General features: G+C 60.5%; 49 protein-coding genes and 1 pseudogene (1 of these 50 cut by a window edge). 17 read left to right on the top strand and 33 right to left on the bottom strand.

All coding sequences use genetic code 11. The features are described from left to right. Positions 1 to 1,199 carry the 5' portion of an ATPase domain-containing protein gene (locus AC0L2X_RS21880; protein ID WP_473600329.1) on the bottom strand. 301 nt of this gene lie to the left of the window's left edge, so only the first 1,199 of its 1,500 coding nucleotides appear in the window; its start codon is at positions 1,197 to 1,199; its stop codon lies beyond the left edge, outside the window. Between the two features lie 452 nt (positions 1,200 to 1,651). Here AC0L2X_RS21880 and AC0L2X_RS21875 point away from each other — a divergent pair, with 452 nt between their 5' ends. The 3 genes from AC0L2X_RS21875 to AC0L2X_RS21865 all read left to right on the top strand — a co-directional run bounded on the left by AC0L2X_RS21875 (position 1,652) and on the right by AC0L2X_RS21865 (position 4,640). Next, positions 1,652 to 2,383 carry a Crp/Fnr family transcriptional regulator gene (locus AC0L2X_RS21875; protein WP_473562257.1) on the top strand — a complete coding sequence of 244 codons (732 nt, stop codon included), beginning with the start codon at positions 1,652 to 1,654 and terminating at the stop codon, positions 2,381 to 2,383. Between the two features lie 23 nt (positions 2,384 to 2,406). Next, positions 2,407 to 2,652 (top strand): DUF6894 family protein, encoded by a 246-nt coding sequence (locus tag AC0L2X_RS21870; RefSeq protein WP_473562256.1) that lies wholly within the window; start codon positions 2,407 to 2,409, stop codon positions 2,650 to 2,652. A gap of 1,502 nt (positions 2,653 to 4,154) precedes the next feature. Then, entirely contained in the window at positions 4,155 to 4,640 is a 486-nt protein-coding gene (locus AC0L2X_RS21865) for a YciE/YciF ferroxidase family protein (RefSeq protein ID WP_473600328.1), read from the top strand. Between the two features lie 420 nt (positions 4,641 to 5,060). Here the strand turns inward: AC0L2X_RS21865 and AC0L2X_RS21860 are convergent, their stop codons facing one another. Next, positions 5,061 to 5,969, bottom strand: coding sequence for an alpha/beta fold hydrolase (locus AC0L2X_RS21860; protein ID WP_473600327.1), 909 nt, complete (start codon positions 5,967 to 5,969; stop codon positions 5,061 to 5,063). A gap of 397 nt (positions 5,970 to 6,366) precedes the next feature. Continuing rightward, positions 6,367 to 6,759: a GFA family protein gene (locus AC0L2X_RS21855; RefSeq protein ID WP_473600343.1), complete on the bottom strand. Its 393-nt coding sequence runs from the start codon at positions 6,757 to 6,759 to the stop codon at positions 6,367 to 6,369. Positions 6,760 to 7,042: 283 nt separating this feature from the next. Between AC0L2X_RS21855 and AC0L2X_RS21850 the strand changes: the two genes are divergently transcribed. Together AC0L2X_RS21850 and AC0L2X_RS21845 are read left to right on the top strand one after the other, a co-directional pair. Further along, positions 7,043 to 7,846, top strand: coding sequence for a M20/M25/M40 family metallo-hydrolase (locus AC0L2X_RS21850; RefSeq protein ID WP_473600326.1), 804 nt, complete (start codon positions 7,043 to 7,045; stop codon positions 7,844 to 7,846). After that, on the top strand, positions 7,830 to 8,642 hold the full coding sequence (locus tag AC0L2X_RS21845; RefSeq protein ID WP_473600325.1) for a hypothetical protein: 813 nt from the start codon (positions 7,830 to 7,832) through the stop codon (positions 8,640 to 8,642). The genes AC0L2X_RS21850 and AC0L2X_RS21845 overlap by 17 nt, the downstream gene beginning before the upstream one ends. 176 nt (positions 8,643 to 8,818) lie before the next feature. Here the strand turns inward: AC0L2X_RS21845 and AC0L2X_RS21840 are convergent, their stop codons facing one another. The 4 genes and pseudogenes from AC0L2X_RS21840 to AC0L2X_RS21825 all read right to left on the bottom strand — a co-directional run. Next, positions 8,819 to 9,733 carry a hypothetical protein gene (locus AC0L2X_RS21840; protein ID WP_473560819.1) on the bottom strand — a complete coding sequence of 305 codons (915 nt, stop codon included), beginning with the start codon at positions 9,731 to 9,733 and terminating at the stop codon, positions 8,819 to 8,821. Then, on the bottom strand, positions 9,730 to 10,125 hold the full coding sequence (locus AC0L2X_RS21835) for a phage holin family protein (protein WP_473560818.1): 396 nt from the start codon (positions 10,123 to 10,125) through the stop codon (positions 9,730 to 9,732). Before AC0L2X_RS21835 ends, AC0L2X_RS21840 begins: the two co-directional genes overlap by 4 nt. Next, positions 10,122 to 10,850 (bottom strand): hypothetical protein, encoded by a 729-nt coding sequence (locus AC0L2X_RS21830; protein WP_473560817.1) that lies wholly within the window; start codon positions 10,848 to 10,850, stop codon positions 10,122 to 10,124. The genes AC0L2X_RS21835 and AC0L2X_RS21830 overlap by 4 nt, the downstream gene beginning before the upstream one ends. Positions 10,851 to 11,119: 269 nt before the next feature. Beyond that, positions 11,120 to 11,281 (bottom strand): annotated as a pseudogene (locus AC0L2X_RS21825) (DUF2269 family protein); the annotation flags it as partial. A 452-nt stretch (positions 11,282 to 11,733) separates the two neighbouring features. On the opposite strand from AC0L2X_RS21825, the gene AC0L2X_RS21820 reads away from it, so the two are divergent. Continuing rightward, positions 11,734 to 12,075, top strand: a complete 342-nt coding sequence (locus tag AC0L2X_RS21820; protein ID WP_473560816.1) for a low affinity iron permease family protein — start codon at positions 11,734 to 11,736, stop codon at positions 12,073 to 12,075. A gap of 500 nt (positions 12,076 to 12,575) precedes the next feature. Here the strand turns inward: AC0L2X_RS21820 and AC0L2X_RS21815 are convergent, their stop codons facing one another. The 5 genes from AC0L2X_RS21815 to AC0L2X_RS21795 all read right to left on the bottom strand — a co-directional run bounded on the left by AC0L2X_RS21815 (position 12,576) and on the right by AC0L2X_RS21795 (position 16,971). Next, entirely contained in the window at positions 12,576 to 12,860 is a 285-nt protein-coding gene (locus AC0L2X_RS21815; RefSeq protein ID WP_473600324.1) for a DUF982 domain-containing protein, read from the bottom strand. A gap of 399 nt (positions 12,861 to 13,259) precedes the next feature. Beyond that, positions 13,260 to 14,480: a PAS domain S-box protein gene (locus AC0L2X_RS21810; protein WP_473600323.1), complete on the bottom strand. Its 1,221-nt coding sequence runs from the start codon at positions 14,478 to 14,480 to the stop codon at positions 13,260 to 13,262. Beyond that, positions 14,366 to 15,049, bottom strand: coding sequence for a PAS domain-containing protein (locus tag AC0L2X_RS21805; RefSeq protein ID WP_473600322.1), 684 nt, complete (start codon positions 15,047 to 15,049; stop codon positions 14,366 to 14,368). Before AC0L2X_RS21805 ends, AC0L2X_RS21810 begins: the two co-directional genes overlap by 115 nt. A gap of 568 nt (positions 15,050 to 15,617) precedes the next feature. Then, positions 15,618 to 15,926, bottom strand: a complete 309-nt coding sequence (locus AC0L2X_RS21800; RefSeq protein WP_473600321.1) for a hypothetical protein — start codon at positions 15,924 to 15,926, stop codon at positions 15,618 to 15,620. Positions 15,927 to 16,044: 118 nt separating this feature from the next. Then, positions 16,045 to 16,971 carry an NAD(P)/FAD-dependent oxidoreductase gene (locus tag AC0L2X_RS21795; RefSeq protein ID WP_473560811.1) on the bottom strand — a complete coding sequence of 309 codons (927 nt, stop codon included), beginning with the start codon at positions 16,969 to 16,971 and terminating at the stop codon, positions 16,045 to 16,047. A 533-nt stretch (positions 16,972 to 17,504) separates the two neighbouring features. Here AC0L2X_RS21795 and AC0L2X_RS21790 point away from each other — a divergent pair. The 5 genes from AC0L2X_RS21790 (at position 17,505) to AC0L2X_RS21770 (ending at position 22,625) form a co-directional block, all read left to right on the top strand. Beyond that, complete coding sequence (locus tag AC0L2X_RS21790) at positions 17,505 to 18,614, top strand: OmpA family protein (RefSeq protein WP_473600320.1); 1,110 nt, start codon at positions 17,505 to 17,507, stop codon at positions 18,612 to 18,614. An 11-nt stretch (positions 18,615 to 18,625) separates the two neighbouring features. Continuing rightward, a complete protein-coding gene (locus AC0L2X_RS21785) occupies positions 18,626 to 19,879 on the top strand; it encodes a caspase family protein (protein WP_473560807.1) in 1,254 nt (417 codons plus the stop codon). Positions 19,880 to 20,319: 440 nt separating this feature from the next. After that, positions 20,320 to 20,877, top strand: a complete 558-nt coding sequence (locus tag AC0L2X_RS21780) for a dihydrofolate reductase family protein (RefSeq protein WP_473560805.1) — start codon at positions 20,320 to 20,322, stop codon at positions 20,875 to 20,877. Between the two features lie 643 nt (positions 20,878 to 21,520). Further along, positions 21,521 to 21,877 (top strand): hypothetical protein, encoded by a 357-nt coding sequence (locus AC0L2X_RS21775; RefSeq protein WP_473556558.1) that lies wholly within the window; start codon positions 21,521 to 21,523, stop codon positions 21,875 to 21,877. Between the two features lie 538 nt (positions 21,878 to 22,415). Continuing rightward, the gene (locus AC0L2X_RS21770; protein WP_473560803.1) at positions 22,416 to 22,625 is read left to right on the top strand and encodes a hypothetical protein; all 210 of its coding nucleotides are present in this window, start codon (positions 22,416 to 22,418) and stop codon (positions 22,623 to 22,625) included. An 800-nt stretch (positions 22,626 to 23,425) separates the two neighbouring features. On the opposite strand, the gene AC0L2X_RS21765 is transcribed toward AC0L2X_RS21770, so the two are convergent. Further along, complete coding sequence (locus AC0L2X_RS21765) at positions 23,426 to 24,019, bottom strand: DUF6931 family protein (RefSeq protein ID WP_473560801.1); 594 nt, start codon at positions 24,017 to 24,019, stop codon at positions 23,426 to 23,428. A gap of 63 nt (positions 24,020 to 24,082) precedes the next feature. After that, a complete protein-coding gene (locus AC0L2X_RS21760; RefSeq protein WP_473560798.1) occupies positions 24,083 to 24,244 on the bottom strand; it encodes a hypothetical protein in 162 nt (53 codons plus the stop codon). On the opposite strand from AC0L2X_RS21760, the gene AC0L2X_RS21755 reads away from it, so the two are divergent. Continuing rightward, positions 24,243 to 24,743, top strand: a complete 501-nt coding sequence (locus AC0L2X_RS21755) for an OmpA family protein (RefSeq protein ID WP_473560797.1) — start codon at positions 24,243 to 24,245, stop codon at positions 24,741 to 24,743. The two genes, AC0L2X_RS21760 and AC0L2X_RS21755, sit on opposite strands and share 2 nt — an antisense overlap. 207 nt (positions 24,744 to 24,950) lie before the next feature. Here AC0L2X_RS21755 and AC0L2X_RS21750 read toward each other — a convergent pair whose 3' ends face one another. The 4 genes from AC0L2X_RS21750 to AC0L2X_RS21735 all read right to left on the bottom strand — a co-directional run bounded on the left by AC0L2X_RS21750 (position 24,951) and on the right by AC0L2X_RS21735 (position 31,143). Beyond that, complete coding sequence (locus AC0L2X_RS21750) at positions 24,951 to 27,284, bottom strand: M23 family metallopeptidase (protein ID WP_473600319.1); 2,334 nt, start codon at positions 27,282 to 27,284, stop codon at positions 24,951 to 24,953. Then, entirely contained in the window at positions 27,281 to 27,691 is a 411-nt protein-coding gene (locus AC0L2X_RS21745; protein WP_473560795.1) for a DUF1036 domain-containing protein, read from the bottom strand. Before AC0L2X_RS21745 ends, AC0L2X_RS21750 begins: the two co-directional genes overlap by 4 nt. Before the next feature lie 108 nt (positions 27,692 to 27,799). Beyond that, positions 27,800 to 30,364, bottom strand: a complete 2,565-nt coding sequence (locus AC0L2X_RS21740) for a serine/threonine-protein kinase (protein WP_473600318.1) — start codon at positions 30,362 to 30,364, stop codon at positions 27,800 to 27,802. A gap of 5 nt (positions 30,365 to 30,369) precedes the next feature. Next, positions 30,370 to 31,143 (bottom strand): PP2C family protein-serine/threonine phosphatase, encoded by a 774-nt coding sequence (locus tag AC0L2X_RS21735; protein ID WP_473600317.1) that lies wholly within the window; start codon positions 31,141 to 31,143, stop codon positions 30,370 to 30,372. A 536-nt stretch (positions 31,144 to 31,679) separates the two neighbouring features. On the opposite strand from AC0L2X_RS21735, the gene AC0L2X_RS21730 reads away from it, so the two are divergent. Both AC0L2X_RS21730 and AC0L2X_RS21725 read left to right on the top strand, forming a co-directional pair. Continuing rightward, positions 31,680 to 32,285 (top strand): DNA-binding protein, encoded by a 606-nt coding sequence (locus tag AC0L2X_RS21730; protein WP_473600316.1) that lies wholly within the window; start codon positions 31,680 to 31,682, stop codon positions 32,283 to 32,285. A 5-nt stretch (positions 32,286 to 32,290) separates the two neighbouring features. Continuing rightward, positions 32,291 to 32,926 (top strand): RES family NAD+ phosphorylase, encoded by a 636-nt coding sequence (locus tag AC0L2X_RS21725; protein ID WP_473600342.1) that lies wholly within the window; start codon positions 32,291 to 32,293, stop codon positions 32,924 to 32,926. Between the two features lie 207 nt (positions 32,927 to 33,133). Here AC0L2X_RS21725 and tssM (AC0L2X_RS21720) read toward each other — a convergent pair whose 3' ends face one another. From tssM (AC0L2X_RS21720) to tagH (AC0L2X_RS21710), 3 genes are all read right to left on the bottom strand, one after another. Then, the gene (tssM, locus tag AC0L2X_RS21720; protein ID WP_473600315.1) at positions 33,134 to 36,697 is read right to left on the bottom strand and encodes a type VI secretion system membrane subunit TssM; all 3,564 of its coding nucleotides are present in this window, start codon (positions 36,695 to 36,697) and stop codon (positions 33,134 to 33,136) included. Positions 36,698 to 36,719: 22 nt separating this feature from the next. Further along, complete coding sequence (gene tssL, locus AC0L2X_RS21715) at positions 36,720 to 38,060, bottom strand: type VI secretion system protein TssL, long form (RefSeq protein WP_473600314.1); 1,341 nt, start codon at positions 38,058 to 38,060, stop codon at positions 36,720 to 36,722. A gap of 457 nt (positions 38,061 to 38,517) precedes the next feature. Next, positions 38,518 to 39,573, bottom strand: a complete 1,056-nt coding sequence (gene tagH / locus AC0L2X_RS21710; RefSeq protein ID WP_473600341.1) for a type VI secretion system-associated FHA domain protein TagH — start codon at positions 39,571 to 39,573, stop codon at positions 38,518 to 38,520. Positions 39,574 to 39,853: 280 nt separating this feature from the next. On the opposite strand from tagH (AC0L2X_RS21710), the gene AC0L2X_RS21705 reads away from it, so the two are divergent. The 3 genes from AC0L2X_RS21705 to AC0L2X_RS21695 are packed head-to-tail and all read left to right on the top strand — an operon-like array spanning position 39,854 to position 42,971. Continuing rightward, positions 39,854 to 42,184 (top strand): type VI secretion system Vgr family protein, encoded by a 2,331-nt coding sequence (locus AC0L2X_RS21705; protein ID WP_473600313.1) that lies wholly within the window; start codon positions 39,854 to 39,856, stop codon positions 42,182 to 42,184. Positions 42,185 to 42,198: 14 nt separating this feature from the next. Continuing rightward, a complete protein-coding gene (locus AC0L2X_RS21700) occupies positions 42,199 to 42,624 on the top strand; it encodes a DUF6484 domain-containing protein (RefSeq protein ID WP_473600312.1) in 426 nt (141 codons plus the stop codon). Further along, positions 42,624 to 42,971 carry a hypothetical protein gene (locus AC0L2X_RS21695; RefSeq protein ID WP_473560784.1) on the top strand — a complete coding sequence of 116 codons (348 nt, stop codon included), beginning with the start codon at positions 42,624 to 42,626 and terminating at the stop codon, positions 42,969 to 42,971. The genes AC0L2X_RS21700 and AC0L2X_RS21695 overlap by 1 nt, the downstream gene beginning before the upstream one ends. Here the strand turns inward: AC0L2X_RS21695 and AC0L2X_RS21690 are convergent. The 12 genes from AC0L2X_RS21690 to AC0L2X_RS21635 form a co-directional block, all read right to left on the bottom strand. Beyond that, positions 42,959 to 43,855: a hypothetical protein gene (locus tag AC0L2X_RS21690; RefSeq protein WP_473600311.1), complete on the bottom strand. Its 897-nt coding sequence runs from the start codon at positions 43,853 to 43,855 to the stop codon at positions 42,959 to 42,961. The genes AC0L2X_RS21695 and AC0L2X_RS21690 overlap by 13 nt on opposite strands. A gap of 30 nt (positions 43,856 to 43,885) precedes the next feature. After that, complete coding sequence (locus tag AC0L2X_RS21685) at positions 43,886 to 44,905, bottom strand: PAAR-like domain-containing protein (protein ID WP_473600310.1); 1,020 nt, start codon at positions 44,903 to 44,905, stop codon at positions 43,886 to 43,888. Then, positions 44,902 to 45,927, bottom strand: a complete 1,026-nt coding sequence (locus AC0L2X_RS21680; RefSeq protein ID WP_473560780.1) for a beta-ketoacyl synthase N-terminal-like domain-containing protein — start codon at positions 45,925 to 45,927, stop codon at positions 44,902 to 44,904. Before AC0L2X_RS21680 ends, AC0L2X_RS21685 begins: the two co-directional genes overlap by 4 nt. After that, the gene (locus AC0L2X_RS21675) at positions 45,924 to 47,030 is read right to left on the bottom strand and encodes a DUF2169 family type VI secretion system accessory protein (protein ID WP_473600309.1); all 1,107 of its coding nucleotides are present in this window, start codon (positions 47,028 to 47,030) and stop codon (positions 45,924 to 45,926) included. The genes AC0L2X_RS21680 and AC0L2X_RS21675 overlap by 4 nt, the downstream gene beginning before the upstream one ends. Next, on the bottom strand, positions 47,030 to 47,572 hold the full coding sequence (gene tagF / locus AC0L2X_RS21670; protein WP_473600308.1) for a type VI secretion system-associated protein TagF: 543 nt from the start codon (positions 47,570 to 47,572) through the stop codon (positions 47,030 to 47,032). The genes AC0L2X_RS21675 and tagF overlap by 1 nt, the downstream gene beginning before the upstream one ends. Beyond that, complete coding sequence (gene tssM, locus AC0L2X_RS21665) at positions 47,554 to 51,090, bottom strand: type VI secretion system membrane subunit TssM (protein WP_473600307.1); 3,537 nt, start codon at positions 51,088 to 51,090, stop codon at positions 47,554 to 47,556. The genes tagF and tssM (AC0L2X_RS21665) overlap by 19 nt, the downstream gene beginning before the upstream one ends. A 1-nt stretch (position 51,091) precedes the next feature. Further along, a complete protein-coding gene (gene icmH / locus AC0L2X_RS21660) occupies positions 51,092 to 52,414 on the bottom strand; it encodes a type IVB secretion system protein IcmH/DotU (RefSeq protein WP_473600306.1) in 1,323 nt (440 codons plus the stop codon). Between the two features lie 4 nt (positions 52,415 to 52,418). Then, a complete protein-coding gene (gene tssK / locus AC0L2X_RS21655; protein WP_473600305.1) occupies positions 52,419 to 53,753 on the bottom strand; it encodes a type VI secretion system baseplate subunit TssK in 1,335 nt (444 codons plus the stop codon). Positions 53,754 to 53,791: 38 nt separating this feature from the next. Continuing rightward, positions 53,792 to 54,247, bottom strand: coding sequence for a type VI secretion system lipoprotein TssJ (gene tssJ, locus AC0L2X_RS21650; RefSeq protein ID WP_473560770.1), 456 nt, complete (start codon positions 54,245 to 54,247; stop codon positions 53,792 to 53,794). Positions 54,248 to 54,250: 3 nt separating this feature from the next. Further along, a complete protein-coding gene (tagH, locus tag AC0L2X_RS21645) occupies positions 54,251 to 55,726 on the bottom strand; it encodes a type VI secretion system-associated FHA domain protein TagH (protein WP_473600304.1) in 1,476 nt (491 codons plus the stop codon). Next, positions 55,723 to 56,784, bottom strand: a complete 1,062-nt coding sequence (tssG, locus tag AC0L2X_RS21640) for a type VI secretion system baseplate subunit TssG (protein WP_473600303.1) — start codon at positions 56,782 to 56,784, stop codon at positions 55,723 to 55,725. Before tssG ends, tagH (AC0L2X_RS21645) begins: the two co-directional genes overlap by 4 nt. After that, positions 56,748 to 57,671: type VI secretion system baseplate subunit TssF (locus AC0L2X_RS21635; RefSeq protein ID WP_473600302.1), on the bottom strand; the 924-nt coding region annotated here is incomplete at its 5' end. The genes tssG and AC0L2X_RS21635, both read right to left, overlap by 37 nt.

The following is a 57,671-nucleotide window of genomic DNA, read 5'->3' as shown; positions in this document are numbered from 1 at the left end:
ACGATGCCCTTCTGGTTGAGGTAGGTGAGAATTTCATGCATCTGCAGCACAAGGTGCTGCTCTTCCGACATCGAATTCAGATATCCCGTGAGGCTGTCGATCACTACGATCCGGGCATCGAACCGCTCGACTGCGATCTGGATCTTAGAGGACAATTCGCCGGGTGAAAGGTCTGCCGGGTCGATCTGTTCGAGCAGGAGCATTCCGTCTTGCAGGAAGGGCTTGAGATCCATACCGACACCAGCTGCACGTCCCAGGAAAATGCGATCAGTTTCATCGAACAGCAGAACCAGGACGCGCTCACCGCGCCGCAGCCCTGCATGACCGTAGGAGCAGGCTATGGTGGACTTCCCCACACCCGAAGGGCCGATCAAAAGCGTGCTTGTGCCCCGATCGAGGCCGCCGCCGAGCAGAGTGTCCACGGCATTTCCGCTTAAGGCCGGCGAGCCGTGCTCGGCTTCAGGGTGCTCGGCGGCGACCAGTCGCGGAAAGACCGTGATCCCGCCCGGTCGGATAACGAAGTCGTGGTAACCGCCACGTATTTGCACCCCACGCATCTTTATCACCCGCAAGCGCCGCCGCTCGCCGCCATATATCGGAGTCAATTGCTCCATGCGGATGACGCCATGGCTGATCGAATGCAGGTTGAGGTCATCCTGCTCGGCCGTGAGGTCATCGAGTAACAAGACCGTCGCATGGTTGAGCAGAAAGAAGCTTTTCAACGCCAGGACCTGCCTGCGGTAGCGTAGTGAGCCCTGCGAGAGCAGCCGGATTTCGGAAAGAGAATCGAATACGACGCGCTGTGGCTTAATACGGTCGATCTCAGCCAAGGCTGCCTGCACGGTCTCCCCGAGTTCCAGGTCAGAAGAATGCACGAGCGTCTGCAACTGGGAGGGATCAAGGCTGAGTTCTGGAGGAACGAGTTCCAGAATTTCTATCCCGTCCAGAGTCCACCCGTGCCTGCTTGCCACGGATATGAGTTCGCGCTTGCTTTCGGACAGCGTAATATAGAGGCATTTTTCGCCTTGCGAGGCTCCCTTGATAAGGAACTGAAGCCCGAGCGTGGTCTTGCCCGAACCAGGCCTTCCCTCCACGAGGTGTGACCGAAATTTGGCATAACCCCCGCGCAAGACATAGTCGAGGCCTTCTGCCCCGGTCGCTAATGGTGAGGCGTCATCTTCGTTCACGTTGCCCCTCATGTACCTTGCTGAACAGCGTAACGATTGTCAGTTTTGATGGTTCCAGAAGGCCGCAAGGCGCTGGATAAGAGGACAACAGCCTCCTCTACATACTGCTCACGACGCCGTTCATGTCGGTGAGGCTGATCGCTCCTAGCCCCCAGCGCCCAGTAGCTGCAAAGGGGCCCGCTTTGCTCGGAAGGAGGCCGATAGTTAAAATCGTACAGCAACGATGACACACCGGGGGCGTTCGCACGCCATGCATTCTGAGTTTCTAGAGCTGCAGCAGGTATTGGGACGCCGCGGTTTGGTTGCGGACCGATCGCCCCTCCAGCAGACGTGCTGCTTCCAGCTTCGAGGTTGGATCGGAACAGAGAATATCCATCGGCAATTGTGAGCGCTCGCTGTCGCCGCAGAGCACTTGAACATGTAAGTGCAAACTTGCGATAACAACCAAAGTAGGTCCACAAGTCTTGTCTTCAATTTTGTCGTCAGACGTGCTCATCCGCAAAATTCGAACAATCGCTGATATCAGCGACGATGACGCCGCGATCCTGCGGGGCATGCCGACTCAGGAAAAGGATGTCGCAGCCAATCAGGATATCGTCTCGGAAGGCGATAGCCCCGCAAACTCGTTTGTGGTTCTGGACGGCCTGGTGTGTTCGTCCAAGTACACTGGTCAGGGAAGACGGCAGATCACCAGCTTCTTTGTCGCAGGCGATCTTCCCGATCTGCATGGCATGCATCTTTCTGTGATGGACTGCAGCTTCTCGAGCTTGACGCCAAGCAGATTAGGCTTCATCCGTCATAGCGTCCTTCGCCCGATTTGCGAACAGCATCCGCGTATCGCGACGGCGTTCTGGCGATCGACCCTCATCGACGCCTCCATCTACCGGGAATGGGTCACCAATGTCGGGCGACGCGAGGCCTATGCCCGCACCGCCCACATCCTATGCGAGCTTATCGTGCGTTTGCGGTCTGTCGGACGCATCGAGGACCACGTAGCGGATCTCCCCATAACGCAGGCCGCTCTTGGCGATGCTCTCGGCTTGTCGACAGTTCACGTAAACCGCACCCTTCAGGAACTGCGAGGCGACGGCCTGATTGCCACGTCAGGCACAAGGCTGCGTGCTCTCGATTGGCCCCGCCTGGTTCGAGCAGGAGACTTCGATCCGACGTACCTGCACCAAAGGGACCCTGCCTAGCTTTTGATGAGGATGCCGATCGCATGCGACGATATTTCTTTGACAGCGGCGATGCCGAGCATCTCGTCGAAGACGACATGGGCCTGGAATGCGAAGGGATCGCGGCCGCCCGCCAAGCAGCCGTCGACGGTCTAATAGACTTGGCACGGGACGCACTGGGAGCTTCGGAGCAGCAACAGCTATTGGTGGATATTCGTGACGAGAGCGGGCGAAAGATTCTGAGGCTCAGCTTGATTCTCAAAATTGAAAAGCTCAGCACTTCGGGATGAGTTTGGAATAGCCATTTTGCTGCTCGCACCATGGCAATTGAGGCGGCGTGCGTCGTCCTCGCCGCCGGTCCCACTACAGGCGCCATCATTTCGGCGGCAATGCGTACGATGCTACAATGTGGGCGGCCTGCAAGACCGACAAACTCCGGCTTAACGAGTGTGAATGCTTGAGCCAACGCCCCAGGCAAGGTGGCGGGAGGTGCCTGCAGGTCTGGCAGAACATTAAAGGGATCAACGGGTTCGAATTTCGGCGAGGCAGCTGATCCTCCAGGCCCAACCAAAACAGGCCCCGCACAGCTGGAGGCTCTACGAAGCTCCATTCGCTCGGCGCACGCAGCAGGTCGCCGAGTCGCGAGACCGATTGCGGGTCAAAGCGCGACCCGCAATGGCCCAGTAGCGGTCCGAGAACGGCAGAACTTTAGTTTTGCCGTATATGATCAAAGTCCACGGCGAGACCATGCCTGACCGCACGGTCGGCGACCATGTTCTCAAGCTCCCGGTCTGAGATTGAAGCCATCCCAACGACCTGCCTTAGCGCTCTCAAGGCGAGCCCTGTCGATATGACTCTAGAACGCCGGCTGCGTGTGCCGACATAGTGCTCCACGAGATCTTCAAGCTGTCGCACCTCGCGCCTCCACATCTGCTCTTCCAGGCCACTAATGCCGAGGTTTGTCGCGTATGCATTCACATGCGTTAAAGGACCAGAACAAACACGCCTGGAATCCACCTAATGTCAGGGCGTGCGAGTTGCTGGCGTGTCATGTCCCAAAGCATCACGCACCGAATGATCGTTCGCTAAGCTGTTCGCGAAGACCTCCACATCTGCCGGCTTTTTTTACCGCAACCTCTGCGACCGGCCACTTTCTTCCTGAGGGCGGTCTCTTCGATGCTGCGTCTTTTAACGTCAAATTGTTTCTCAGCCCGTTCGTCGTCTCTCTAAGAGGCAGGATGGCACCTTCCCACGCACCCGGACAAAGTCTGTACGAGCAGGCGATTTGCAAGAGGTGGTCGGGAATACGAACGATAGTTGACCGTTGCAGTTGGATGGAAGATTTGACTAGGTCAAAGCCTGACACGTTTTTGGTAGTTAATGGTGACGTGACCACTCGATCGGGCATCGCGGACTACCTTCGACATCGAGGCTACCGAGTTTTTTATCGAGGCAAAAGACGCCTTGCTAGGCAAGAGGCAGGGGTGCATTCCAGCGTCTATGTAGACACCATTTTGTCTGCCAGGCGGCACGAATGGTTTTCAGCTTGCCGCGTGGTCCGGGAGAATAGCGAAGACATCAAGGTGGTGCCGTCGTCGGCCATGGAGCGACTGCCAAAGCAGCCAGTAACCTCTGCGAGAATGGCCCTCGTATCGCCAAGCCGTATGACCCGGCAATTCTCCTGGCCCGCATCAGGAGATTGAAGGGCTGGTCTTGTAGAGATCTCGAAGAAACTTCCTAACCCTGTCAGCTTCGACACCATGACAGCAAACCTTCAGGCAGCTCCAAGGGTTTGGAAGACCTTTTCTATGATGGTCTGAAAGACATCTACTACGCCGAACGCAAGATTCTCACGGCGCTCCGGAAAATGGCAAAGGGCGCGGAGTCCGAAGAGCTGAAGGCGGCGTTCGAAAAACATCGTGACGAGACGGAAGGTCAGATCGAGCGCCTGCAGCAGGTTTTCGACGCCTTTGGCAAGAGAGCCCAGGGGAAAACGTGCGCGGCGATCGACGGCATCATCGAAGAAGGACAGGAGATTTTGGAGGAATTCGACGAGGCTCCGGCATTGGATGCGGGTCTCGTGGCTGCAGCCCAGTCCGTCGAACATTATGAAATAGCGCGCTACGGGACTCTTGTCACATGGGCCGAGTTACTTGGTCTGAAAGACGCCGTCCCGCTACTCGAACAGACGCTCAAGGAAGAAAAAGCAACCGATGAGGCGCTCACCCGACTAGGCGAAACAGGCGTCAACGAACGGGCGATGCAGCAGGCCGCATAGGTTCGGATCGAATCGACGCGAACGCGGCCCCCGGCAGACGGATAGGAGCTGGGTTGTATTCCCCAATCCAGGCGCGCATCTACACCGCAGCCGCCGAGCCGTCGACGCGGTGGTTGCCGACCGATTAGGTCATGCTGTGCTGCTAACTACGCTCGTAAGGGCGACCTTAAGAGCGCAGCCTCGCTACCGTGCCATCCTCCCGCAAGGCGGCCTTCGCCGGCCTTCGCCGGCCTTCGCCGGAGGCGTACGCGGAACCGGCATGGATGGATGCACAGGATGCGGTTCGCTGAATGCCTACTCGCCGGGAGGTATATCATCGGATTCGCCACCCGATAGGGTCGGGACGGGGTTCTATCTTGCTCTGCGCATGATCTTTTCTGAAAACCGGGTTCGACTTCGGGATCATGTGCCAGTGCCGGCCTACTTCATGCTGGCCGCTGCAGCGACCCTGTCCACCATGGCGAGAACGGCTAGCGGTGCGGTGTGGTGGACCATGTGGCCGGCCTGGGGGATGATATGCACAAACGAACCAGGAATCTCGGATTGTAGTCCAAGAGCCTCGGCTTTCGCATCGAATAACCGGTCGCCGGCCCCAGCGATAATGCCGACAGGCAGCGACAGATCATCGTAGCGGGTGAAGCGCCCGCCAGTCAGCGCGGCGGCCAGCATCAATCCCGATTCGGCCGCGATTGACCGCAATTGTGAGGGCCGGCTGGCGATGTCCTTTGCCGACGAAGCGAACGCCGCAGAGATGATGCCGGGGCGAAATATTTTGCCCATCGCAAGCGGCCAGGCGAGCTGCACAAGCAGCGGCAGCAAGGTGTGGCGGAAAACTCCACCGACGATAGGCAAGGCCGGTAGCGCCGCCAGTGCAAGGCCCAGGCGCGGCGGCGGATGGTAATAACCTGAGACAAGGACGATTCCGGCAACTGATGCTGGGTGCCTGTGCGCGAGTTGGAGAGCCACCGACGCGCCCCAGGAATGGCCCAGAACGAGATATCTTTCGATCCCAACCTGCGCGACGGCGGCATGAATGAGATCGGCTTGCGCGGCCGCCGTCCACCGTTTGCTTCGCGGCCGCGTGCTCCTGCCGAAGCCGGGCCGGTCAAAGGCGAGAACGCGGTATTTGCCGGCCGCTTCGTCGAGCATGCCGCTGGTCTTGAAATCCTCGGCCGACGAGCCGTTTCCGTGCAGCAGGATCAACGGCGTTCCGCTGCCCTGCTCAAGGAGGTGCAGGCGCAGTCCCGTCACCCCGATAAAGCACCCCGACCCGTCCGGGCAAAGCGCGCGTCTCGCGCGAGCGCTGTTGTACAGCGCCAGGCTGGCCAACCCGGCGCCAAACAGGACGGCGGCTGCTGTTGTCCTGTTCGTGTGTTGGGCCACTAGCAGCCGCCGCGCGCAAAGTAGACAGTCGTGACCGCTCTGGAAACGCCTTGATGCTGTTGCCGAACTGCCGCGCGTGTCGGCGCGTGGCTTGCCGAGTCCATCTTTGCTCTCCCCGTTTGGCTGCCCCAACCCGCCTGATGGTCCGTTGTTCCTCGAGGGAGGTTCTGCTGGTTTCCGCTCGCCCGAACTTTGAAATGAGACGCTAGTTAGGGCTTTAACGCCGGTGCGCTGAAGGTCTCGATGATGACAGGCGCAGCACCGGAACGCGCTGTTAGGAATGTCTGACCGGTGGATCGGGCTGCTAGGCCGGCTCAGACAACGCCGTCTCCATTGGGGCGCCTCAGTTTCTCCTGGGCTCCCAATCGTGCTCGAACTGCTCGGCCCATTCCAGGTTCAACAGCCATGACTCCCGTCGCCCGATCCACAGCTCATAATCTGGTATAAGATTGCTCGGAGCTTGATCCAGACTGCCGATCATCACCTCGGCCTCGTCGTCCCGAAGGCTTACGAGGCGCGAACCACAGGTTGGGCAGAAGCTTCGCCCGGCAAAGGTGTGGAGATTGCCAGTGCCTTCGTAGCTCGATCTGGGCCAAACCGCGAAGCAGACGAAGGCGCTCCCGCTCGTTCGCCTGCAGTCATGGCAGTGGCATATACCAACCCTCGTCGGCTGCCCTTTGAGCCGGATGCTGGCAGCACCGCAAAGGCAGCCACCTGTGCGAACTTGCTCGTCCATCAATATCGACACCGCTCGCACAGAGAGATCGCCGCTCTCGTCTGGATTCGGAACAGAAGTCTCATACGGGAGCACATCGATATCCGGGTCCACATTGGCGCGTCTAATGGCGGCTCTTCTGGTTGGGGTGCCTTGGGAAGGCGCATGGCGTAATCTCCTTTGCCGGGCAACGAGTGGCAAGGAGGGTTGGTTCCAGCCGTCAACTCCGCCCACCCCGGGCCGCCCTTGAGAAGGTTGCCGGAGGCACTAAGCCCAGGCTCTTTCACGTGCGTCGAGGAGAACGATGAATAGTGGGGCAAGGAGCGGCCTGGCCGGCCGGACCAGACGGTGGGCCATCGCGCTAACGGAACGGAAAAGCGTCACCGGGACCGATGGCGAAGCCTCGTTCGGCCCATGGCTAGCCGACGCGTTGCGCCACGAGACGGCATTTCGCCGGGCGGAAATCTGGACCATAGAAGTCGAGCCGGGGGATGGGCGCCACTGCGTGGCGATGCTGGTCCGCGGTATTGGCCACGCAACTGTCATGCTGACCGGCCACTACGACACTGTTACGACGAGCGACTATGGCGAGCTGGAGGACATGGCAACTCGGCCGCAACAACTCACGCAGGCGCTGGGCAAAACCTTGGCCTCGGCAGATGCGCCTGCCGCAAGGCGGGCGCGGGACGATTTCGCGTCGGGAGATTTTCTCGCAGGGCGCGGCCTGCTCGACATGAAGACCGGTCTCGCCGCCGGGCTGGCGGTCAGTGCCGCATTCGCCGAGAGCACTAACGCGGCGGGAAATCTTTTGTTCATCGCCGTCCCCGACGAAGAGAACAATTCTGCCGGAGCGCGCAAGGCGGCACAGGCGCTGCCGGCGATTGCAGGCGAGGGCGGGCTCGATATTCTGGCGGCAATCAATCTCGATGCGATCGCCGACGACGGCGACGGCAGCAAGGGTCGCGTCATCGCGCTTGGAACGGTCGGCAAGCTGCTTCTGACGACCCATGTCGTCGGCGTTCCCGCGCATAGCGGTTTTCCCCTGAAATGGGCTGAATGGCGCGACCGTTGCCGCTGCCATAGCCGCCCGGGTGGAATGGGCCTCTGAGCTTACCGACAATGCCCAGTCCGTTCCGGGCACACCGCCGAGCTTGCTCAATATTCGCGACGGCAAGTCCCGCTATGACGTAACAACGCCGGCTACGGCGTTCGCCAGCTTTAACGTGCTGAGCTATCGACGGAGCCCGGACGAGGTGCTTGATCGCTTTGACCGGCTTTGCGCCGATGCTGCTTTTGCCTGCCTTGCGGAGCTGAAGCAGCGGCGGCATTGCCAGCACGGCAGCGCCGCGATCGATCTGGTCGAAACAATTCCCCTGCATCGTTACGAGGCACTGCTGGACTGTCTCGATGCGGAAGCAAGATCAAGGCTTGGCACCGTCGGCGCGTCTCTTGCCGCGGGCGATCTCCCGCTGCCCGAGCAATGCCGGCTGGTTACCGAAGAGGCATGGCGATTGAGCCGCTTGCCGGGACCGGCAATCGTCACCGGCTTCGGCTCGATACCCTATCTGCCGACGAACCTTTCGGACAGGCCGGCAGCGGCGAGGTTGCGCGCGATTGCCTTCGAGATCGCAGCCGGCGCAACCGCCCGCTATGGCTCGGCGATCGGCTGTGCGGATTATTTCGCCGGCATCTCGGATATGAGCTTCTTTGGGGAGGCTACCGAATCCGGTCTCAATGTCGTCGCCCGCAACACGCCGATGTGGCGCGACGGCATTCGCTGGCCGAAGTCAGGCGGGCTGGCCAACATTCCCACCATCAATATCGGCCCGTGGGGACGAGACTACCATACCCCGCTCGAGCGGCTTCACATCGGCTATGCTTCGATGTCCTGCCGCAAGTCGTGAGCGATGTTTGTGCGGCACTTCTCGCAAAGCACGCGTAGCGGAAGCAAAACTCGATACCTCGCCAGGAGCAAATCGGCAAAGCCGAGGTTGCAGCCGGATCAATCCCGAGGCATGCCGTCGCCGTGAAGAGATTCTCAAGAACAGCTTCGCCAGCGCGCCACGAACCGGCGGTAGCGCTATGACGAAGTTTTGGGAGGCTCGTCCGACTCCGGCAAACGATCGCGAATGGCTTCCTCGGTTTTGCTTGCCGTCTTTTTCACGACTTTCTCGACGCGATCGACCAACGTCTCGGCGTCGCCGCTGGAACCCGGTCGGTCAGCCTCTTCCTTTACAGTCTCATATGCTTCGGCGGCGACCTGCTTGGCTTGCTCCACGCCTTCCTCAAAGACTTCATCGGCACTGTCACGAAGCTTGTCGCGGTATGGGCCGAGTTGCGCGTCTTCCGTGGCTGTGTGCGGCAGCATCACGCCGATGGCGGTGCCCACGGCAAGGCCCACCGCGGCCATGGCCAGAGGTTCGCGCTGGAACAGGTCCTGCGCCGACTGCCGCACCCGCCCCGATATATCGGTGGCTGCCGAGCCGAACTGCCCAACCGTGCTTCCTAACCTTTCTTTCGCGCCGCTCGCAACGTCCGCCACAGCCTCAGTCGCACCGCCTGCTACGGAAGCAACCGAACGAGCGGCATCGGAGAGCATGGAGCCGGCGGAATCTTCGCCCTCGGCACCGTACTCATCGCCGCGTGAATCCTGCCAGGCCCCGCCCAAGCCCCTCTGGTCAGAGAAGTTTCGGGTGCCGTCAGGTTCCCTGCTGGGGGAATAGGCACCAAGTGCTGAACTGTCTACCGACGTGCCCTTGCCAAGCATTAGCCAGGCCAGGCCCGCGCCGACCAATGTAAGCGGCAACGGATTGTCCCTGACCTGAGTCTTAAGATTGCTGAGCATGGCGGATCCCTCGTCGCTGAACATCCCGGTGAATTCGTCGATCAGCTGACCTGGTGTCATCTTGCTCCGGATCGAGTCCGCCGTGTCCGTTATCTTGGCACGGGCAATGTCGGCATCGCGTTCGAGTTCGGCTGCGGATTTGTCGATCATCTTATCTGGTCCTTGATCACGCGTGCGTCGCGTTTAAGTTGGTCTTGTGTCCGGTCGGGGGTCAACTCTGAGGGAGCCATGCTTGCCTTGCCGGAGCGCAAGAGTATGACGCCCAGTAGTGCTACCAAGATGCCGACGAGCAGCGAGGACCATCCGGCTCCCAGCCCGGCGCTCGCCAGGGCAATCACCAGCGCCTGCAAAAGCACCATCAGGGCGGCGAGCAGGCAAATGGCGCCTCCAATCACCTCCACGGCGCCGGCGCCGGCCTTGCTTACCTTTTCCGACATTTCAGCCCGCAACAGCCTGCTTTCGGTTTGAAGCAGTGTTGTGACCTGCTGTGCCAGATCGCTGACAAGGGTTGTCAGGCTGCGAGTGTCCTGATTGTCGGTCATGGGTTTCGCTCCAGGCTTGCATTGGCCCAGTCATCGCCGGACTGATCGGATCCTAGCGGGGCGGGCTCAACTGCCTCTGCCGATCGCCCTCCGAACTCATCCGAACTAGGACCCGTCTCGGTCGCTCGGCCTGTTCCCGACTGGCCCGGTGCTCCGGCTTCGGCAGAGGATGGCGAGCTCTTGATGAACCGCCCCAACGCCAGGCCTGCCAATACCGAACCGGCGATCAGCGCCCCCGAATTTTCGCGGCCGAATGACTGGATTTCGCCAAGCACTTCGTCGAAGGGTTTATCCTTCAGGGACGAGGAAAGCCGCTCGAGCCCGCCTGCGGCGTCAAGGGCGAATTTCGAAGCGGTCCGTTGATCATTATTGGCAAGATGCTCGCTTGCCGCGCGCAATGCGCCGCTGAAGGCTTTCAGATTGGCGCTCACGTCGCGCTGCGTTCCCTCCGCCTTGTTGAACAATGCTTGCTTTGCTTCCGATGCGTAATCACCGGCTTTCCTGGTGATCTCGTCACGCGCATCGTGGAGCGCTTCCGTCGCGGTCTGCTTTTCCCGTCGTAGTCTTTCCGAAAGTTCGCTTCTGGCGGTCTCGAAATCGGCCGTCTGACGGCCCTGATCGTCCTGGTCCTGCATGGTGTCTCCTAGTGGAATCCGAGGAAGGAGAGGATCGCAAGCACGACGACGACGAGGCCGATGAGATAAATAACATTGTTCATGGCGCAATCTCCTCCACTGCGCACCGAACTTGCCTGTGCTTCCCGTGTTCCCGCAGGCGTCATCTTTTTTGTAAGCGACGCCTAACCAGCCTCAAGACGGGATCTTGTCCTGTGCCGATGGCGGTGAGCGCCCGGTTTGGAAATGATACGAGACTGGACTCAGGTGCGATTTACAGGTTGAGGCGCAGGTCCATCCCTGCAGATTCGCGCTGCATGGGCCGGAATTTTTCCGCAGTGGTTTGACTGGGCATTATCGCAGTGGGACCTGCCTGCGACCTACCACTCTATTGCTGGCCGAGTGGTCATCAGCCAGAAAATCCCGAATACCGCAGCGAAGGCGGGGAAGCCGAACGCGAACCACAGCCAGAAGAGCCGATGATAGCGCAGCGGCAACGACGCGCCTGCAGCGGCGGCTTGAGATGCCAGCTTGCGCATTTTATGGCACCGCTGGCGACCAGCCCTTTTCCTGTGAAGAATGGCCACATCCCGATTGTCCTGACCTAAAAGCTCCTCTTCACAAGGGAACCAAGGTCCGGGATCTACCCGGCCGTAAGCAGAATGAGAACATGGACGGGGCCGTCCTGAAGGGCCGCTGAGTTCCAGCCGATCCCGGCAAGCCGGTAATCCCCGCCTCCAGGCACAAAGTACAGTGGAAGCAGTTGACTAAGTAACCTGCACGAGGCTGGTTCCGGCCGCGGAGCTTTGCTCCTCATGTCGAGCTGCCGTTTCTCAAAACACTCGTTTTGAAAAAGAGCTGGCCGGCAAGCCGCAACCAGAGGCGGCGCCTCATTGCGCTGGCTCGTAGGCGAGGCCGCCTGCATTGCGGACCGCATTGACGAGCACCCAAAATCGAGCCCCAATCGGATTACATCATTTGTTTCGGGATTCACATGAACCGATTTCTCTTTGTAATGGCTGACTTTCTGTCCCGGCCGCCCGGCTTTTATCTGATCATCGTGGCCATGATAGCCTGCACTGCGATGGTCCCTTTCGGCCTAACAAACGTAATCACCTATGCGCTTTCAGTAGCTGCGATTGTGATTACCGGCGTTGTTCTGATCCAGGGTTATCGCGACACTGCTGCCATCCATGCCAAGCTCGATGAAATTATCGTTGCATTGAAGGAAACGAGGAACAATGTCGTCGGGCTGGAGCACGCCGAGCCTGAGGAAATTAAGGCCCATTTGGCGCGGCTCGAAATTGGAAGCGGCGGCGGCCGATCGAGAAACTAAGCACGGGGGAGTCTCTGATGCGTGAGCGCTGCTCAAAAGCCATCATGCGCAAGCTGAGTCCGGCCCGAGGCGGTCGCTCAAGGTCCGGCCAGCGGCGGCCAAGCCCGACAGATGCGCAGCAGCGCTAAGCTTATAAGCGAAGGGTGGCTAATCTAACGCATGCGCACTGCGGTAGTCGGCAAGAAAACTGGCCGTTGCAAAACCGGGATGGACGCGAGCCGGTTCGCCGGACTTGCAGCTAGGGGGAGCTCGAGGACTGGAGGACTGCCCGGGTCGGAATCATTGCGGCCTGTCGTATTCCGTGGGAGTGCATCTTTTCGCGGAGGTGGCGGAAGCACTTCCAAGCTAGGCAGGTCTCCCCGATTTGACCGCGCTATGTGGAAGCACACCGCCGTCGACCGCTGCCGCATTCCCGAGGGAAGGTCGACGCCGCGGAAGGCGTCGGCATAGCGATGCCGGCGAAGCCTACTTGCGGTCCAAATGGCGAGAGCGGTATGAGCTCACACCATGTCTCTAACAACCGCGTCGAATGTTGTAAGGCCTGCGCTCGGACGCCCTTGCGTAAAAAGTCCCTGTTCGATTGCGGCCGCCTTGAAGGCATCGATCGCAGCTTGTTGATTGCAATGACCGGCCAAGCACTCCTTGATCATTCGGACGGCTTCGAGCCGCCGCGGCTTGCCCGTGTATGGCCATGGTTGTTCAAGCGCTCTCGCAGCGTCGGATATTGATGCAACCACCATCGGCTTGCAATTCAGGTAAATCGTAATCGGAATGAACGCCGGCATTTTCTCGCTCGCCAGGATTGAACGGGGCTAAACGCGAAGAGAGGGCGGAGGTTGCATGCCCCTCCACAAAGTCAAAATACGAGATGCGAGACGTCGCCGTCCAAGGGCGAGGGGTAGGCGTTTCGTCGGTGCGAGCCGTTGAAGCACGCGTTGGCACAAACCTAGGCCGGCGGGGTCAAAGCCTTTGAACGGCGCAACGTCCATGAGCCCCGCATCAGCGCCAGCCTGAGCGCGGCTGAGAGTCGATTTAGTGTTTCCTGCGAAATTTGAGTCAACGGGGCGTACGATTAGCGAGCCACCTTTACGGGTGAGCATGAGCCGGCCGGCCAATCCTGATTCCGCATGCCAGTGGCAAGATGTTTCCCGCGTTCCCACTAACCGCTCGAAACTGATAGTCCTTTACAGTTCGCTTACAAGCGACGTCTCGACGGCGGCCAACGGCGCTTCCAACCTCCAGGTGATTCCATGCGGGCCGTATTGGAGATTTCCTGTCCCTCCGACTGCCTCGGGAGCAACTCGCTTCAGCACCACGGTTCCAAAGCCGCCCTGTCCGACGGTCTGGACATGAGGACCATCAGTTTCGGCCCAGGCGAGGTTGAAGAGTCTCGAGGGACCGGAACCCGTGGTGTTCCAGGTGACGGAAATTTGGCCCTCGTCCCCTGAAAGCACACCATATTTGGCCGAATTGGTCGCGAGTTCGTAAAAGGCAATGCCGAGATATTGGACTGCATTTGGGCTAAGCATGATGGATGGTCCGGACATCGAAATTCGCTCCTCATTGCCGAAGGATTTCGCCTGCGATAACAGGAGTTCGAAAACAGTGACGCCTTTCCAGTCGCCCATCACGAGCAGATCGTGCGAGCGCGACAGGGCCATGATCCGCTCGCGGACCTCTCGTTCGAAGTCGGCGGGGGTTTGGGCCCGCTTGTTAGTCTCGCGGATCATCGAAAGGATGACCGAATACTGGTTCTTGACGCGATGGTTGACCTCACGCATCAGCATGCGAATGCGATGCTCGTTTTCCCTCGCCGACGTGATGTCCCGGGCAATATTCGATGCACCGACGATCTGCCCAGTCGCATTGCGCACAGGTGAAACCGTAAGCGAGACCGGAACCAGGCTGCCGTCCTTACGCTGACGAATGGTTTCGTACGTTTCGACCCGCTCGCCGCGACGAATGCATTCTAGGATGCGGGGCTCCTCGTCCTGGTGAGCGGCCGGGATCAGCATGGTCACCGCCCTGCCTATCGCTTCTTCGGCAGTGTAGCCGAACAGCCGTTCGGCGCCATGGTTCCAGCTCTTGATTACGGTGTTCAGATCCTTGCTGACGATGGCGTCGAACGAGGATTCCACAATGGCTGACAAATGGAACCTGGCCTCTTCAGCACGGTGGCGCTCGGTAAGGTCGAGCAGCATGTTGACGGCGCCGATCAGATTGCCGTCCTCATCCCGTATCGGAGTTGGAAAGGGCAGGAACGGAAAAAACGACCCGTCCGGACGCTGCGCTATGGCCTGCTGATTGCGGACCGGCCGGTTTTCCTTGAGCGCAATCGCCATTGGGCACTCGTCGTGGGGCATTCGTTGCCATCGGAAGTGAACAGCTTGAACGTCACGCACCATTTGTCGTTGCCGATTTCTGGCTCCGTGCCGGCTAGTTCGGCGGCAGCGCGGTTGTAGGAGGTGATAGTGCCGTGCTGATCGGTGGTATAGATCGCAACCGGAAGGCCGTCGAGAATCTGGTGATAGGTGCTGTCCTGCCGCCTTAGCTCCGTGCGTGGCCGCTCGAGGTCGGTGACATCGACAGTGAAGCATCTGGTGTTGACCAGCTTGCCGTCTTGCTGGCCGCACGACGTGATTTCCACCTGCTTGATCGACCCGTCACGGGCTCTCAATCGCGCCGGATATCGCGCGACCTTCTCGCCACGAGCGAGGCGCGCCAGAATATCCTCGATCACCTCTCCGTCGGGATAGAATTCGGCAATGTGGCGGCCGATATACTGCCGTGCAAGATAACCGACAAGGTCCAGCTCTGCCTTGTTGGCATGAAGGATGATGCCGTCTGCACTCATCAGGCGGAGCGCTATGGAGCCGTTCTCGAAAAAATCTTGATAATCGAAGTGCCGAAGTCCCTTCTCGGTTGTTTCCGGGAGCTTGAAGGCGACAACGTTCGCCTGCGGTACTTCATTCATCCCCAAACCCATCGTTGCCTAGTCGGCCGTAATGCGGCGAGTGGAAATTGGTTCCAAGAATCCTCCCAACAATTCCGCCTTCGCCGCGGCCGATGGCTACCAGCTATGAACTCGGTTTTGCTGGGCAGAATCATAAGGCGTGACGGGAGCCGCTCACACGTCGGAACGCTAAAATTCTGGATCCTCGCTGCTATCGCGCTCGCATGCTTCGGCGCCGACAGCGCCCCACAGGATGAGCACGTCCATCCCGCTATGCGACCTTCGTCCCCTCTCTCCAACCGTCGATTGGTAGACGGATCTCAGATGATGAGCCTAAGTCTAGGCAATGGTTAGTGCGCACCTCGCAAACCCGACCCCCAAGCCCCAGCTTGGTGAAACAGCCTTCGATCAGTCCCGCCATGCTTCATCTGTCGGCGGGCTTTTTATTCCACTAGCGGGAACAACCGAGCCACCCGAAGGTTCGGTGCTGGCAGCAAGTTCACTCCTTATGGCTGCAGGATCGGTGAAGCCGGTCGAGGCCCGCGTCTTTCGTCCCTCCGAGGACGCGGGCCTTACTACAGAGGTTCCGTCACAGACCGACGCCGATCGATGAGTAACGGATGATCACCTCGTCCTGACGAAAACGTCGCTCAAGGTCCGCACGGCGCGTTCGCCAGGCTCGCAGATCAATCTCCTCTGTCATCACCTCGAAGATGACGATTACATCATTGCTGCACTGGCCGCCCTGCCGCCACAGCCCTTCGGCAGGTGCCTGCAAAAAGGCCGTGACGCCGGCGAACTGCTGGGCCAGTTCTTCCTTGAGCCGGGCGAATTCCTGTTTGGGGAACGGTCTGCCGGAATTGTCCGCGCGAGGTAGCAGGATTTGAAAAAGATACATGATGAAACTCAATGATCACGAACGGTTGCCGTGCCTCTTCGTTCCTCATGCTTTGCTTTCGGCGTCGGCGCCGGGCGCCGTGCGCTTGGTGTCACCGTGGGCCGTGTTCGCCCTGAAATCAATGCTCGGCGTCGCCATTTGCAAGATAGTTGTGCATGTCCGTTGCAGCGACCGCTGCGTGGCCGAATGCTACGGCAAGCTGATTGATCTCGTTGACCACATCTCCGGCTGCATAAAGTCCACGGACTGCGGTGCGCTGGCGCGAATCCACGACCAGATTACCCACTTTGTCACAGCATGCACCAAGGTCGACTGCAAGCTGCGAGCGGATGGTCGAGCCCATCGCAGGGTAGATGGTCTCAAACGAGAGCGTACCGCCGTCGATGAGTTCCACCACCGCCTCCCGGCCCGGGGCGCAAACGGAATTGGGTCTGCATAGGCCGATCTTGATCCCGGCCCTCTTGAGTTTGGTACGCTCTTGCGGGGAGGGCTCGGATGGATCGGTAATCAGCACGGTCAGATCCTGAGTGAAAGTGCGCATGAACAACGCCTTTTTTATCGCGTGTTCGGCCGGTCCGATGACGGCCACCCGTTTATCGATTGCTTCATAGCCGTCGCAGATCGGGCACAATCGCAAGACGCCAGCTTGGATCATGTCGGTAGCGCTCGGAAGAGCTGGGAGAATGTCAACAACGCCGGTTGCAAGGAGCACCGAGCGGGCACGAATGGGAGATGAAGCGGCCGCCAAAAATCCAGCCTTCGTTTTGCGAATGGATACGATCCTGTCGCGGACCAAGCTTGCGCCGTATCGAGGAGCCTGCAGTTCGAGGCGGTCAAGCAGCTCAGGGCCGGTGATGCCGTCTGGGAAGCCTGGGCAGTTGCGCGTCAAGGGAATCCACTTTGCACGGCTTTCATCTGCGTCGACGACGATTACTCGCCTGCGAAATCTTCCAAGGTAAGTCGCAGCCGTTAGGCCGGCTGGCCCGCCACCTACGATCAGGCAGTCGAAGCTTCCTTCATGCCTGTTCGTGTCCCGGTTGGCCATTCAGAAATCCTGAATCACAAGGCTGGATCGCGAGGGCACAGCCGAACCCCGTTGAAGGAACGCGGAGCAGGCCATTTGGTTACAAATGTGGAGCTCCCAATTCGCCGGACAGTTCAGCTACGGAGATGATGAGCTGCCAAGGGGAAGCCACCTTCAGCGCGGAATGGGGATGGAGACCGACAGAATAGGGTCGACAAAGGGCTAGGGAGTAGGCGTCCGCGGCAGAGGCAGGATGGAGCAGGCGGGCTTTTCCCTCACTTGGGCTGGTCCACCGTAACCGGCCGCCAAAGACGGCGGCAGGTGCTGTAGCGAGTTCTTCAATCAGCTCCAATATCCGCCAACAAGAATGCTGCGTAGCCAGTGTTTGCCCATCACCATTTTGCCGGACTTCCGCAGCCTCGCGACCAGAGCGGATTTACACCATTGCGGTCGATTCGCCGGTGCTCGCCAACCCTCGACAATTGTTCTATGCTCTTGTCGGCACGGCATGGTCGTGGTTGCGACACGGAAGTCTGTTGTCCTGTGGGGGTTCCATGTTCGAAGTCGTCGGAGACTGGTGGAAAACGGGCTCGAGAAGCTGCTTCGCCCTAAACACCCTTGGCTTAATCGTTGTCCTATCGGTGCTGTTGTTACCTGGGCTGGAAAGCGCCAATGCACAGACGAACTGGACACTCGACCCGACGGCCTCCGTGCTCACCTACCAGTCGGTCAAGAAGAATACGATCGTCGAAACCAACAAGATCAGGAACATAGCCGGCACTCTTTCTTCGACGGGTGAGGCCAAGATCACCTTTGATCTTAACTCCGTCGATACGGGTGTCGACCTTCGCAATGTCCGCATGCGGTTCCTTTTCTTTGAGACATTCAAGTATCCGTCCGCCGAACTGACCGCAAAAGTGGACCCTGCCGCATTTGCAGACCTCGCGACCAAGCGAAGGGTGAAGGCAGTGCTGCCATTTCGCCTCAACCTGCACGGGGTCGACAAGGATCTCGAGGCCAATGTCGTAGTGACCATGATCAGCGACAGCATGGTCTCCGTCGCTTCCGAGGCGCCTGTTGCCGTGCATGTCGAGGACTTCGGACTGCTGCCGAATGTCGAAAAACTGCAGCAGGCCGCGAATGTGACGAACATTGTTCCGACCGCTTCGGTATCGTTCGATTTCGTGTTCAACGCCAACGGCAGCAAGCCCGCGGCCGTGCAGACAGTCGCGGCAAGCACTGCCGACGTCGGACCCGTCGCCACCGATGCCGCGAAAGCGAACTTCAGCGACGAGGAGTGTCTCAACCGGTTCGCGGTGCTCTCCCGCACTGGGGCCATCTATTTTCGGTCGGCGAGCGCGCGGCTCGACAACCAAAGCCGCCCGCTGCTGGCGGAGGTGGTTGGCGTAGTCGGCAAGTGCCCCGGCCTGAAGGTAGAGGTTTCCGGCCATACCGATTCCGATGGTCCGCCTGCCGCCAACAAGCTGCTGTCGGAACGCAGGGCCCAGGCCGTTGCCGATGCCATCATTGCCGCGGGTATTGCACGAACGCAGATCACGGCAAGCGGGTATGGCGAGGAGCGGCCCGTTGCGGCTAACGATACGCCGAAGAACAAGGCGCTCAACCGGCGGATCGAGTTTTCCGCCACCAAGCTCGTCAACTGAGGAAGGACCAATTGTTCCGGTGGGGCTTCGATCTGATTGCCTGTTTCGGCAGGGCCCTGCGCGCGATCGGGCTGGTGACGCTCTCGCTATTATTGACATTGACGGCAGCCAGTGCGGAACGCCGTGTTGCTTTGGTCCTTGGCAACTCCCAGTACCAGCATGCGCCGGCGCTGACCAACCCGGTCCGCGACGCGCAGGCTGTTGCCGACCGCCTCGCGAAGTTGGACTTCGAAGTCGTATCTGGTTTTGATCTGACCAAATTGCAGACCCAAACGACGATTGCGCAGTTCGCAAAGCAGGTTCGCGGCGCCGACATTGCCCTTTTCTTTTACGCCGGCCATGGTTTGCAGGTTTCAGGCAGCAACTACCTGCTTCCGGTCGATGCCGCATTGGAAGACGAGACCTCGCTTGATTTCGAGGCGGTGCCTGTCGAGTTCGTTTTGCGGCAAATGTCGCGCGAGACCAGCATAAGACTGATTTTCCTCGACGCCTGTCGCGACAATCCCCTGGCCGAAGTGTTGGCAAAAGCAGCCGGGGTCAAGGGAGCGAGAAGCGGGCTAGCCGAAATTCCGATCGAGAATGGCGGCGCGGGCACGCTGGTCGCGTTTTCCACCAGTCCCAATCAGGTCGCCTATGACGGATCGAGCGAACATTCGCCGTTCACGTCCGCGTTGCTTGCCCATATCGGGTCTTCGAATGTCTCCATCACCGACGCGATGAACATGGTCACCGCCGACGTCTTCAAAGCAACCGCCGGCAAGCAGCGCCCATGGATCAATGTCTCGCTGACCACCGATGTCGTTTTGCACAGAGTCGATCTCAATGCGCCGTTGATCGTCGGCGAAGCGACCGCGCCCCGACAAACGGAAGGCCGCTCGGATGGGCGCACCGCCACCGCAAATTCGTCGGGCGACGATGAGGCACAGCTTGCGCTTAATGTCCTGCGTCAGAAAATCCCGAAACTGGCTTCGGATGATCCGATCTTTTTCGACCGACCTGTCGATTTTGGAGATCCAAAGATCGACGGCAAGAGTATCGCCGAGCTGATCACGGGCAAGCCTCTCTTCACTCCCGTGGAAGGGCTCGACAAATCGGTATGGCAGGGCAAGCACTGCAATGGCTGCCACGAGTGGAATGAGGTACGGCTGTGCGAGCAGGCGAAGAATTTCGCCGCCAACGATGTCTCCGTGCTGCGCCTGCAACATCCGCTCGGCACGCGCTTCAAGGTCGCGCTGGCCAAGTGGGCGCAAGGCGGCTGCAAGTAAGATCTGGACCTTCGGTTCGAAAATTCCCCGTCAAACAGGCGATGGGCCAATCCCCGCCTAGACATTCGTCGTGTGCGGAAATCAGGAAATGGCCGATCGAGCGATCGAGAGCCACGGATGAGCTCCACAACAGCGTGTCGGCGCGCACCATCATGATCGAGATGGACAACATTCCTTTCTGCACGAAGCGTACCTATCCGGCGGGCCCCGCCTTGTCGATGAGGTGAGCGACCGGTCTTAAGTGTGTTCTTAAGGGCGCACTTAGGAGCGGTCGATGGGGCAGATCACGGTGTTTTCCGGGCCGGAGCGGCGTCGATACTGGAGCGACGAGGAGAAGTGGGCACGGGCCTTACTTCGTGTGCCGACCCATTGCGGAAGTTCAACATCAACCGCGAGCAATCGGCCTTCATGTTCTCCATTGTATGGCTTAGACTCGCCGCATGGGACTATTGACTTTCAGCATCAACGTCACCCTGGACGGCTGCGTCGACCACCAGGAGGGAATTGCCGACGACGAGACGCACGCCTTCTTCACGCGCCTTATGGATGAGGGCGGAGCAATGCTGTGGGGTCGCGTCACCTACGAGATGATGGAGAGCTACTGGCCGGCAGTCGCCCGCGGCGACGAGGAGGCGCCGCCGGCGATACACGAGTGGGCGGTCAAGCTGGAGGCCAAGCCGAAGTACGTAGTGTCATCGACGCGAAAGGCCTTCCCGTGGACCAACAGCCACCACATCGGGGGCGAACTGCGCACGGGCGTGCAGAGGCTCAAGGACGCGACCCCGGCCGGCGTGCTCCTCGGTAGCGGCAAGCTCGCGACCGAGCTGGACCGGCTGGATCTAATCGACGAGTACAAGCTACTCGTGCACCCCAGGATCGCGGGCCACGGCCCGACCCTCTACCAGAGCGGGCTGCCCAGCACGCGACGGCTCGAGCTGATCTCCGCCAAGCCGCTCCGCAGCGGCGCGGTCGCCATGCATTACCGGCGCGCGCGCTGACCCAGCGCAGCCTCTCCGCACCCAACTCGCGGGCCTGCGGGTCAATAGGAAGCCTTCTCGCCGCTGCTTCTGCCATGGGAGCTCGGTTGATCAGGCTAGGCCTTGTGAGCAATGGCGGCTTCCCACCCCGCCCGGAACTTCGTCCTGTCCGCTAACGTGACACAGGCGCCGCGGTGCTCACCGGATGGGGTACCACGAACCCTTCTAAGAGGCTTATATGTAGCGGATGTTGAAGGACGCGCTACGCTCGACGGTCTGCACCGAAAGTGCCCGCGCCATACCCGCTCGCGGAACTGGAACGAGGGCTGGTGCTCGAGCTATGCGCGGGAGAGCTACCGGCGGTGTTCGAAGCTCGGGAGCCTGGGGCGTCGCGGCGGGGTTGCAAATCGACAGATCGGCTTGAGGTGACGAATGCCCACCATCGCAATCTTCAGCTTAAACGCCCTTAACGATGCCGGCTACGGCGCCCCCGCCGGCAACAATTGCCCTTCCGTGGAAGACTTCTGAGCGAGCCGGATGAGAATAGCGGCGAACCCAAAGGCTCCCCAACGCAACGTACCCCGACTACGCGCGTTCTAGTGAATGGGAGGGCGCCATAGCCGATCTGACGGGGGTGGCCTGATGACAAATCGGAGCAACAGGGATGGCAAAGTTTAAAGAAGCCCTTGAGCGCGGGAAGGAAGCTCGCCGTCAGCAGGAGGAGCCCGTCGGCGGCGCGGAGATGGGGAAGCGAGATGCCCCCATGGCGGACTTCAGCGAGCAAGCAAAGGCTTGGCTAAACGACGTCGTGATTGCATCGCTGGAGGCGGCCAAGGCTGACGTGGCAGGCGAGGTGGCTGTCGACATAGACGCCGCGCCACGCCGGCAGGTCAAAGCTTTAACCCCGTCGATTCGTTTCCAGATCTACAGGAAGCGGGAATTGGAGAAGGCGCTTAGAAGAACCTTTATGGTCAACGTTAAGGTGAGCGGGGCGGTGTCCGTACTTCGCCGGGGATGGTGACCAAAGATGTGGGAAACATAGGGGATAGGTCCGACCTACGGGTCCGCACCTTAATAGCCGAACTGATCGAGGACACTGCCAAGGGTATATAGCAAGGCTGTGCCCACCGGCGAAATGTGAAGGGATACAAGCTGGTCACCACGCGAGCGAGTTATCCGATCACCGGCTCAAAGAATTTCTGCCAGACCTTCGATTCAACACGAAATCGTCCGTTGATCTCTCCCAAGTTCCCGGCAAGATGCCTCAGGGCATCGAGGGGTCGGCTATCATGGATACTGCGCCGGGAGGCATTACGCCTGAAGCTATTGCCGCAGCCGTTAAGGCCGCGTCGGACGGCAACGTGGTGTCCCTTAGAACGGCCGTAGCGGCACTCCGTGCCCTGTGCCCACACGCAGAGGAGACGGACCTCGAACTATGTGAAATTCTGATGGATCTGGCGACACATGGTGGAAGGGCCGTCCTGCTCGACACCAAAGGATAGCTAGGGAACAAATCGGATCATCGGGAGGTTCGGACCTACTCGCATGGAGGGCCGGCCATGGTTGAGTCCGACGAAAAGAAACAGAAGGTTATCGCCGATCTCATGCGACGGTGGATCACGTCAGAAGCCATCCGCGACTACCTTCGCAAGGCGCTAAATCTTCCGGTAGAAGAGGGGCTTCCGGATGAGCACAAGTCTTTGCTTGATGAAATTGATCGGGTCGACAAAGAGCGACCTGGTCTCCTCCGGTCTTCGTCAGAGCGGTAAGCACCCAGTCTAACGTTACCACGTCTGCAACGCACAGGCAGCAGCAAGGAACTCATTGAAGTGGACCAATCGTGGCCTCCAGTGGGACCTCGTGGTGCGCTTTTGCGTCATTCATGCCTGATCCCAAGAAGGAGGGGCTCTGCGCTCATTCGATCAGAACGGGGGCTGATGTGACCAACTCCGCTCAGAATTTCTACCAAGAATTGTTTCGCTGTGTTGGAACGCTTTGGGAATGAGCGAGTTTCGCCTCGATATGTTACTTTCGGCACAAAGTGTGGGTCTAGCTGATGCCGCCACCGCGAAGAGCACGGACAGCCTTCGGACGATTGATCAGTTCAGAAGGCAATCGTCAGGTTTTGCGCAAGCGGCCAGGGTTGGAAGTCGATCAAGAAATGCCGGAGCACTTTGCCGCGTTGCTAGTGGCGCTTGACCAGCGAGAGCAGGAACTGGCTGACGAGCCTTCCGTACGGTTTAATACATCGAATTAATTTCAAATGTGCCCGTCATGGCAACGCTGCCCAGAGAACACCAAGCTCGCGGCGAGCAGGGACAGCAACATTGCTAGACCTCATCTCCCAGGGCTGAGACTGGTGGCCCGCAAAATCCACCTGACGCCGCCCTCACCACGCAGAGGAAGAGGCGGAAAACGGTAGCTAACCGGCGGATGAGAATTCGATCAACCGTCATCTCTGAGCTCCACCCTCGGCCCTGTGCAGGTCCAGCCAATCCCGAGTCCTTTGGACTCTCGCGCCAGGCAGTTGTTCCCTCTCGCCTTCAGCCCTGACAGAAAATATGCGAGGCTAGTATGCGTCGGCTGATTGGCGCAGCGCCTCGATCTCGGCCATCTGTAAGCCCATTTCGACAAAGGCCGATAGAACGGCAAAACGGTCCGCGAGTGCAACACGCGCGAGCCCTGCCAGAACTCCGGCATTGACGGCATGAGCGGCAGGCAACGGCTGTAAGGCCGGAGGCACTGCTGTGCGGCCGGCGGATCCGCCAGTCCCAAGGCCATTGCTACGCCGTACCGCGGCCAACGCGATCCAGGCGCCCGGGGTTGTAGGCGGCACTGCCGCAGCCTGGCCCAGCGCGGCGCGATTGTGGGCGCTGCCCGGTTCGCTGACCCAGTTGCTGACGAGTGCGAGTAATCTTTGATCGGTTTCATCGAGCAGCTCGCCCAAATGCCCAAGGCATTCATGAGCCCACCAGACCGCAGCCCGATCCGGCAGCAGGTAGGCACAAAACGTGATTGCCTCTTCGGGAACGCGCCCGGCGAGGAGGCCGCGGCAAAACTCGATCGGACGCTGTTCGGTTGGAAGGGTTCGCATGTCCCGGGCAGCCGCAGGACAAGCCATGAAAAGATCTCGTGCCGTTTTGAATCGGAGCCCGTTGGCCATGACGCCACGCTTTCATCGAGAACCTGTCGGCACTCAAGCCCGCAGCGCGGCGCGGGTCAAGTCTCAACTTGCGGCGGGGTGATGACCGGTGACACAGCCGCGGCTCGGTATTTCCCGCAGACAATTGCTTCGGAATTTGGTATGTTCAGGGTTGGTTAATATCGGATGCTCAACAGGAGTAACCGCGATGCGGTGGGCCAGTTCACCCTTGGTGTTGGCGGTCATGGTTTTCTCGACCCATGTTTACGCCGACCCCGTCCAGAAATCAGAAGATATCGTGAAGTTTTTTGCCGGCGCGGCCGATCTTGGCAAGACGCGTGGAATTTGTGTCGGCACCGAGGAGCAGTGCAAGAGCAGGACCAAGGCAAAAGACGGACCCGCCGACAAATCCAGTCTCGACATGCTGATCAATTTCGGACTCGATTCGGCCGAACTCGACGCGACCGCGCGCGCCGAGCTTGCGGAGTTTGCCAAGGCCCTGAAGGACAACCGGCTGAGCAGTTTCCACTTCGTCGTCGAAGGCTACACCGACGCATCCGGACCGGCAAACTACAATGAGCGGCTCTCCCAGCGACGGGCGCAATCTGTGACGTCCTTCCTGACATCAAGCGGCATTGAAGCTGCCCGCATTAACCCGATCGGCCTGGGCGAAGCGCATCCGCGCAGCCCCAACCCGTACGATGCTGTCAATCGCCGTGTGGAAATGCGCATAAAGACCGAGTAGGGAACGCTGGCGCATGCCGCCGGAAACTGCGCGGCAGTTTCGAACCACAGCGGCATTGCGGGGGCAGGGCAGTCGTTTCAACGCCTGCACTCAGTCCTGCAGCACGCCGCCCACCATACCGGCCGTAGTGCAGCATCTTGGTCGGGAAATCGCCAGTCGGTCTGCGTCTTTCGAAGCCGCTGCGACTTGCCGACGCCATGCCCTGGTTCAAAGCGCATTCTGAACGGAACTCAGCATCGCCGTGATCACCTGTTTGTACTTTGCGAACTCAGGTGATGTCTGTCGGACCTCAGTGGTGGTCGTCGTCTGCTGGTTCGCCGCGGTCGTGGCTGGGCTAAGCTTTCGACCCATCTTCCTTTCGGCCCAGTCCACGACATAGCTGGCGGTCTTGCCGGTGAGAAAGGGATTGGCCTGAATGACGGCTGATCCGAGCACGGCGCTCAGTTGCGCCGAACCCGACGCCGACAGCACCTGATGCGCGCCCTCCATGCCGAGGAAATGGCACAGATAGAGCCGACCGGCTGTGATCTGATGGCCGCGCGCCCGAAGATAGGCTTCGCCCTCTCGCGCCAGATTGCGAACCATCTCGCGCGAGATCGTGGCGTCATAGCGCAGCGCAAGCAGGTCGGCGGTTGAGAGCGTGCGTGCCAGTTCAGGGCGGTATGTATTCATCATCCGGATCCAGGTTTTGGTGATGAACTGGCCGGCGCCGGTCGCCGAAGAATTCGGGTTCTTGGCACGGGCACTGCCGCCACTTTCGACATGGACGATGCGATCGGTTAGCGTTTCCACGGCGGAAAGATCCGACGCGACCGCGGTAACTGTGCCCAGCGGGTCGATCGCCGCGCCATTCTGGTAGAGTTCGAAATGCAGGTGTGGTCCGGTCGAAAGTCCGGTGGTGCCGATGTAACCGATGATGTCGCCTGCCTTCACCTTGGTGCCGACACCGCCCACGATTGCAAATTTCTGCATATGCGCATAGCGCGTCTCGCGCCCGCTTCCGTGCGAAATCTTGACCAGATTGCCGTAGCCGCCCCCATCGCCCTGGAAGCTGATTTCGCCATCGAAGGCGGCTGCGATCGGCGTGCCAACCGGCGCCGCCCAGTCGACGCCCTTGTGGATGCGAACGGTGCCTAGAATTGGATGTTTGCGGGGCCCGAAGGTCGAGGTCAAGACCCCGTTGACCGGTGTGACCATGCCGTTGGTGACCGTCAGCGATCGGACCTGATCGTCGCCTGTCACGCATGCAAACTGGCCATCGCCCTGCTGGAAGACGAAACAGTCGAGGCTTTTTGTCGTGCCCTGGACACCAACATACAGTACGCGCCCGGCGCCTTCGTCCTTGCCGCGCGGCGTCTGCGAATAGATCAGCACAAGACGCTGGTCCTCGCTTGCGAAGGCGTCCAGATCCTGTCCTCTCGACAGATACATTATGGCTTCGCCGATCACGCCGGTTGGAACGCTGTTGCGTGCCGCGGTCGAATAGATCGCGTCGAGCAGGCGATACTGCCTTTTGCGGGCGCCTTCCGCCGGCGCGCCCGAGTAGTTGAACAGATCTTCACGTACCCAAGGATCGACGCCCGATACGAACACGCCCGCGGCATTGCGCGTCAGCGTACCGACAAAGACGTTCTTGGCGTAGATCGACACCTGCATGAGGGACATCGTTGTCGTCTGACGGTTCGGCCGGTATCCACGCATGGCCACGACATAGCCCGGTTCCAGGCCGCCTCGGCCGAAGAGCGCCTTCAGCGCCTCGCCTGCCTGCTTGGCGTCGTCGGCGGAGAAATGTGCATCGAGCGCAACGCTATCCAGACTGCGATCATTGAGGATCTTCACAAACGTGTCTTCCGTCGCCTCAAACCGCTGATATTCGTTCGTGACAGTTGCGAGGCTGGTGTTGTTTTCGATCTGGGTCTTGTGGAACGCGGGAAGAGCTGCGTCGCCTGCATCGATTGTTTCGCCCCAGCCGGCCTCCGGGTCGTCGGCTTCGGCCAATTGATCGGCCGCAGGCGCGGGCTCATCCGGGGCAGGAAATGGCTGAAGATTGTTCTGCAGATCGCTAGAGGCTGCGGGAGCCGTCTTTCGTTGCGCCTGGAAAAATGCAAAATCCTCCTGCGTCGACGGTATGGTCGTCATGAATTTCTCGCTGGCGCTGAGCATGACGTCGGACAAAATCTCGATCTGTGGCGAAACCCCTGCTTGGTCGAGTTCGGCCGGACGCGGAACAACGCGGCCTTTCGTTGCAGCGCCGGAATCGGGTGCGAGCGTGATCCACATCGGGTCCCCCGCCAGGCCGATAATGGCAGGTACATAAACAGAGGCATCAGCCGGCACATCGTCGGCTCCTTCGACCGCATGCAGCTCCTCGTCTTCGTCGCCAAACGACCAATAGTCTGCGGTGAGGTAGAAGCCGGCGGCAATCGAACACAGGAAAACCGTGGCGAAGCCGGCAAGAAGCCTGCGCCAAAATGTGCGCCGGCGAAGGGCAGCGCGTGCTTGCTTCTTCTCCTTGAAGCTGGTGTCGATAGCGTGCGTCACGGACTGCTTCCGGTCAGGAAAAACGTCCAGCGCACCTGTTCAAGCGTATCGACTTCAACAAATCGCGCGGCAATATGGCCGCGCTGCCAGCATTCGTCGATGCCGCGTATCGAGAAACGTCGCCGCTCAATGCACATTTCGGTCGATCCAGTCAGGATGGCGTGGCCGAAAACATCAGTGGCGTAGAGGTAGATGTAGCGGTTCGTCAGTTCCTCGCGGATGACGTTCACGCACTGATTTGCGCCGATGGTCCACCAGCCATCGGTCTGGTCGGCATTGTCGACCTCCTGGCCGACGGCGAGGTTGACGACGTCGAGCGTCTGATTGCACACCGTGAATTCGGCGCGCGCTTCGTTGCATGAGAGCACGGCCAGCAACGCGGCGGCCAAAACGACCGCAAGCCTCATCCGGCCCCTCGAGGCAAGCAAGGTTCGAAGCCGACCACACTGCTTTAAGGGCAGGTCGGAAGACGAGCGGGGCAAACGCGAGCTACGGAGTTCCATCGGACGCCCATGCTACCCGCCGAGCCGGAAATACTTGGCACTGGCCGAGAACTTGGATCCGTTGGCCTCGATTTCCTCGAGAATTTTGGGTAACAGCCGTGAGGCTGGCACTGGCGTGGAGAACGCAGCCGCCTGGATATCCTGAGGCCCGGTAATCACCATGATGATCTGCGGCACGGCCTTGCCTGCAGCCCTGTCGGCGGCGCCGAGACCGATCGGGATGCTGAAGGTAGCCTTGTCCGATTGCACGACCATGCGGTCGTCGAGGTTGAACATCATGCCTTTGTGGTCGATCAGCAGCACGCTGGAAATGAGCCCGCCACGCGTCACCAACGTACCGCTGATCTGCGTACCGTTCGGCACCGATGTTCGATCGAGAACAAGCTGCGGCTTTTCGCCAGCAGTCTGCCCCAGAAAGCGCAGGAAGTTGGTGACTTCGCACTGGCTCGGCTCAATGAGGCGCACGTTGATGTCCGGCTCAACGTGGAACTTTGCCTGGAAATCAGCCAGCATCTGCTCGAAGGGCTGAACCGCGGTTCCAAATCCTTCGATGGCAGCGGTCTTGTCGGTTATCGAGGTCACTGCGGCGTAGAAACAGTCGCCACCACTGAAGTCGCGAACCCACGAGACGCGCTGCGCTATATCGTCGATTACCGGGGCAACTTCTGGCTTAGGCAGGTTCAGGGCGACCACGGCCTGGTCTGGTTCTCTCACCGCCGGCAGGTCGGCCTGCTGCTCCTTTGCCCTCGTCGCATCCGCCTGGCGTGCAGCCGGCTTGGAAACGGGCGCTGCGGGTATCGCCTTCGCCGGCCGGCTTGCCTGGTGTTTGGCCGGCGGGAGGTCGGCCTGCTCTTCCTTTGCGTTCGTCGCATCTGCCTGGTCTGTAGCCGGTTCGGCCGGTTTCGCCTCTGCCTGCTGGCTTGCCTGCTGTTCAGGCTTTTGGCTCGCCGCGGCGTCTGGTTCGGGCGGCGTCGGAGCTTTTTCGACCGGCGGGAGGGCAGGAGCAAGCTTGGCAGGTGGCGAGGGCGTTTCGGTTGATGGCGTGGCGTTTTCGGCCGGTGGTTGCGCCGCACTTGCTGACGGCGTCGACGTTTCCTCGGGTTTCGGGAGCATCTTGGGCGACGCTGCCGGCGGTGGCGTTCGAGCCGCGGCGGCCTCCGCCTGATTTTCGGCTGGTGCTAACGCGGTCTCCGTTTGCGGCTTTGGGGCTGGAACTTCCTGTGGCGGCTCAGGGGTGTCCGCAACATTGTCCGTCGCCAGCGGCTTCGATGCCTCCGCCTCTGGCGTTGATGCTTCGGGGACAGGCATTGTTGCTTGTGGTGCAGGCTGTAGTGGCTCTGGCGCGGAAAGCGAGGTCTTACTGGCGCTCGGCGCGGTGGGCGTTGTAAAGCCGCTGAAATAAAGGCCCGCAACTGAGGCGAGAGCCAATGTAGCGAAGGCAGAGATTGCGATGGTCCGCGTCTTTGTGGATTTTCCAGGAACAGCGCCCACGACCGCACGTGGCCGCGCGGCGACCGGTGAGGCCCGCGGTTCGGACAACAGCGCTGGCCGGACATGCGGGACAAAGCGCTGCCCGCCCGAGCCTGCCAACGGCGCGTCATGGCCCAAGACGTTGGATGGGGGGGACGGGGCCTTCGGATCGGGCGCAAGCGTTTGCCCCGCTCGTGGCAGACTCGGCCTGTCGCGGTTTGGGGTGAACGTCGGCGGCGTTGTCCCGTCGTCCTCGTCACGCGTCATCCTGGCGATTTCCGCCATGCTCACCGGGCGGTCTCGCGGATCCGGCTGCAGCATGGCTTCAACGATGCCGCGAAGAGCGTCGTCGATGTCGGACAGGTCGGGCACGGTCCGGCGCTTTTCGATGATCTCGAATTGGGACCCGCTCATGTCGATCGGCTTGCCGCGCAGGGCGGCAACCAGCACCAGCCCCAGGCTGTAGATGTCGGACTGCTCGCTGACATCGCCGCTGTATAGCCCAAGCTGTTCGGGGGAAACGTAGTTGTACTTTCCCGCGAATTTTCCGCCGATCAGGGTCTCACCGCCGACGGTCGCCGATCGCGCGATACCGAAATCGATGATCTTGGCGCGGTCAACCCGCCCGCCTGGCAAGATGATGTTGTCCGGAGAGAGGTCGCGGTGAATTGCTCCCGCTTCATGGACGGCGCTCAGACCTGACGTGAGGCGATGGCAGAGCTTGCGCACCTCTTCAGTCGGCATCGGGCCACGCCGGATGATGTCGTAAAGCGACTGGCCGTCGACAAATTCCATCGCAAGGTAAGGGCGACCGATTCCGGGGTCGATGGTGAAGACGTGATATCTCACGACAGCATCATGCGAGAGGTGATTGAGGATCGACGCTTCCTTGCGGAACAAGGACAAGATCGTCGGGTCGCGGGCAAATTCCGGCAGTACGATCTTGATCGCGACATGGTCGCCGGTCTGGATGTTGTGCCCGCGGTAGACCTCACCCATGCCGCCGAATGCGATCCGCTCGTCAAGTTCGTAGATGCCGCTGAGCTGCGTGCCGACGGCGGTGTTGGCCAGCTGCGGCGATATTCGCGTCTTGTCGTCGGCGCTCATCAGCCTCAACCCTCCGCTCTGGACAGATCAGGGTAAGGTGGGTGTCCATTGCCTTTGTTGGCGAATCTTACCAGCACAATCGTGACATTGTCTGTCCCGCCTCGCTCCAGCACCGCTTTCAGCAGAGCCTCACAGGCCGCCTGAGGTGTCGCAGTCACAACCGTGGCGCCAATCTCGGCATCGGTCAGATGCGTCGTCAGCCCATCGGTGCACAACACAAAGATGTCTCCCGCCATGATTTCGCCTTGCTGGAAATCGATGACGATTTCGTCGCTGACGCCTACCGCATGCGTGATGACATTGCGGCGCGGCCAGGTGAGCGCCTCGGCTGCGCTGATCATGCCGCGGTCGAGAAGTTCCTGAACTTCGGTGTGGTCCTTCGAGATCTGTGAGATCGAGCCGTTGCGGATCAGATAGACCCGGCTGTCGCCCGCCCACAAGCAGGCAAATCGCCCATCCATCGCCAACAGGGCGGCAACGGTGGAGCCGATGGTTATGCCGCGGGACTCGGAGATCCTGCGGATCTCGGCGTTGGCACGGCTCAGCCTGTCCTCGAAGCGTGCACGAAGATCCGGGGCGGAACTGGCAATGCCGATCGTGGCCAGATGATCGACGATGCTGGCTGAAGCAACCTCTCCGGCTTCATGCCCACCCATTCCGTCGGCCACCACCCACAGGCCGGTTCGCGGCTCGACCAGATAGTTGTCTTCATTGTGCTCACGGACACAGCCATTGTGGCTCACGCCGAAGCTTTCAAAGGAAAGGGCGACATCGCTCAACTTGCCACCAAGCGCTTCTCGAAGCGTCCTCTGCAGCGCACTCTCAGGCGCTCGCTGGCGCCACTTTGCCACAGGCTCGAATATTAAAATATCGAAATCTAGCTTTGAGCGCCTGACTGTTGTGGCGGGTCACCACGAGAAGGAGCTCAAGAGATGATTTGAGGGAGCGGCAGCGCTCAGTTGCCGGCTCAACTACGCATGCTGCGATCTTCCCATCTGGCACGGCTTGCCGGTCCCTAAGCGGATCGATAACGGCTATTATCGACCCTCCTGTTTGAAGTGCGTCGGCAATGCGCGCTGGGTGGGCACGCTGCTCACTCGGGTCCTGGAAGAAGTCGGCTCCTAGTAGTGGCATCCAGGTGGTCTTCTGGGGCGCCGATAATGGCGAGATCATATGACGTCTTTCCGCACATTCCGGGGTACTGACCGCTGCTTGGTTGGTTGTGAGATGAGCTGGAACCTCGCCGTGACATCCGGCTGGTTGACGCAGGCAACATCGTTTCTATATATTCCTGATGTCAACCAGTGAGATCAGCATGGCTCGAACAGCGCCAAACACAAATATTATCGGGTCTGATAGTCTGCAGGCAGTGTTTCTTCGACGCGCCACATCGGCGCTTGAGCGCATTGCAGCCACTGCCTCACCAAAGGTTCTCTCCGACGCATTGTCGGCCCCGACCGATGCCGGTTCGCTCGCCCGGCTTCTCAGCCAGTCGGACGTCATCGGGTCAGCCGTCATAGAACTCGATCCACTCGTCCCGGCCCTGGCAAGAAACGTCGAACACCGCAAAATCCTGATTGAGCGTGCGGGCGGCACCCTGTCGGCCGAGGATGCCGGACGGCTGCTCGGCATCTCGCGTCAGGCAGTGGACAAGCGCCGGCGGGCCGGCTCGTTGCTTGCCGTTCGGCAGGGGAGCGACTGGCACTATCCTGCTTGCCAATTTGACGAAACGGATGTGGTCGCCGGCATCGCGGACGTTGTGCGGGCCTACACTTCAGCCGGATCGTGGATGGCGCTGGACTTCTTGCTCGCCCCCGACTCGGTGCTCGGAGGGCGCACGCCACTTGAGGCGTTGAGGGCCGGCGAGGCGGATTCAGTTCTGCGCATTCTACGCAGTGAGGTTGTGGATGGGTTTGCATGATTTCCGTGGATCGGGCCGCGCGCCGCGGTCCACCCGGCCTGGCGCCTCCTCCTCCCGATTGGCTTGACGATATCTCGCTTCCTATTGACAAAATAGAAGCCGGTCAGGTGTTGCACCGTATTCACCGATCTTGGCTCGACCCGATTTTTTTCGGACCGGGACGGGGCGTGCCACCGACGAGCCGTTTTGACAGCGCGGGCGGACGGTTCGGGGTCCTTTATGCCGGGCTGACGCTTCGCGGGGCGTTGGCCGAAACACTGCTACGCAATCCGCAACGCCTCATGGTCGGCATGGCGGATATAGTGGAGCGTTCGGCATCGGGGTTGGTCGCGGACCGGCCCTTGCGGGTTGCGCGCCTGTATGGGCCGGGCCTTCAAACCATGGGCACTGACAATGCGATTTCGACGGGCCCCTATGAGCCTTGCGGCCTTTGGCCTGATGCGCTGTGGGCGCATCGAGATCAGCCGGATGGATTGGCCTACCAATCGCGACACGATTCCAGCGAGATGTGCCTCGCTCTCTTTAAGAGAGCTGACTTTCAACTTCTGCCAAAGGAGACCCGATCCTTATCGAGCATGTTCGATGAAGTTGCAGCAGTGCTCGAGACTTATGGGAAATCCGTTTTGCTGCCCGCCAAGTAGCACGCCTACGGTCCTTCGGACGAACGCCGCTCCTGGGGCCCTGGCGAGGCGGTTCTTGCCCGGATGGGGAAGGCACCGTTCGGCAGGGCGATGGTTTGGATGCGCACATCAACCAGGCGTTCGCTGATGCCGCTCATTGATGCAAGACAACCCTTAGATCGACTAGATTTCGCGATCCTACTTGCCCTCGGCGAGGTTCAAGTCCTCTCAAAACGCCTTCGGACAGCTGAATGCTGAAAGTGCGGGAAGGAAGAAGGGGCTGGGTCCGGGACCGGTCTGGATCGTATAGCTGACGTCGCGTCCACCGATCACGAAGCGCGCCTCAATAGTGCCGTCTTTGCTGGTGATCGTCGCCTTGTCCAGCAACCGCTTCAGCGACCACGGCCCGTCGAAGCTGATAACGGATTCGCGGCCCGGCATTTCCGGTATCAGTCTCAGACTGGCGGACGCCGAGGCCGCGCCGCTCGGCCAGGACACCGTGCTTGGCGTGTTACCCGCCTGGTTGCTCTGGACGATCTGGCCATCGACGTCGAGCACCGCAGCATCTGCATCGCCATTCAGCGAGAACGGAGTAAAGGTCAGGTTGACCGAGGGCATTGATCCGCCCGAGGGGAAAAAGGCGTTGCGGATTTCCGCAGCCACCTGAAAGTTTTTCAGCGTCGACTTCGACAGGTCGCGCCCAAAGCGCGCATTCTGTTTCCAGCTCCAGTCCTGGCCGCTCATGTCGATCAAGGAAGCAAGGTTTTGTGCGAAAAACCGATCCATCAGGCCGCCCGGAGAGAACAACTTGGCAAAGTCCGCCATCGCAATATCCTCGGTACCATCGCCGGCAAACGGGTAGCGGCCGTTGACCGCCTCCTCGCAGGGCTGCGTGACGGCCTGGTCGAGCATCTCGTTCAGATTCGTCAACGAAATTTCAGCCGCGTTGCCCTCAAATTCGTCTGCAGTTGCGTTGACCATTCTGCCGAGTTGCTTGGGCAGACGCGATGCATTGGCGCGAAGGGTGGCTATCTGCAGCTGAAGGTTGGCGTTGACACGTTCCGTCTGCGAGGGGACCTCGGTTGCCAGTTGCAGGCTCTGTTGGATGTCGCGAAAATTCTGGGTCAGCGCATCGATCGGTCGGTGTCCAAAAGGCCCGCTTACCAGAGCTTGGAAGGACCTGAACTGCGCTTCGATGTTTGCCCCAGGGCTCTGGGTTTGAAATTTCGCCGACCCCATACCGGCACGGCTTTGCGACTTTGCGGAGCTAATTTGAATGCCGATGCGAGCCAGGCCCTTGGCCATGTCCGCAGCGTCCTGGGACTGGCGCATGACGGTGCCGGCTTGCGTCCCATTGCCCGAGTCTTCACCGGAGACAGGGTCGCGCGCCAAGGCTGTTTCCTCGGCAATCGCGGCAAAAAGCTGTTCGATCGGCGAGCTTGGTGAGGCAACGGCGGAAAGCGCGACATAGTGCGGCTTGTCGTTCAGCATGGCTTTGAATTTCAAACCATCGAGAACGCTGTTCCACGCGGCTGCGAACTCCTTGCCGTAGCGATCGAGAAGTTCGGGGCCGAGCTTGAGCAACTCCTGATCGATCCCGCCTTGCTCGCCGCCACCGCCCAGGACCCACTGGTCGTCGACGAGTGTCTGCGCAATGCGCGAAAGCTGTCCGAGATAAAAGTTGTTGAATCCGGCATGGGTGTAGAGACCGGGAACACGGAGCTTCGACAGATCGCCGCCATCGACGCGCTCGAACACAAGCTGCGCTTCCGGCCCGCCTTTTTGCGAAACAGAAAAATCGTCCAGCGCAGCCGCGTACACCGCCGACTTGATCAATGCGGACGCACGATCGGTAAGGCTCATGCGCCCGAGTGAACGTTGGGCGGCTTCCACAAGCGGCTGGTTGAGTTCGAAAACCGGATCATAGGCATCGTCCAACGCAAGCATGGCGCGCAGGTGCTTTTCGAGCTGCGCGCGTCCTTCGCGGTTGCTCTCGCCTGGATACCGGTTCTGTTCCCAATCCTGCTTCATCCAGGAGATGATCAATGCGTCATCGACCTTGGGTGCTTTGCCGCCAAGCATCAGGTAGATCTTGAGCGGTTCGTAGAGCGCGGCGGGCTCAGCCATCGTCGCCTGGACGGTCCGCTCGGCCTGAACAAGCAGACGCGACCGCAACATTCGTTCCAGTGCTTGCCGGTAGGCTGTTGTCGATGCCGAAAGAAGCCTTTCCCGCTGGCTAAGGCCGACCGTTTCCTCGATCGGTGTCGGTAAGTCACTGGTTTCGAAACCGGCCGGCATGTTGCGCAACTGGTCGAGCGGGCCGATGACGTTTTCAAGGTCGACATCGGTGACCGTCGTGCTTTTGAGCAGGGCGTCGGCTGTCTCGCGATATTGGCTGATCGCCTGCGTCGTGGAGGCGATCAGCGAGCGGTTGGCCATGAAGCTCATCCCGAGCGCGCCAAGGGCCGCTGCAGTGATCAAGGCTATGATGCCAAAGCCGCCATATCTGAGGGCCGCTGCCCGCCTCTCGGTCGCTGGGTCATAGGAAACCCACCCGGATTCGGCGAAAATGACATCAGTCAGGAGATCGTGCAAAAAGAAACTCTTGCCGGTCCCGGACAGGTGGGGGCGGGAATTGTTGCCGAAACTGCGGCCAATTGCGCCCAACACCTGATCGATAGGCGTTCCCTCTTGGGTCCCCGACGAGAAGTAGAGCCCACGCAAGCTGACGTTCACCTGGCTGCGGACCGGATCGAACAGGCTGGTCACGAAATTTGCAATTCGGCCCTTCAGCGCGTAAAACTGGGCCGGAAAGCCAAAAATCGATATGCGCGAGACCGGATCAGGCTCTTCCTGCAGGCGATCAGGCATCTCGTCCGCCAAGCGCTTCGCCAGTGCATCGAATTCGGCCGAAGCCTCACCGGCCATGTTCTTGTTGCGGTCTGTGGTATGGAATGTCGCGCCCCAGACCTTGCGCCTGCGCGGCTCCTCGAAACTGCCGAAATAATCCATGAAGCCGGCAACAAGATCGGCCTTGGTGAAAAGCAGGTACACCGGAAACTGGACTTTCAGCGTCTCGTGGATCTCCCTCAGGCGACTGCGTATTTCAACGACATGGGCGTCAAGCTGCTGGTCATCGAGGCTGATGAGATCGGCAAGGCTGATGGCCAGGATAACCCCGTTGATCGGTTGTCTGGTGCGGTGTTTCTTGAGCAGTGACAAAAACGCAAGCCAGCTCTTGCTGTCGCTTCCAGCATTGGAATCCTGCGTGGTGTAGCGTCCCGCCGTGTCGATCAGCACAGCCTTTTCGGTAAACCACCAGTCACAGGAGCGGGTGCCGCCAACACCGGCCACCGGCTGGGCGTCTCCTGAACCGGCAAGCGGAAAATTCAGACCCGAATTGACCAGTGCCGTCGTCTTGCCGGCGCCCGGCGGGCCAATGACGATGTACCAGGGAATGCCGTAAAGGAAATTGCGCTTGCCGCTCGAGCGCTTGAGTGCTGCTATGGCCTCACTCATGCGTGCCTCGAGCACCGGTGAATCGTCATTGCCCCCGTCGTTGCGGGCAACGGCGGTCTCGAGCGCTTTTTCCGCCTTTCTCACCTGCCAGACGCGCACTCCGTAAACGAGGGCCGCGGCCGCCACGATCGTGCCGATGATTGTCGCGCGCAACCAAACAGGTCCCAGCGGCCGGATATCGGCGAAGCGGATCAAAGGTCCAGCAAACCAGATCGCCGCCGCAAAACCGCCCAACGCGGCCGTGCTGAATATCCGTGGCAGCCAACGCATCATTGGTGTTTCCCACCGGCGGTGTTCACAGCGTTTCCTCCTTGGGGATCATCACGTCGACACGGCGGTTCTTGGCGCGGCCCTCGGACGTCGCATTGTCGGCAATTGGCTCGTCTTCGCCCTTGCCTTGGGCCATTACTCGCGAGGGATCGCTAAGCTTCGCGGCGATCATTGTTTCAACAGCCTTCGCGCGGGCGACCGAAAGGTCAAAGTTCGATTTGAACGTGCTTGATTTCCGTGGTTTCACATTATCCGTGTGGCCAACGATCGTGATTGGCCCTGGCTCGTGCTCGAGGGCTGCGGCAATCTGTGCGGCCAGTGGCAGAAACTCGGGCTTCACTTCGGACTTGCCGGGCTGAAACAATAATTGATTGTTGATCTCTACTACAATGAAGTCGCCTTTTGTGCCGATGGTCATCCCGCCGCGCTCCACTTGCGTGGACAGTGCTGAGCGGATGCGGTCGATCTGGCCGGTCACGGCAGGCGAGGCGGCTGTCACCGGTTTGGCAAGTGGGGGTATCACACTGGCGCGCTCGATCGTCACAGGCGTCGAGGGATTGAGCGCCAGCAATTGTCTGGCTGCAGCATCGCCTTCATCGGTCATGAACGCCCGCAGCGTGAAGAACGCGGCCGTCAGCAGGGCTGACGCCGCTGCAGCAACACCCCAGAGCGGCAGGCGGGTCGAAGACGGCACCATCATAGCGGCCATGCCTTGCCAGCGGGGGGAGATGTCCTCTCCGGCACGGGCCCTGAAGTAGCGAAGCGTCTCGTAGACGTCGCGCCGCACACGTTCGAGACTGGTATCGTCGCGCGCCAGGCCACGATACTGGCCCTCAAATCCCAGGGATAGGCACACATGCATCAGCTCGAGCAGGTCGAAGTGTGGCTCAGGATTGGCCAGCACCTTGTTCAGTGCTTCGTAAAAGCCGGCGCCGGTGGGCTCGATGTGAAAGAACCGCGACAGCATACTGTGCTGTGCCCAGGTGTCCTCGCCGGCCCAAGGTAGGTTGCCCACAAGATCGTCGGCCGTTTCACAAAGGGCAAACTTCGCGATCCGCGCATCCTCTTCGGGAACCCCTGACTTCTCCAGCGTCCAGTCGAACCTCTCGATCGCATCGGCGATATGTTCGGCCAATGGCGCCGCCTGTCTTTCGACCGGCACGAGCCTGAGATGCCCGAACAGGACGAGCAACGGCGCTGACGCAGCGAGGATTGGATTTGCCGTCGAATATTTTACCGTGTCTGCGGCGCCAAGCAGCACCTCCTGCTGAATGGTCGGCCTTGACCCGGCCGCCTCGGCTCTGGCCGCTGCACCGGACGATGCTCCCTGATAAAGAATGGTTCCGGATGTCCAGTCCGGCGGCATATGCCGACCTATGTCAGGATCGAAAACTGTCGATTCCTTGACATCCGAGGGCGCGACGATCTTCGCAATCGGTTCGTTTGCGGCTGGTTTCGCATTCTGCCCGCGTCGTGGATTGGTGCGGATGACGGTCTTGCCGACCGGGCCGAAAGGATCGTCCTTCGAGCTCATCGCCGATGTGCCGCTGCCGTGCAGTGTCCGCGCTCACGTGCGAGAGGCGCCAGATCTTTCCTGGCTTGATAGGGCAGGCAATGGTCCTTCCGGCAAGGCGGTCCGGAGCTACAAGAAAGTATGGCGCCGCAATGTGACATTTGCCGCAGACCCCCAGGTCAATCAGGCTTACCCGCTTGGCGAACTGTCGTATGTGATCGTAGTCCCAGATGTTGTCGATTGGAACATGATGCGGTGCGCCGACGCTCTTTTCTTCGTCAGCTACAGCGGCGCAGTATGTTGCGCAGGTCTATTTGTGCTTGTCGGCTTTGGCATACGCCTCGCTGAAATAGGCCAAGAATATATCCAGCATGCCGTTTTCGTGTGCTTCCTCCATGCTCCTCCACGTCCCGACAAAAGCGTCCCATGCTTGGGCCTTCTTCGAGGTAAACGATGTCGGCGGGAGCTTTTTGCCGATCGCTTCCGGAGACAGGTCGTCAAGCAGTCGCGAGAGCGCTGCTTGCATGGCGGCATAGGTGGCAAATTCGTGCGCCTTGAGATCGCGGAACGCGTCCTCGACGCTGCGCCTGGCATCGAGATAGCCGGCCCTGCGCCGTGCGAACATGATTTCGAGTATGTCGTCGGTCCCCGGGACAAATTTGAGGGGATTGTTTTCAGCGGAGCTTATCATCGTTCGGTGTGGGCTCTTGGCCAATGTCTTTGCAGCCGCACGTGCCTTCAGCAGCATGGCCAGTTGCTCGACCACCGTGCGAACCACTGCGCCGATTTCGGCAGCGACTTCATGCGGATCACGCAATTGAAACAGTTCCGGCGAGATGCCTGCGCCGATTGCAATTTCCCGCAGCACCTCGTCTGTCGTGGAGGGGACGGCCCTAGGCAGTGATGATGTCGATGGCGATGCTTGCCCGAGCCATCGCTCTGCCGAACTGAAAAGAGGCTCGCCTCCGGGATCAAGCAGCCGATCGCCCGCGACCGGCATGTGTCGTTGCGTCGAACCTCGGTCGGCCTCCGGATGACTTGGCGTCGCATGCTCGTCGTCAATCGATACAAAGATGACGTAGCGGCCGACCAGGAGCCTGTCGCCGTGGTCTAGCCGGCGCGGACCGGTGACGCGTTGGCTCGATCCATTGATGAAAGTGCCATTGCGCGAAATGTCGTGCAGCCAAAACGCGCCTGCCTCGTATCGGATTTGGCAATGCCGGCCTGAGATGAACTTGTCAGGATCAGGCAAGATCCAGTCGCAATGTTCGCGGCCGATTTTGAAGCTGCGATTACGCGATCGGTAGCCAGGCGCCACGCCAGTGGGCAGGGCATCGACATTGCTGATCTGCAGACTGATTAACATGCGAAAATCGCCTGTGTGATCGCTGGCGGCCTTGCCGACACGATACTCCATGTTTTTAGAGTGGCTAACCCCAAATTCGCATCACGTGGCGCAACGCAAAGAGCGAACTCCCGACTCTGCAGACTAGGCCAACCTTTGATGGTCCGCTTTGGCCAGCACAACAAACTTGTGGTACGCTTGACATGGACTGGCAACCATCGAGGTCTGATGTGATTTCGAGTTCCTGAACAGGATCCTCAAATCCGCCGCGCTGGCTGCCGGCCCAGGAGGGGCACGACCCATGCCGAGTGAACAACGCGCCACGGTGGTGCAAACGCCAGTTGGCGCTGAGCTGCTGACCTTCACACATCTCGTCGGGCGCGATGAGATTAGTCGTTGTCTGGCCTATACGGTCGGGTTCGTAAGCCCCAGCCCCGATATCGATCCGCTGAAGATGCTGGGTGGCCCCGTCTCCATCGAAGGTGAAGCCGACCCCCAGCGCTGGTTCAGCGGCATCGTGTCGGACTTTCGCCTTACCCGGATCGAGGACCGGCTGGCCTACTACGAAGCAGTCGTCCGGCCATGGCTCTGGTTTCTCGGCAATACGACGGACTGCCGCATTTTTCAGAACATGAGCGTCATCGAAATCGTTGAAGAGGTATTTTCCAAATACAGCACGGCAAGATACGAGAAGCGCCTGCAAGGGTCCTATCCGCCGCGCGAGTACTGCGTCCAGTACGACGAGACCGATCTCGACTTCGTGCAGCGGCTGCTCGAGCACGAAGGCATCCTGTATTTCTTCGAGCATGGCGAGGGCAAGCACACCCTTGTGCTCGCCGATGCGATGAGCAAGCTGAAGCCAGCGCCGGGCTATGAAAAAGTGGCTTACCACTTTGAGGGGCAGGGCTCTCGGCGTGATATCGAATATATCACCGAATGGATCCCGGGCAGCTCGGTGCGGCCGGGCTCCTATGTCCATACCGATTATGATTTCAAGAAACCGGGCGCCGACCTGATGGCCAAGTCGGCCCAGCCGTTCAGTCACAAGTTGGCCGCGGGGGAGAATTATCGGCAACCCGGCGCGCATCTGGAAGTGGGCCGCGGCGACAGCCTGGCGGCGATCCGGCGCGAGGAAATCCAGGCGGTGCACCAGCGCATCGCCGCGGTTGGAACAGTGCGCGGCCTGTACTCAGGCTGCACGTTCAAGCTGGACGGCTTTCCGCGCGAGGACCAGAACCAGGAGTATCTGGTGGTCAGTGCCGAATACAGGCTCTTTGACCCTGGCTACAGACCCCATGCCGACGTCGACAGCGAGAACTTCAAGGTGGTCCTTGGCGTGGCACCCACGGCCCTGCCCTATCGTCCGCCGCGGGTCACGACACGGCCGATCATGCGCGGTCCCCAGACGGCGACGGTGGTCGGTCCGTCCGGCGAGGAGATATTCACCGACAAGTATGCGCGGGTGAAGGTCCAGTTTCATTGGGACCGGTTGGGCAAGAAGGACCAGAACAGTTCCTGCTTCGTGCGGGTTTCGCAGACCTGGGCCGGGAGCGGCTGGGGTTTTATTCAGATACCGCGCATCGGGCAGGAGGTCATCGTCGACTTCATCGAAGGAGATCCGGACCTTCCGATCATTACCGGCAGGGTCTACAACGCCGCGCAGATGCCGCCTTACGGTCTGCCCGGTAACGCTACGCAATCCGGCTGGAAATCCGATTCATCGAAAGGTGGCGGTGGCTACAACGAGCTGATGTTCGAGGACAAGGCCGGCTCCGAGCTGGTCAACTTCCAGGCGCAGAAAGACCATCACCTTCTGATCAAGCACGACCGTAACAAGCTGGTTCAGCACGATCAGTCCGACCGCATCGACCACGACGCCAAACACTCCGTCGGCCACAATCTCGACGAGGACGTCGGCAACAACAAGACGGTCAAAGTCGGCGTCGACCAGACAACGAATATTGGCAACAACGACACCGAGACGGTAGGTGTGAACCGCTCGCTAACCGTCGGTTCGAACGAGACGATCAATATTGGATCCAACTCTACCGAAACGATTGGCGCCAATCACACCCAGACGGTGGCGATCATCCAGACCATCACCGTGGGTGCGGCGCGTGTCGACTCCGTGGGTGCCACCGAGACCAGAACCGTGGGCGCGGCGCAGACGAACACCATCGGTGCGACGCGGGCGGTCACCGTAGGTTCGGCGCAGAGCCACGACATCGGGGCAGCGGACAGCTGGAAGATCGCTGCTGCCCAGAGCGTCCAAATAGGCGCCGGCCAGACGATCAAGATCGCGAAGGATCAAGGCACCGATATTGGGGCTGGGCGATCGGCCAAGATTGCTGAGGACGATGCGACCGAAGTCGGTGGTTCCCGGGCGCTCAAGATAGCCAAAGGCAGCGCGGTTGAGGTAGGCGAGGACGGGGTCATCAAAATCGGCAAAGATTTGCTGATCGAAGCCGGCGATTCGATCGTGATAAAGTGCGGCTCGGCGGCAATCGCAATGAAAAAGGATGGCACGATTTCGATCGAGGGCAAGGACATATCCGTCAGAGCTTCGGGAAAGATCAACATGAAAGCGTCAAGCGACATCACGATGAAAGGCTCGGAAATAAAACAGAATTGAGCGGAGGGCTTGATATGACAAAGATCTTAGAGCGCATAGAAGGGGTGGTGATCGGCGTCTTCCTCGGCTTTGGCGAGGACGGGCCGCTGGTGGTTTTTCTCGGCAATCCGAAGGAGACTGCCATTCCGGCGCTCAGCCTCGTTGAGCTTAGCTCGGAAATGATCGGCGCAGAAGTGGCGCTCTTGTTTCAGCAGGGCGATCCGGGACGGCCGCTGATTTTGGGCCGCATCGTGGAACCGTCGCGCAAATCTACCTCGCCGCAGGTGGTACGAGACGGCCAAAGCGTCCGCATCACTGCGGACGAGCGGATCGAACTGCGCTGCGGCAAGGCGACCATCATCATGGAGAAGGACGGCCGCATCACCATCCGCGGCACGTATCTTGTCAGCCACGCGAGTGCTGCAAACCGCATTCGTGGCGGTTCGGTGAATTTGAACTGATGAAAGCGCCGGTCCTGCCCGAAATTGTCCGACAGCATGCCGAGATGGCTGCTTTTTTGTGGACCGTCTATGACCACCATCTACTGCATCCGGCCGAAAATCCTGACATGGATGAAGAGCGGCTCGCTAGGTTGGTAGCGAGGCTGGAAGCCCATTTGGACGGGCTAAGAGTATCGGGTGAGGAGGGGAGGAAGATAGCCGCCGCCCTCTACCAGGAATTTCCTGAAGCCGGCGAGCTTTTTGTGGTGCGGATGCTAGAAGCCAAGCAGGCAATACCGGTAAACGAACTAGATTTAGAAAAAGTGAGGACCTTCATAGCGATGAATGCGTCACTTCAAACTAAGTAGAACCTCCAATCCGCTCCATCATGTCGGTACTCATATTTTTGCCAATTAGTGCCATCAAAAAGGAACATCTCACTGCCGCTTGTAACAACCATATAATTGTCGCTGGAGGTCATGTAGTAAGCGAATTCTATTTCCTTGAATGGGATGAGTCCGTTGCCTTGTTGAAGGAACACGCCGTACTCGTCATCGCCCCAATAGCGCTTCCCCTGGAATTCACATATGCTGTAAAAAGTTGACTCCCCCGCAGCGTAGTCGGTGCGCTCCTCGCCACTAAGCCGGAAGCAGGTCCCGTCGTCGCCGCCTGCATAGATTGCACCGTCGCTGCCTGCGCAGACCGCGTGCAGCCGGTTGTGCAGGGCGGTATCGTGGGCGGCCCATTTCTGACCGTCAAACTCGACCAGCACACCTCGATTTCCGACGGCAAAGATTCGATCCGGCGCCGAACCGTGAACATCTAAGAGGATGTGGGGAGTAGGCAGCTTCTCCGAGTTCCACATCTGTCCATCGAATCGATAGGTGCCGCCTTTGCCAACTGCCAGAACCAAGTCCTTGCCTAATCCCCATAAGCGTCTGAGCGACACTTCTGTACCGCTCTTGCCCCCCGTCACGTCGTCTAGTTGACCGAGACTAGAATGCACTCGCGAGCCGGACTCGAGCGCCATCCAGAACGGACCATTGTCAGACCAGAAAGACGGCATGAGATCATCATAATGAAAAATCATCCGGCTTTGATCCGGTCGGCCGAGTCGGATCTCGTAAACTCGCGCCTGCGCTGACGACATGGCACTATTTGTAAGCTGGCACATGACGCGAATGTACTGATCATCGATGATCCAGGCTTGAACCGTTTCGGCGCGAACGTCTTCAGGATCTAATCTTGCCATTACATTTTCGCACTTCACTTGTTGTCGCTACTACCACATCTTGCCCACGGTCGGATTAACTTCGCGGCCGATCTTCATCTCACGGACTGTTTCCGCCGTGGTACCCCGTTTCCCCTCTTCGGCCCGCCGTTCGTTGATCTTCTCAACGAGATGCTCAATGAAAACCGTTTCCAGGCAGTGCATGATCTGCTCTGCTTTGTCCTGATCGTTCTTATCGCCTTGCCGCAGTCCCGTGGTCGGACCATGGTTGTCGACTACGGCTTCGCAGCATGCCCGAAGCGCCTTTCCAATTGTCGGTGTCGATTTGCAATCCTTTATGAACGCCCGTACGTCAGCCGACTTAGCATGATGGTCCGTGCCCTCGGTTGGCCAATTTTTCTTCTCGACGCCTTTCTTTTTCTTATAGGCGTCCATGCAGATGCACGGTGCATCGCCTTCATTATAATTTTTGAACTGGTCGAATGTTCCGCCAATTCCGCCTCGCGCGCTCTCCTCCTGCAGAAATTGATTCTCCATAAAATGTTCCGAGTTTTCGGTCTCTTTACAGGTGCTGTCCCTGTGCTTGTGAATGGAAAGCTTAAAGTCGGCGAGAATCTTAGCACAGTTGTCCGGCGTCATCGTCATGCGGCCGATCTTCGGATAGGGTGGGCCTCCTGCATTCGGCGAAGAGTGATCGTTGCTCGAGATGTCTGAAAAACGACTTATCGGCTCTCCATCCATCTTGACGTTCCCCGACCATGCGTGAGCATATTCCTTGCCGCGATTGACCGAGGTGATGATGTTTTTCTTCGGGGCGCAACCCGCCTCATTGCCCGTGCATTTGGTGTAGTAGGATTTGTTCTTCTGGGTGACGGTTGTCCCGCCGATCTTGACAGTGCTGGTGCCGTTGTCGGTGTCGTCGTCCATGCCGAACGTCGGGTAGGGAACCGGCACGCCTGGCGGAGTTGCTGGCGTCTGCGGAGGCGTGAAGCAAACATAAGGAAACGCCGCAACGACTTGGTTCGTCTGCGCCTTGCACGCGATCTCAAGTCCGTTGGCATACACTGTCATGCTACTCTCTTTGCGGCAAAAACAGCGGCTCCGCAGGCACCTGCATCGGAAGAGGCCTCGATAAGAACCGGGGTACCGGCCGCATAGCCCTTAGTCGCTGCAGTCCAACCCATTCCAATCATGATCGGAACGGCCGCCGCACCAATGTTGCCAAGTGATTCTGCGGGAGACCAAAGGTCTTGGAACTCGTGGCGGCCTCGCAGCAATCTGATTGAAGTTAGGGCTGTCTGCTTGAACCAATACTGTTCGCCAATGAGGTCAGATATGCAGTAACCAACCTGGTTCATTTCAATGCCGGTTTCGCCGAGGGCGGCGCGATACGCAAAAGTCATTCCCTCGGCGCGCAAGGCGAGGTCGTTTGAGTTATAGATCGAGGCAGTCTCGCGAGAGAGGCCAAGACCATACAAACGAAATCCATTCGTTGATGATCTCACACAAACGACGGCTCCCGCTGCCTCGCCGGGGATGAAGCCATTCGGATTGTCAGCCGTCAGCAATCTGTGTTCGGCGAGATAGTGCCCGACCGCACCTGCTGTGAGATAGCTGTCCGCGCCTGCGATGATCACGCATTGGGCTTCGTCGGACGCGAGCATCCTTCGAGCATGGTCAAGCGCGGCGTGGCCAGAGGGGCGCCCGTGCGCAACCACACGCGTGCGCCCAGCTAGATCAATTTCAGCGGCGAGCGACACTCGGCTGATGAGCTTAGCAGTATCGTTAATGGGTATTCCGGCTCGCTCCGGTTCCGGGAGGCACAAAATGACTGTGGACTGATCGCGGGCGTCGGGGAAACCGGCTATGGCCTCACAGATCGCGCCGGCCAGCAGATGAGCCATGCGCTTTTCTCCAATCCAATTACGCGGAAGAGGTACCGGAGCGCCGACTAGCCAATCCCCTGAGAGACCGAGGAATCGCGTCTCTTGGAACCCATCCAGTCTGGCTCGCATTGCCGCACAAGAGGACGGCGCGTCGAGGCCGACAGCCGTAACCATGCCCACGGAGGCAATCTCTAGGCTTGCGTTCATGCCGCGTCGGCCTCGTCGTCCTTTGGCGGCAGATCGAACGTACGGATGTAGCGCTTGCCGGTTAGGCGAGCCCTCAGCATTCCTCTGGTCGGCGGGCCGATCCAGCATTCGGAGAAATCCAGAATGGTGCGCTGTATGCGCTGCGACACGCGCCACACCAGTGAAAAGCGTCTGTTCTCTGGATCGAAAAGAATTGTGTCTGATTGAGCGATGCCGTCGTATGACTTTTCGCCGCCCTTGAATAGCGTCATCTGCAACCCAGTGCTGGGCAGCCGAAAGCTGACCCGCCCCTCAGGCGTCAGGTTCACCAGTTGCACCTGCTCGCCGCCTCTCGGCAGATCGATCTGCTGGTCCGGAGGCGCCATCTGGAAGTACCGCTCGTCGAAGTCTGGGGGGAGGAAGGGAAAAACGTTGTCGATCCAGTCCTGATTGTAGGTGCCGCCATATTCGATCCGTCCGGGCCAGCCGCGTCCCATCGGGCCAAAACTCATCGGCTTGTAGTCGCCGAACGGCGAACGGATTTCTTCGCCGACAGCTTGCGTGTTGGGCAGCCGCAGGCCGGGAATGAGACGCTGATTTTTAGTTCGCGACCAGCCCGATCCGACCGGATTGTACCTGTAGCTGGCGGGGAGTCTGTCCTCCGGGTCTAGTCTGTCGACGCCGCCCCAGGCGACGTCATATGAGATAGGAAGTTTCAGGAATGGCTGCGGGGCGGTGGAGGTAAATACCGGTCCGATGGCGCGCCACTCGCGGTGGCCGACGACTTCGAACAATTTCGACCAATTGCCGACCTTGATGCCGACCGGTACACGTTCAGCTGGGCGCCCCCCCGGCGCGTACGCAAAGCCATTGGCGATCACATCACAACGCAGCTTGCGAAAAGCGAAGTCGGTTTCCCAAAGTGTGGCCGAGTAGCCGGGCTCTCCCGTCTGGATGTCGGCAAAGACGAGTGGCACTTGCTCCGCCGATTTTCGCACCGGCCCGCCAGGCATCGCGGGAAAGTCGAACGTGCCCTTCACCACCACGACGATCCACTCATGACCGGCCTTGTCCATGCCCATGGTGAATTGGTGCGGATAGCCCATCTGGTTCCAGATCTCCATCAGCCGGTCTCCCAGCTTGTGACGAAGATCTGCTCCAGCGTCAGTTGCGGAGACAGCGGATCAATATCGAATATGTCCGAACGCGCTGTCCACATCACCATATCGCTGATGAGCTCTTCGCCCGGCTCAACCTGCGGCACCGGCAGCGCAGCAAGCGTGCCATCCAATTCGTCCGGCGTCAGCTTGCCGCCTTGGGCTGCGATGGCCACCTTTTCGATCTCTGCAAACCACGCATCGCAAAAGGCAAGCTCGACGGGAGCCTCGGAAAGCAGCGCGACGACGCTCAACGGAAACTGCCTGCCAACTCTGTCGGCGCTCTGCACGATGACGCCTGCTGATGCGCCAAAAAAATCCGGACCGGTCAGGAACCGCAGCGCCGTGCCGCGCGGCCAGGATTCCGAGCCAATAAGCGGGACGACATGCTGCGCCAGCCAGCGGTCCCAGGCGCGAACAAAATCACCTGGCAGTCGCCGCGTGACAAAATCGCCGGTAGCGGGCATCTTGCCGTAAAAGCCGGCCAGGATCATATCTGGGGCGGACATGAGAACTTCTTGAACATCTGAAGATTGTAGGGGTTCTCGACGCTTGCCGCCTTGAGTTGGAAATCGGCGTACATGCCTTTGGTGCCCAGGCGCAGGCTGTAGACGTCCGACAGCGAGGTGCCGGTGAAGCGACCGCTGCGCAACATTCTCAGCCACGCCCAGCTGCCGGTCTCGTTCAGCAAGATCTCGGGCGAGCCATCGATCGGCTGGAAGGCAAGCGAGATGACGCCTGTGCCGTCCTTGCCGGGCCACGTCATCGGCTGCGGCCTTGTTGCATTGTTATAGTAGACGAGGTTCTGGCCATCGAGGTTGAGCGTCACGCGCGCGACATTGGGCGACAGGTCCTTCGGTTCGAGCGTGAAGCTCATCAGCGGGCCTGTACCGCCCGGAAAAAGATCATCGCGGATTCGCCTTGCCTGTTCGAACGCGGCCAGTGCCGACGGGTCGAGGCCGAAATCGGCGCGCCATTTCCATGGCTGCGCTGACGTGTCGACATAGCTGATCAGATGGTCGTTGATGAAGGTGTCGATCAGCCCTGCCGGTCCGAACAGGCGGGCGAAGTCGCGGACATTGACGTCGACGGCGCTGTCAGGGCTGAAAGGATAGCGGTTGTTGAGTGCTGCCTGGCAGAACGGCAGGATATCGGCGCGCCAGATGGCGTTGAGCTCCGAGGTGACCGCCTTCTGCGTCAGGCCGCTGGTATCGCCGGCAATACCGCCCAACCAATCATCGATCGGGTCGGGCAGGATCTGCGCCTGCCTGGCAACCGCTCCAGTCAGTTCGGCGAGGCCGCCCTGCTTCTTGATGGCGTCCTGAGGATCGGGATTGGCTGTCACCGTCTGCAGCACGTTGGACAGTGCGGTGAGCGCGACAATGGCGGCGTCGAGCGCCGGCGGCTGGCCGTCGACCTCGGCAATGGCACCCTTGAGCGGCTTGAAATGCTCGGCCACCAGACTGCCGGTAAGATCCACCTCGTCGGCGGAGCCGGCACGCGGCAAAAGCTTGGCTCCGGTTTTTACGATCTTGCCAAGCTTGCCCAGCTTGCCAAGCAGTTTCGAGCCACCTGCCGCCGCTGCCTTGTCGTTTGCCGGCGCTTCATCGGATCGCGTAAGCTCGGTCTCTTGGACCACCGCGGTGACCAGGCGCTTCAGCGCGGAGTCGGCACTTGAAAGGTCTTTGAGGTTCTCGCTGGCGACGTTGAGATCGGTCAATGGCGCCAGCCGCATGTCGCGCAGGAAGCTGTCCCATTGCGCGATGTAGTCGTCGTAATAAAGCTTCAGAATATCCTCTGATAGCGCTGACACCGAGGTTTCGGAATTTTCCGAGCAACCGCCGGCGAACACTGCCCGGTCGAGTGCTGCCTGGGCGGCGACATCCTCGACCCGGTCGAGAATGGCGTCATGGAAGCCGGGATAGGTAAACGCTCCCGAAATGCCGACCCTAAGCGTCTTGTCGGAACGCCGCGCAAAGACCTTGGCGCCGTTGGGGCCGGCGAAGTTGGCAGGAATCCATTCCTTGAGCGCAGTCACCGCCGGGTCGGCCAGCAATTGTTTATAGGCACGCGCCGGCAAGGAAATCGTGCAGACGGTTTTCAGTGCCTCCGCAACCAGCGCCTGGTCCGGAGCGATATAACTGGCGTCAACCGCCATGCGACGGATCGCGGCAAGCTGGTGCTGTTCGGCGTCAGCTGTCGGAAAGGGGGCAGCCGCGGCGAATTCAGGCAGACTGTTGACCCACCAGCTCTGGGCGAAGTCTGGATCCATCTGAGAAAGGCCGGTCATCATGCGATAGGTCTTCAGCGCGCCAAGGATGAAGTCCGGATCGCGGATCTGCCGCCACATCGTCGCCTCGAGCAGCGCCACCATGTGCGGCTCGAGAACGTTGCGCAAAGCATGGTCGTAAGTGTCGGTCTGTGCCCGCACCAGTTCGGCCGAGGCTGATGGCCCCAGCAAATCCTGTGCTGCGCCAGGCGGCGGGGTGCGGGCATTTGCGACCTCATCCATTGCGCTGAGGGCGCCATCGATCGCAGGCTGCTCTACGGATGCCGGGTTTGCCGCCGCCGAGGTCAGTGGCGTTTGCAGCGCCTCGAACCGGCTTGCCTGGGCCGTGATAGCGTTGCGGTTGTCGTAATAGGACCAGGTGAACAGACCGCTGACCAGCAGGGCGGCTGCGGCACATGCGGCGGCCGCGCCACGCCAGATCCAGGCACGGCGGCGTTGCGCCAGCGGATCGAAGGTGCCTAGGCCGGCTTCCTTGAAGATGACCTCTGTAAGCAGGTTCTTTAGGAAGAAGCTGCGTTTTTCGACACGCGGCGCGGCTAACGCCCGGCGCGGCGGAAGGCCAAAGGAGGCAGACAGCGCTGCGGTCAGCCGATCGATCGGCGCCCCTTCCTGGGTCGCTGACGTCAGATAAAGGCCACGCAGCCAGGCGGCCTCCTCATACCGGCTTTCCCCGAACATCGCTTCGATCAGTACCTGGATCGGCTCGGACAGGCTGGCGAGTTGGGCGGGAAACCTGAAGATTTCTGCGCGGGCAGCAAGCTTGTCTTCGTCCTCCAGCCGCGGCACCAGCCGCCGCTCGAGCTCGGTGGCTAACGTCGCGATTTCCCGCTCGATGGTCTTTGCATCGACATGCGCGTCGAGTGCGAACGTCGTCCCCCAAACCTGCTCGCGCGCAGCCGTCGACAAACCGCCGAAGAAAGCTTCGAAACCCTTGATCAGGTCGGCTTTGGTCAGCATCAGATAGACCGGAAGGCGAATTTCGAGGCGGTCGTTGAGCTCGGCCAGCCGACGGCGGATCTTGCGGCCATGCGCCTTGATGGCGTCGTCGCCCTCCGAAAGCACATCGATCGAAAGTGCGACGATCACACCGTTGAGCGCGCGACGGCCCCGGTGCTTCTTCAAAAGGTCGAGGAAGCCCAGCCACTCCACCGCGTCGACGCCGGGTTGGCTCTCCTGTTGGACATAACGGCCTGCAGTGTCGATCAGAACCGCACTCTCCGAAAAGAACCAGTCGCAATTGCGCGTGCCGCCGACCCCTTGCAGGTCGTCGGTCAGGTCGATCGGAAAATTCAACCCCGACTGGCGCAAGGCTGTGGTTTTGCCGGTGGCCGGCGGTCCGACGATCACGTACCAGGGCATCTCGCGCAGGAACTTGCGACCGCCCAGTTTGCGGCGCTTCAACTCGGCCATGACCTCGCCGAACTTGGCTCCGACGGCAGCGACATTCTCTTCGCCGGGGCTGAGTGGCTTCTCTACCGCCGGCGCGGCGATTTCGGCGACGAACATACGGTTGGCACGGATCGCCCGACGCTGGGCAGCGATCAGCCAGATCAGCCAGAAGATGACCAGCAGCGCGATGATGACGATGCGCACATTGTCGGAGGCGAAAGGGTCGTAGGGGCCGACCCTGACGATCGGCCCGAATACCCAGATCACAAAGGAAAGCAGCGTGATGCCAATCAGTGTCCACAGCCAGCGCGATGTCAGGACCGCCCAGAGGAAGCGCAGGATGAACATCTCACAGCCTCTTTTCGACCAGCACCTCAACGCGCCGGTTCAGGGCCCGGCCCTCGCGCGTGCCGTCATCGGCCACTGGATCCGTGGCTGCCCGGCCCTCGGCATGGACGCGTTCCTGCGGCACTCCGTTTTGCACCAGCATGTCAGCAATGGTCTGGGCGCGAGCCTCGGAAAGTCGCTGGTTGGTCGACAGCGGATTGGTTCTTTGCAGAGGCACGCCGTCCGTATGTCCGACCACGGTGATGTTGCCGATCAGGTCCCGATTGGCCAGGATCACCTTGGCGATCGAGCCGATCAGCGGCTCGAATCCTTCCGTCAGTGTTGGCCGCGATGACTGGAACAGTTCAGGATTGGAGGCCTGGATGACCAGCTTGGCAAGCGAAACGCTCTCCGTGCCGCTGAGAGCCGATCTGAGATTGGCCGGCGCGCCGGCCTCAAATTCGGGCAGCAGCGCGAAATCCACGGTCTCCGGCGGCGGGACATCGACGGCTGGCGACACGCGGCTGATGTCGCCACGGGTCGGCGGCGGCAAGGCGCGGACCAGCGCTGAAAGCTCCACCGCCTGGCTGCTTAGTCCCATCGAGAGCCCGACATAGGTCGCGGTGGCGATGACCGCCGCCGCCAAGGCCATCACCCAGATCGGAACGATGAAGCGCTGCGGCTCGTCGGATGCGATGACGCCTTTCCAGTTTGGCGACAGCGGCGCATTCTCGGCGTCGGCATCGCGCAGGAAACGTGCCGCGGCCACACGAACGGCATTGAGCGAGCGATCGCCCGACCGGCCGGGCACGCGATACTTGCCGCGAAAACCGAGTGCCAGGCAGTCATACTGAAGTTCCAGCAATTCGCGGTCTCGGTTCGGATGGCGTTCCAGTTCGTCGAGCCGTGTGAAGAACTGCGTGCCGGCGTCGACATCGCCGCGCAACATGACCACAAGCGGCTGACGCGGCCATGCGCTGGCCCCGCCCCAGGGCGTGTTCAGGGCCAGATCGTCGAGCAAGGCCGCCACCACCCAGGCTGCCTGATCGGCACGCTCCATCGATGACCCCGCCGCCATTGCCGTGTCGCGTGCCCGAACCAGTTCTTCGAGCAGCCGGGTGCGCAACACTTCCGGATTCTCCGGTGGCAGCGCGCTTTCAAGCTCAGGCGCAAACTCGAGCAGGGGCGCGAAGGCGTTGACAAGGCCGTTCGGGTGGGTGCGCGAGCGTTTTACCGGCCCGCCCGGCAAGGATGCCGCCATCGGCCGCGGCATCGGCGTGCCGGTCAGCCTGATGCGAGTGCGTTCGCGATCCTCCGACAGTCCGAAAGGATCATCCCGGCTCATGGTTTCACCTGTTCACCGAATAGCAGTCCACCTGCGGTTCGCTCGGCAGTACACCCGAAACGCCAATGACGAAGCCTGGGGCACCGAGCAGCGATGCCCAGTGCTCGCTTTTCTGATCGAGCTCAAGGCACAGCCGATCGCCGTCGTAAGGAATCTCGCGCGGTTGCGAATGAAGCGGTTTCAGCGGGATGCCGGGCAGGCGGGACTTCCACAGGCCCTCGAACTCATCCGCCGAGCCTACGGTCGCCTGGTTGACGAATATCTTGCGTAGCGCGTCCTCCGACAGTTCCGAGCCGACCCGGATAACGATCCGGCTGGCCAGCAGCAGCTTCGGATTGTCGATGCGGATTTTCCAAACGTTCGTCGAATGGCGCATGACGGGCAGCGCCCGCGATTTCGGCTCGATATAGCGCAGGCTCAGGATCAGTGAGCGCAACGCATCCGCGAGCGCCGAAAACGGTGGGCCGGGCGCCATGTGATCGTAAGCCGGCAGCTCGCCCAGTCGTCGCGCGCTCGAGCCGTAGGTCGCCATCGAACCGGCAAGCCCGACCAGTTCCAGGTAAAGTTCGGCCGGATGGAAAACATCCTGCGCCAGCATATGGGCCAGTCGCGGACGCGCCGCGTTGGCGAGGTTGAGCATCAACAGGTCTTCGACGCTGCGCCCGGGCCCGCCCATGACCATCTTGCCATGCGCCTCAGCGATCTGGTCGAGGCCTGTGACAACTTCCAGAAGCAGTTGCCGGTACCAGGCCACTGCACCAGTAACCAGAGCCGGTGGCAGGAACGTCTCGTCCAGCGAAACGCCGCCATCGGCTCGAATCCCCTTGATGTCGGCTATGGGCAGGGCGGTATAGCCGCCGACCGATTTGCCGGGTGCAAGCAACAGCGATTGCGGCCGGGCGATTTCGATTTCTTCGGGATCTGAGCCGCCCTGGACGGCATCGCGCACCGAAACGATCCGTCCATGATAGCGCGCACCGCTGGGTGGCGCATGCGCGGGATCGAAGCCAACCCCGCCGGCCGGCTCGAGCGGCAAGGCGACCAGCACCGGGCCGGCGCCTGTATCCGGGGTGACCGGCAGCGGACGCGGCGCGTCCATCAGATCCGGAATGGAGAAGGGGCTTCCGTCCGGGAAGATGCCTCGTGCAGACAGGATCGAGATCTGGCCGGCATCGAGCAATGCCTTATCCAGCGTCAATTGCTGAAAGCCGAACGTATGCAGCTGACCGGCCTGCAACGCGCCGCGTACAGTCGCCTCAAAGAAACGATCCTGCTGCTGGAAATGCTGGGTCCGCAGAAAAAGGCCCTCGGACCACAGCACCCTGTTTGCATCACTCATCCGGCTACTCTCTGCATCGAGCTCCCTTGCCTTGGCCGTCAGGCGGAAATGCCGCCGCTGCCGAGCGTGACATTGACCGTAAAGTTTGATCCGGGCGAAACCGATTTGGTGGTCCGCCAGTTTCGCCCGCCAGGCTCACGGATAAGTGCAACGAAGCCCAGGGACGTCGCATCCGGTTCAACTGTAATGGTCTTGGTCGCGGTTTTTCCAGGCCCGACGGCAATCTGGTCGGACCCGATCAGATCGCCTGCCAGTGCCGAGCCGGCATCCCCCTGCAAGGCAAAGTAGTCGGCGGAATTGAACTTACCGGTGCTGCGCAGCCGCATGACCAGCACTGTCACTGGCCGGTCGCCGCCACCTGGTCCAGGGTTCATGCCGGCCGCTCCTGTCAGCTTCACGGTGATGACCGACGGTTTTGGCGGCCCGGCGCTTTGACAGGCCGTAAGCAGCCCGGTCGCACCCAAGGCAACGATAAATTCGCGTCGATCGATCATGTCTTACTCCTCCTCATATGCATCCCGAAAATCGGCGCCGATTTCGCCGAGAAAGCTCTTTTCTGCGCTCTCGGCTATTTCACGATGGCGTTTCTGGTAGAGCTCCCACAGCTTGGCGCCGCGCCCGCCCGACAACAGCGTGCCGATCGCGGAACTCGATTTCAGCTCTTCTTCGATGGCTGCCGGCTCAAAACGGTCGACCATCCGCCGCAGGGCCGCCTGCACGCCGCGCCAGGCGCGCACATGATGTTGTGCGAGGTCGCGAACCGCATCCGCGATAGCCGCTTCGCCGGCAAGAAACCCGGGGCTGCGTTCGGCAATAAGCGTCACGATTGCGTCGTCGACCGTCGGCAGAAACTTGAGTGGATTGACTTCGGAGGCTCCGACCATTGTCTGGGCAACGCGGGCATTTCCTTTTTCTTCGGCGCGCTTGCGCAGCAGCTGCATCAATCCTTCCATCATAAGCCGATATTCGCGGCCGAACTTCTCCATCTCGGCGACGGCGTCGCGCCCGGGAAAATCGGCTTCCGCGACACCCATACCGCGCAGGAATGCGGTGCGGAGCGCCATGTCGGCGTGCTGTCTCGCAGGCGGCTGGCGGGCGGGGCTGGCGGCTGCGCCTGCCCGCATTGGGGAGGGGACATCTGCCGCTCGCACGGGCAGGTCCCAGGAATTGGCCGCTTGCAGTGGCTGGGCGTCGCGCTCCCGCTGCCCGGTTGAGCCGGCGCCGATTCCCGGGTTGGGCGCCGCGGCTGGACCAAAACCGAAGTCGTCATTGAATTCCGGCAGCTTTGCCGTCGCGGGCTCCGTAGCGCCGTTGGGGAACGATTCCGACTCGAGGCCAAATGGGTCTGTCTGCTTGGGTGCGCTGGCTGGTTCTGGATAGTTTGCGGTGCCTTTGGACACCGGTGTTGCGACCGGATCGAGGCTGAACGGGTCGTCGAAAGCAGGCGAACTGCGCTGTCTGGAATTGGCGCGCTCGAACGCTCCCGGGATCGGCTGCTCGAACGGGTTCGGCAGCTCGGCTGGACGTGGCCGCTGCGGCTCCTCTTCCACGGCGGCTGAAAAGAAATCGTCACGGCCGATGCTGACCGGCGCCCGAGACGCCGGCGGTGAGCGCTCTGGAACTGGCGGTGCGGCTGCTGCTGTTGCTTGGGCGCTCGACGTCTGCAGATCGACATGCACGATGTAATCGCCCAGTCTCAGCCGCATGCCATTGCGAAGACGCGTCGACTTGCCTGCGCCGAGCGGGCTGTCGGAGTCGTCTATGAACAATCCGCTGCTCGACGTATCGGTGACGAAATATCCGTCGCGCCCACCAGTGATCTTGCAATGGGCGCGTGAAACGAACATGTCGGGATCGTCGATCTGCCAGCCAGCGTCCGCGCTGCGGCCGATCACCAGTTCCCCCTCGTCAAGCCGGGTCTGCCGTACCGCCTGGGTGCGTGGCCCTTGCTCCAGCGTCAGCAGCAGACTCATGCCGCGACCTCCGCCCCTTCCTGCCGCCAGCCGACTAATGTCCGCAGCCGCATGTCGTCAGCATCGCCCCTTTCAGCGGGCCGCGCAAGCCAGGCGGTCCGGGCGAGTTGCACGGTTCCGATACGCGGCGGCGGAACGGCATCGCGCGCCAGCACGATGCGCAGATCGACGTCGAGCGATTCGCCGACCATGTCGCCAACGGCTTGCTTGAACAATTTGAGGCGTTGACCGCCCGGCAGGAACGCCTTGAATTCCTCATAGCCCAGCGGGCCGACGCGGAGCTCGATCCTGCTTTGACGGTTGAAGACGCGCGGACCGATCGTCGCTCCCCGACCGAGCCCTGCGTAGGCTTTGCCGAGGCGGGTCTGGAGCGCGGCTGGTATGGTCATCCAGGCAGCGATGAACTCCCTGATCTGGACCGGCACCTTGAACGCCTCAGCCAGGAACAGCGTCAGCCGCTCGGGGCCGTCGACCTGATTGGCAAGCGAGGCGGCCTGGCGCAGCTTCACGGCGTCCAGTTCGGGATTGTGGGTGCCGGGAAGCCCTATTCCCGCCATGGCTTCAAGCATGGCGCGAACGCGCCCACCTACCGGGCGCTCGACCTGAACCGCCGGATGGGCGTCCGCCCACGCCCTGTAATACAGCGCAATCATGCGGTTCTGAAGAATGTTGACGAAGTCCATGAACGTCGTGTCGCTGGTCTGCTGCGCATCGGCGCCGGTGAACCAGCGTTGCGACAGGCGATCGAGTACCCAGCGCGTCAAATGCAGGGGCATCGGACCTTCAGGTCCCATCAGACCAATGTTTGCGACCGTGACCCGAGCGGGCGCTTTGTCAGTCGCTTCGCGGAATTCTGCCAGGTCCTTGGCGGAAAAGCTGAGACGGACATGCTGACCGAGCCGCGAGGGCTCGCGCTCCGGCGGGCCGGAATAGCCGAACAGCCCGCCTCTTCGTTCGAGTCGCCGCAACAACTCGAAGAAGTCGAATGCATCCGACAGCTCTTCTGACCGGCCAGGCTTGTCTACATCAGGTAGCGATTGCCGGGCGTCATCGGCCATGGCACATCCTCCTGCTTTTGCAGCAGCCATGTGCGGGTTCGCACAAAGCCGTTTATTCCGGCATGACGGGCAAACAGCCGTGCCAGCAAGGCCGAAAGCAGCAAGGTGCTCTGCCCCGCCAGAACCGATTGATCGACATGCAATGTCACCTCGGTGCCTCGTCCGAAGCACATCGGCCCATCGATCTGCAGCCGTTCGATGACCGACCGGGAGTCGATGCGCACGATCGAGTGCACATTGCGGGCGAGGCTCGGGTCTCCCCTGTCGGCGTAAAGCTCAAGCAGCGCATGCAGCGGATCGACGCCGCGACCTTCCTTTGCAAGGCTTAGAAAGTTGAGCGCGAGCTGCGCTACAAGCCGCCAGGCGAGATTGTCGGCTCGCGATTCACCCGCCGCGCCCGCCGGCAGCGCTGCGGGGATGGCTGGGCGAGGCGGGCGCAATGCGCCGAGAAGCCGGATCGTTTCGACCGGATCGCCGGCTTCCAGAGTCAAGGTAGGGTTGTCGTCAAGAATCGGCAGATCGCGGTTGGTGCAGAGCGCCACGATGTCGACGCGCTTCAGCGGTCGGTTCGCTGGACTTTCCGCCGGACGTGAAATCGCCAGGAAAACGTCGTCGCCGGTGTATGAAGTGCGGGTGAGGCCGTCGCGCCGTTCCTCCTCCGTCGGGCGGCGTGGGCGCCGTTCGGTGGAATAAACCCAACCGCTGCCGCGGTTCTGTCCCAGGCTGAAGAGCTCCGGGATTGCGGCGTCGCTCCCCTCGCTGTGGGGGGGCGCCGACCCCGCCACCCCAAAAATTTTGGAGTACCCCCCGCCCGGGGGGGGGGGGGGGCGCGCCGCCCCCGGGGGGGGGGGGGGGGGGGGGGGCGCGGGGGCGGCGCGGGGGGGGGG

Source organism: Mesorhizobium sp. WSM4828, assembly GCF_055811175.1.
Note: the sequence above shows the minus strand (reverse complement) of the source record. Positions and strands in the feature narration are given on the sequence as shown.

Coding starts and splice junctions, on each gene's coding strand:
- AC0L2X_RS21695 (WP_473560784.1), top strand. CDS start 42,624: ATGAAAGCGCCGGTCCTGCCCGAAATTGTCCGACAGCATGCCGAGATG.
- AC0L2X_RS21780 (WP_473560805.1), top strand. CDS start 20,320: ATGGGACTATTGACTTTCAGCATCAACGTCACCCTGGACGGCTGCGTC.
- AC0L2X_RS21675 (WP_473600309.1), bottom strand. CDS start 47,030: ATGGAGATCTGGAACCAGATGGGCTATCCGCACCAATTCACCATGGGC.
- tssL (WP_473600314.1), bottom strand. CDS start 38,060: ATGCCGCCGGACTGGACATCCGGAACCATTCTTTATCAGGGAGCATCG.
- AC0L2X_RS21760 (WP_473560798.1), bottom strand. CDS start 24,244: ATGACCGCCAACACCAAGGGTGAACTGGCCCACCGCATCGCGGTTACT.
- AC0L2X_RS21870 (WP_473562256.1), top strand. CDS start 2,407: ATGCGACGATATTTCTTTGACAGCGGCGATGCCGAGCATCTCGTCGAA.
- AC0L2X_RS21840 (WP_473560819.1), bottom strand. CDS start 9,733: ATGATCGACAAATCCGCAGCCGAACTCGAACGCGATGCCGACATTGCC.
- AC0L2X_RS21800 (WP_473600321.1), bottom strand. CDS start 15,926: ATGTATCTTTTTCAAATCCTGCTACCTCGCGCGGACAATTCCGGCAGA.
- AC0L2X_RS21740 (WP_473600318.1), bottom strand. CDS start 30,364: ATGAGCGCCGACGACAAGACGCGAATATCGCCGCAGCTGGCCAACACC.
- AC0L2X_RS21705 (WP_473600313.1), top strand. CDS start 39,854: ATGCCGAGTGAACAACGCGCCACGGTGGTGCAAACGCCAGTTGGCGCT.
- AC0L2X_RS21690 (WP_473600311.1), bottom strand. CDS start 43,855: ATGGCAAGATTAGATCCTGAAGACGTTCGCGCCGAAACGGTTCAAGCC.
- AC0L2X_RS21790 (WP_473600320.1), top strand. CDS start 17,505: ATGTTCGAAGTCGTCGGAGACTGGTGGAAAACGGGCTCGAGAAGCTGC.
- tagF (WP_473600308.1), bottom strand. CDS start 47,572: ATGTCCGCCCCAGATATGATCCTGGCCGGCTTTTACGGCAAGATGCCC.
- AC0L2X_RS21835 (WP_473560818.1), bottom strand. CDS start 10,125: ATGACCGACAATCAGGACACTCGCAGCCTGACAACCCTTGTCAGCGAT.
- AC0L2X_RS21815 (WP_473600324.1), bottom strand. CDS start 12,860: ATGCCGGCGTTCATTCCGATTACGATTTACCTGAATTGCAAGCCGATG.
- tagH (WP_473600304.1), bottom strand. CDS start 55,726: ATGAGTCTGCTGCTGACGCTGGAGCAAGGGCCACGCACCCAGGCGGTA.
- icmH (WP_473600306.1), bottom strand. CDS start 52,414: ATGAGCCGGGATGATCCTTTCGGACTGTCGGAGGATCGCGAACGCACT.
- tssG (WP_473600303.1), bottom strand. CDS start 56,784: ATGGCCGATGACGCCCGGCAATCGCTACCTGATGTAGACAAGCCTGGC.
- AC0L2X_RS21730 (WP_473600316.1), top strand. CDS start 31,680: ATGGCTCGAACAGCGCCAAACACAAATATTATCGGGTCTGATAGTCTG.
- AC0L2X_RS21795 (WP_473560811.1), bottom strand. CDS start 16,971: ATGGCCAACCGGGACACGAACAGGCATGAAGGAAGCTTCGACTGCCTG.
- AC0L2X_RS21820 (WP_473560816.1), top strand. CDS start 11,734: ATGAACCGATTTCTCTTTGTAATGGCTGACTTTCTGTCCCGGCCGCCC.
- AC0L2X_RS21680 (WP_473560780.1), bottom strand. CDS start 45,927: ATGAACGCAAGCCTAGAGATTGCCTCCGTGGGCATGGTTACGGCTGTC.
- tssK (WP_473600305.1), bottom strand. CDS start 53,753: ATGAGTGATGCAAACAGGGTGCTGTGGTCCGAGGGCCTTTTTCTGCGG.
- AC0L2X_RS21755 (WP_473560797.1), top strand. CDS start 24,243: ATGGTTTTCTCGACCCATGTTTACGCCGACCCCGTCCAGAAATCAGAA.
- tssJ (WP_473560770.1), bottom strand. CDS start 54,247: ATGATCGATCGACGCGAATTTATCGTTGCCTTGGGTGCGACCGGGCTG.
- AC0L2X_RS21770 (WP_473560803.1), top strand. CDS start 22,416: ATGGTTGAGTCCGACGAAAAGAAACAGAAGGTTATCGCCGATCTCATG.
- AC0L2X_RS21810 (WP_473600323.1), bottom strand. CDS start 14,480: ATGGTGCGTGACGTTCAAGCTGTTCACTTCCGATGGCAACGAATGCCC.
- tssM (WP_473600307.1), bottom strand. CDS start 51,090: ATGTTCATCCTGCGCTTCCTCTGGGCGGTCCTGACATCGCGCTGGCTG.
- AC0L2X_RS21700 (WP_473600312.1), top strand. CDS start 42,199: ATGACAAAGATCTTAGAGCGCATAGAAGGGGTGGTGATCGGCGTCTTC.
- AC0L2X_RS21765 (WP_473560801.1), bottom strand. CDS start 24,019: ATGGCCAACGGGCTCCGATTCAAAACGGCACGAGATCTTTTCATGGCT.
- tagH (WP_473600341.1), bottom strand. CDS start 39,573: ATGTTAATCAGTCTGCAGATCAGCAATGTCGATGCCCTGCCCACTGGC.
- AC0L2X_RS21850 (WP_473600326.1), top strand. CDS start 7,043: ATGAATAGTGGGGCAAGGAGCGGCCTGGCCGGCCGGACCAGACGGTGG.
- AC0L2X_RS21745 (WP_473560795.1), bottom strand. CDS start 27,691: ATGAGGCTTGCGGTCGTTTTGGCCGCCGCGTTGCTGGCCGTGCTCTCA.
- AC0L2X_RS21775 (WP_473556558.1), top strand. CDS start 21,521: ATGGCAAAGTTTAAAGAAGCCCTTGAGCGCGGGAAGGAAGCTCGCCGT.
- AC0L2X_RS21805 (WP_473600322.1), bottom strand. CDS start 15,049: ATGAATGAAGTACCGCAGGCGAACGTTGTCGCCTTCAAGCTCCCGGAA.
- AC0L2X_RS21685 (WP_473600310.1), bottom strand. CDS start 44,905: ATGACAGTGTATGCCAACGGACTTGAGATCGCGTGCAAGGCGCAGACG.
- AC0L2X_RS21855 (WP_473600343.1), bottom strand. CDS start 6,759: ATGGACGAGCAAGTTCGCACAGGTGGCTGCCTTTGCGGTGCTGCCAGC.
- tssM (WP_473600315.1), bottom strand. CDS start 36,697: ATGATGCGTTGGCTGCCACGGATATTCAGCACGGCCGCGTTGGGCGGT.